At 58.0% G+C, this 56,533-nt stretch carries 57 protein-coding genes (1 of these 57 cut by a window edge); 28 read left to right on the forward strand and 29 right to left on the reverse strand.

The features are described 5' to 3' along the window. Positions 1-18: 18 nt before the first annotated feature. Positions 19-1,503, reverse strand: coding sequence for a sodium/proline symporter PutP (gene putP / locus BMZ32_RS18745; protein WP_090244908.1), 1,485 nt, complete (start codon positions 1,501-1,503; stop codon positions 19-21). A 426-nt stretch (positions 1,504-1,929) separates the two neighbouring features. Between putP and BMZ32_RS18750 the strand changes: the two genes are divergently transcribed. Further along, positions 1,930-2,787, forward strand: coding sequence for an HDOD domain-containing protein (locus tag BMZ32_RS18750; RefSeq protein ID WP_090244910.1), 858 nt, complete (start codon positions 1,930-1,932; stop codon positions 2,785-2,787). Positions 2,788-2,795: 8 nt separating this feature from the next. Here BMZ32_RS18750 and BMZ32_RS18755 read toward each other — a convergent pair whose 3' ends face one another. The 5 genes from BMZ32_RS18755 to BMZ32_RS18775 form a co-directional block, all read right to left on the reverse strand. Then, complete coding sequence (locus BMZ32_RS18755) at positions 2,796-3,215, reverse strand: group I truncated hemoglobin (RefSeq protein ID WP_090244913.1); 420 nt, start codon at positions 3,213-3,215, stop codon at positions 2,796-2,798. Positions 3,216-3,217: 2 nt separating this feature from the next. Further along, positions 3,218-4,075, reverse strand: coding sequence for a DUF3034 family protein (locus BMZ32_RS18760; RefSeq protein WP_090244915.1), 858 nt, complete (start codon positions 4,073-4,075; stop codon positions 3,218-3,220). Positions 4,076-4,077: 2 nt separating this feature from the next. Further along, positions 4,078-6,414 (reverse strand): putative bifunctional diguanylate cyclase/phosphodiesterase, encoded by a 2,337-nt coding sequence (locus tag BMZ32_RS18765; RefSeq protein ID WP_090244918.1) that lies wholly within the window; start codon positions 6,412-6,414, stop codon positions 4,078-4,080. Further along, positions 6,401-7,087, reverse strand: a complete 687-nt coding sequence (locus tag BMZ32_RS18770) for a methylamine utilization protein (RefSeq protein WP_167376782.1) — start codon at positions 7,085-7,087, stop codon at positions 6,401-6,403. The genes BMZ32_RS18765 and BMZ32_RS18770 overlap by 14 nt, the downstream gene beginning before the upstream one ends. 171 nt (positions 7,088-7,258) lie before the next feature. Further along, complete coding sequence (locus tag BMZ32_RS18775; protein ID WP_090244922.1) at positions 7,259-8,011, reverse strand: AraC family transcriptional regulator; 753 nt, start codon at positions 8,009-8,011, stop codon at positions 7,259-7,261. Between the two features lie 452 nt (positions 8,012-8,463). Between BMZ32_RS18775 and BMZ32_RS18780 the strand changes: the two genes are divergently transcribed. The 3 genes from BMZ32_RS18780 (at position 8,464) to cmoB (ending at position 10,706) form a co-directional block, all read left to right on the forward strand. Beyond that, complete coding sequence (locus BMZ32_RS18780; protein WP_090245068.1) at positions 8,464-8,859, forward strand: protease inhibitor I42 family protein; 396 nt, start codon at positions 8,464-8,466, stop codon at positions 8,857-8,859. 105 nt (positions 8,860-8,964) lie between these two features. Next, positions 8,965-9,741, forward strand: coding sequence for a carboxy-S-adenosyl-L-methionine synthase CmoA (gene cmoA / locus BMZ32_RS18785; RefSeq protein ID WP_090244925.1), 777 nt, complete (start codon positions 8,965-8,967; stop codon positions 9,739-9,741). Next, the gene (gene cmoB / locus BMZ32_RS18790; protein WP_090244928.1) at positions 9,738-10,706 is read left to right on the forward strand and encodes a tRNA 5-methoxyuridine(34)/uridine 5-oxyacetic acid(34) synthase CmoB; all 969 of its coding nucleotides are present in this window, start codon (positions 9,738-9,740) and stop codon (positions 10,704-10,706) included. The genes cmoA and cmoB overlap by 4 nt, the downstream gene beginning before the upstream one ends. 96 nt (positions 10,707-10,802) lie before the next feature. On the opposite strand, the gene pdxJ is transcribed toward cmoB, so the two are convergent. From pdxJ to rpoE, 12 genes are all read right to left on the reverse strand, one after another. Then, positions 10,803-11,549 carry a pyridoxine 5'-phosphate synthase gene (pdxJ, locus tag BMZ32_RS18795; protein ID WP_090244930.1) on the reverse strand — a complete coding sequence of 249 codons (747 nt, stop codon included), beginning with the start codon at positions 11,547-11,549 and terminating at the stop codon, positions 10,803-10,805. Next, positions 11,542-12,240: a DNA repair protein RecO gene (recO, locus tag BMZ32_RS18800; RefSeq protein WP_090244932.1), complete on the reverse strand. Its 699-nt coding sequence runs from the start codon at positions 12,238-12,240 to the stop codon at positions 11,542-11,544. The genes pdxJ and recO overlap by 8 nt, the downstream gene beginning before the upstream one ends. Positions 12,241-12,287: 47 nt before the next feature. Continuing rightward, the gene (gene era / locus BMZ32_RS18805; RefSeq protein ID WP_090244935.1) at positions 12,288-13,190 is read right to left on the reverse strand and encodes a GTPase Era; all 903 of its coding nucleotides are present in this window, start codon (positions 13,188-13,190) and stop codon (positions 12,288-12,290) included. After that, a complete protein-coding gene (gene rnc, locus BMZ32_RS18810; protein ID WP_090244938.1) occupies positions 13,183-13,872 on the reverse strand; it encodes a ribonuclease III in 690 nt (229 codons plus the stop codon). The genes era and rnc overlap by 8 nt, the downstream gene beginning before the upstream one ends. Next, positions 13,869-14,246 (reverse strand): DUF4845 domain-containing protein, encoded by a 378-nt coding sequence (locus BMZ32_RS18815; RefSeq protein ID WP_090244940.1) that lies wholly within the window; start codon positions 14,244-14,246, stop codon positions 13,869-13,871. The genes rnc and BMZ32_RS18815 overlap by 4 nt, the downstream gene beginning before the upstream one ends. Positions 14,247-14,350: 104 nt before the next feature. Beyond that, entirely contained in the window at positions 14,351-15,205 is an 855-nt protein-coding gene (gene lepB / locus BMZ32_RS18820; protein WP_090244943.1) for a signal peptidase I, read from the reverse strand. Positions 15,206-15,211: 6 nt separating this feature from the next. Continuing rightward, a complete protein-coding gene (lepA, locus tag BMZ32_RS18825) occupies positions 15,212-17,011 on the reverse strand; it encodes a translation elongation factor 4 (RefSeq protein WP_090244945.1) in 1,800 nt (599 codons plus the stop codon). A gap of 147 nt (positions 17,012-17,158) precedes the next feature. Further along, positions 17,159-18,550 (reverse strand): DegQ family serine endoprotease, encoded by a 1,392-nt coding sequence (locus BMZ32_RS18830; protein ID WP_425272889.1) that lies wholly within the window; start codon positions 18,548-18,550, stop codon positions 17,159-17,161. Positions 18,551-18,623: 73 nt separating this feature from the next. Further along, positions 18,624-19,079: a SoxR reducing system RseC family protein gene (locus tag BMZ32_RS18835; RefSeq protein WP_090244949.1), complete on the reverse strand. Its 456-nt coding sequence runs from the start codon at positions 19,077-19,079 to the stop codon at positions 18,624-18,626. Next, positions 19,076-20,023, reverse strand: coding sequence for a MucB/RseB C-terminal domain-containing protein (locus tag BMZ32_RS18840; RefSeq protein ID WP_090244952.1), 948 nt, complete (start codon positions 20,021-20,023; stop codon positions 19,076-19,078). Before BMZ32_RS18840 ends, BMZ32_RS18835 begins: the two co-directional genes overlap by 4 nt. 22 nt (positions 20,024-20,045) lie before the next feature. Next, entirely contained in the window at positions 20,046-20,639 is a 594-nt protein-coding gene (locus BMZ32_RS18845) for a sigma-E factor negative regulatory protein (RefSeq protein ID WP_090244954.1), read from the reverse strand. Between the two features lie 31 nt (positions 20,640-20,670). Then, the gene (rpoE, locus tag BMZ32_RS18850; protein ID WP_090244955.1) at positions 20,671-21,252 is read right to left on the reverse strand and encodes an RNA polymerase sigma factor RpoE/AlgU; all 582 of its coding nucleotides are present in this window, start codon (positions 21,250-21,252) and stop codon (positions 20,671-20,673) included. Between the two features lie 367 nt (positions 21,253-21,619). On the opposite strand from rpoE, the gene nadB reads away from it, so the two are divergent. Then, on the forward strand, positions 21,620-23,236 hold the full coding sequence (gene nadB / locus BMZ32_RS18855; protein ID WP_090244957.1) for an L-aspartate oxidase: 1,617 nt from the start codon (positions 21,620-21,622) through the stop codon (positions 23,234-23,236). On the opposite strand, the gene BMZ32_RS18860 is transcribed toward nadB, so the two are convergent. Next, complete coding sequence (locus tag BMZ32_RS18860; protein WP_090244958.1) at positions 23,205-23,657, reverse strand: protein YgfX; 453 nt, start codon at positions 23,655-23,657, stop codon at positions 23,205-23,207. The genes nadB and BMZ32_RS18860 overlap by 32 nt on opposite strands. Continuing rightward, entirely contained in the window at positions 23,641-23,895 is a 255-nt protein-coding gene (locus tag BMZ32_RS18865) for an FAD assembly factor SdhE (protein WP_090244961.1), read from the reverse strand. Before BMZ32_RS18865 ends, BMZ32_RS18860 begins: the two co-directional genes overlap by 17 nt. 163 nt (positions 23,896-24,058) lie before the next feature. On the opposite strand from BMZ32_RS18865, the gene ygfZ reads away from it, so the two are divergent. After that, entirely contained in the window at positions 24,059-25,000 is a 942-nt protein-coding gene (gene ygfZ / locus BMZ32_RS18870) for a CAF17-like 4Fe-4S cluster assembly/insertion protein YgfZ (RefSeq protein ID WP_090244964.1), read from the forward strand. 57 nt (positions 25,001-25,057) lie between these two features. Continuing rightward, entirely contained in the window at positions 25,058-25,894 is an 837-nt protein-coding gene (locus BMZ32_RS18875) for an HDOD domain-containing protein (protein ID WP_090244966.1), read from the forward strand. Positions 25,895-25,932: 38 nt separating this feature from the next. On the opposite strand, the gene BMZ32_RS18880 is transcribed toward BMZ32_RS18875, so the two are convergent. Both BMZ32_RS18880 and BMZ32_RS18885 read right to left on the reverse strand, forming a co-directional pair. Next, positions 25,933-27,324 carry a sensor histidine kinase gene (locus BMZ32_RS18880; protein ID WP_090245070.1) on the reverse strand — a complete coding sequence of 464 codons (1,392 nt, stop codon included), beginning with the start codon at positions 27,322-27,324 and terminating at the stop codon, positions 25,933-25,935. A gap of 7 nt (positions 27,325-27,331) precedes the next feature. Then, a complete protein-coding gene (locus tag BMZ32_RS18885; RefSeq protein ID WP_090244969.1) occupies positions 27,332-28,012 on the reverse strand; it encodes a response regulator in 681 nt (226 codons plus the stop codon). A gap of 206 nt (positions 28,013-28,218) precedes the next feature. On the opposite strand from BMZ32_RS18885, the gene BMZ32_RS18890 reads away from it, so the two are divergent. From BMZ32_RS18890 to BMZ32_RS18915, 6 genes are all read left to right on the forward strand, one after another. After that, a complete protein-coding gene (locus BMZ32_RS18890) occupies positions 28,219-29,490 on the forward strand; it encodes an OprD family porin (RefSeq protein WP_090244971.1) in 1,272 nt (423 codons plus the stop codon). Between the two features lie 29 nt (positions 29,491-29,519). Beyond that, positions 29,520-30,497, forward strand: a complete 978-nt coding sequence (locus tag BMZ32_RS18895; protein WP_090244974.1) for a Bug family tripartite tricarboxylate transporter substrate binding protein — start codon at positions 29,520-29,522, stop codon at positions 30,495-30,497. Positions 30,498-30,590: 93 nt separating this feature from the next. Then, entirely contained in the window at positions 30,591-31,034 is a 444-nt protein-coding gene (locus BMZ32_RS18900; protein WP_090244977.1) for a tripartite tricarboxylate transporter TctB family protein, read from the forward strand. Between the two features lie 2 nt (positions 31,035-31,036). Further along, complete coding sequence (locus BMZ32_RS18905) at positions 31,037-32,545, forward strand: tripartite tricarboxylate transporter permease (protein ID WP_090244979.1); 1,509 nt, start codon at positions 31,037-31,039, stop codon at positions 32,543-32,545. Between the two features lie 35 nt (positions 32,546-32,580). Further along, positions 32,581-33,621, forward strand: coding sequence for an AbrB family transcriptional regulator (locus BMZ32_RS18910; protein ID WP_090244982.1), 1,041 nt, complete (start codon positions 32,581-32,583; stop codon positions 33,619-33,621). Between the two features lie 146 nt (positions 33,622-33,767). Then, on the forward strand, positions 33,768-34,634 hold the full coding sequence (locus BMZ32_RS18915; protein WP_090244984.1) for a DUF6279 family lipoprotein: 867 nt from the start codon (positions 33,768-33,770) through the stop codon (positions 34,632-34,634). Here the strand turns inward: BMZ32_RS18915 and ung are convergent. From ung to BMZ32_RS18935, 4 genes are all read right to left on the reverse strand, one after another. Next, complete coding sequence (ung, locus tag BMZ32_RS18920) at positions 34,631-35,323, reverse strand: uracil-DNA glycosylase (RefSeq protein ID WP_090244987.1); 693 nt, start codon at positions 35,321-35,323, stop codon at positions 34,631-34,633. The genes BMZ32_RS18915 and ung overlap by 4 nt on opposite strands. Positions 35,324-35,547: 224 nt before the next feature. Beyond that, positions 35,548-36,759 carry an NADH:flavin oxidoreductase/NADH oxidase family protein gene (locus BMZ32_RS18925; protein ID WP_208598745.1) on the reverse strand — a complete coding sequence of 404 codons (1,212 nt, stop codon included), beginning with the start codon at positions 36,757-36,759 and terminating at the stop codon, positions 35,548-35,550. 90 nt (positions 36,760-36,849) lie between these two features. Beyond that, positions 36,850-37,158 carry an ArsR/SmtB family transcription factor gene (locus tag BMZ32_RS18930; protein ID WP_090244989.1) on the reverse strand — a complete coding sequence of 103 codons (309 nt, stop codon included), beginning with the start codon at positions 37,156-37,158 and terminating at the stop codon, positions 36,850-36,852. A 190-nt stretch (positions 37,159-37,348) separates the two neighbouring features. Further along, complete coding sequence (locus tag BMZ32_RS18935) at positions 37,349-38,323, reverse strand: LysR substrate-binding domain-containing protein (RefSeq protein ID WP_208598746.1); 975 nt, start codon at positions 38,321-38,323, stop codon at positions 37,349-37,351. Between the two features lie 93 nt (positions 38,324-38,416). On the opposite strand from BMZ32_RS18935, the gene BMZ32_RS18940 reads away from it, so the two are divergent. Further along, positions 38,417-39,334 (forward strand): DMT family transporter, encoded by a 918-nt coding sequence (locus tag BMZ32_RS18940; RefSeq protein WP_167376783.1) that lies wholly within the window; start codon positions 38,417-38,419, stop codon positions 39,332-39,334. A gap of 241 nt (positions 39,335-39,575) precedes the next feature. Here BMZ32_RS18940 and BMZ32_RS18945 read toward each other — a convergent pair whose 3' ends face one another. Beyond that, positions 39,576-40,457, reverse strand: a complete 882-nt coding sequence (locus BMZ32_RS18945; protein WP_090245078.1) for a helix-turn-helix transcriptional regulator — start codon at positions 40,455-40,457, stop codon at positions 39,576-39,578. 136 nt (positions 40,458-40,593) lie between these two features. Here BMZ32_RS18945 and BMZ32_RS18950 point away from each other — a divergent pair, with 136 nt between their 5' ends. The 6 genes from BMZ32_RS18950 (at position 40,594) to BMZ32_RS18975 (ending at position 46,962) form a co-directional block, all read left to right on the forward strand. Next, on the forward strand, positions 40,594-42,090 hold the full coding sequence (locus tag BMZ32_RS18950; protein WP_090244994.1) for a CoA-acylating methylmalonate-semialdehyde dehydrogenase: 1,497 nt from the start codon (positions 40,594-40,596) through the stop codon (positions 42,088-42,090). A 71-nt stretch (positions 42,091-42,161) separates the two neighbouring features. Further along, positions 42,162-43,328 carry an isobutyryl-CoA dehydrogenase gene (locus tag BMZ32_RS18955; protein ID WP_090244997.1) on the forward strand — a complete coding sequence of 389 codons (1,167 nt, stop codon included), beginning with the start codon at positions 42,162-42,164 and terminating at the stop codon, positions 43,326-43,328. A gap of 65 nt (positions 43,329-43,393) precedes the next feature. Next, positions 43,394-44,212 (forward strand): enoyl-CoA hydratase, encoded by an 819-nt coding sequence (locus BMZ32_RS18960; protein ID WP_090244999.1) that lies wholly within the window; start codon positions 43,394-43,396, stop codon positions 44,210-44,212. Positions 44,213-44,351: 139 nt separating this feature from the next. Beyond that, positions 44,352-45,455: an enoyl-CoA hydratase/isomerase family protein gene (locus BMZ32_RS18965; protein WP_090245002.1), complete on the forward strand. Its 1,104-nt coding sequence runs from the start codon at positions 44,352-44,354 to the stop codon at positions 45,453-45,455. 178 nt (positions 45,456-45,633) lie between these two features. Beyond that, positions 45,634-46,527: a 3-hydroxyisobutyrate dehydrogenase gene (mmsB, locus tag BMZ32_RS18970; RefSeq protein ID WP_090245004.1), complete on the forward strand. Its 894-nt coding sequence runs from the start codon at positions 45,634-45,636 to the stop codon at positions 46,525-46,527. Positions 46,528-46,623: 96 nt separating this feature from the next. Continuing rightward, positions 46,624-46,962 carry a tryptophan synthase subunit beta gene (locus BMZ32_RS18975; protein WP_090245007.1) on the forward strand — a complete coding sequence of 113 codons (339 nt, stop codon included), beginning with the start codon at positions 46,624-46,626 and terminating at the stop codon, positions 46,960-46,962. 185 nt (positions 46,963-47,147) lie between these two features. Here BMZ32_RS18975 and BMZ32_RS18980 read toward each other — a convergent pair whose 3' ends face one another. Next, on the reverse strand, positions 47,148-47,588 hold the full coding sequence (locus BMZ32_RS18980) for a hypothetical protein (RefSeq protein WP_090245010.1): 441 nt from the start codon (positions 47,586-47,588) through the stop codon (positions 47,148-47,150). Positions 47,589-48,295: 707 nt separating this feature from the next. Here BMZ32_RS18980 and BMZ32_RS18985 point away from each other — a divergent pair. The 6 genes from BMZ32_RS18985 (at position 48,296) to BMZ32_RS19010 (ending at position 53,336) form a co-directional block, all read left to right on the forward strand. Further along, complete coding sequence (locus tag BMZ32_RS18985; protein ID WP_139213975.1) at positions 48,296-48,754, forward strand: hypothetical protein; 459 nt, start codon at positions 48,296-48,298, stop codon at positions 48,752-48,754. A 1-nt stretch (position 48,755) separates the two neighbouring features. After that, the gene (locus tag BMZ32_RS18990) at positions 48,756-49,346 is read left to right on the forward strand and encodes a hypothetical protein (RefSeq protein WP_090245015.1); all 591 of its coding nucleotides are present in this window, start codon (positions 48,756-48,758) and stop codon (positions 49,344-49,346) included. Positions 49,347-49,388: 42 nt separating this feature from the next. Then, positions 49,389-50,387, forward strand: coding sequence for a hypothetical protein (locus tag BMZ32_RS18995; protein ID WP_090245017.1), 999 nt, complete (start codon positions 49,389-49,391; stop codon positions 50,385-50,387). 77 nt (positions 50,388-50,464) lie between these two features. Next, positions 50,465-51,166 carry a C39 family peptidase gene (locus BMZ32_RS19000; RefSeq protein ID WP_090245020.1) on the forward strand — a complete coding sequence of 234 codons (702 nt, stop codon included), beginning with the start codon at positions 50,465-50,467 and terminating at the stop codon, positions 51,164-51,166. 40 nt (positions 51,167-51,206) lie between these two features. Then, a complete protein-coding gene (locus BMZ32_RS19005; RefSeq protein ID WP_090245021.1) occupies positions 51,207-51,935 on the forward strand; it encodes a hypothetical protein in 729 nt (242 codons plus the stop codon). Positions 51,936-52,073: 138 nt separating this feature from the next. Then, positions 52,074-53,336, forward strand: coding sequence for a transporter family protein (locus BMZ32_RS19010; protein ID WP_425272888.1), 1,263 nt, complete (start codon positions 52,074-52,076; stop codon positions 53,334-53,336). A gap of 18 nt (positions 53,337-53,354) precedes the next feature. On the opposite strand, the gene BMZ32_RS19015 is transcribed toward BMZ32_RS19010, so the two are convergent. Further along, on the reverse strand, positions 53,355-54,692 hold the full coding sequence (locus tag BMZ32_RS19015) for a sigma-54 dependent transcriptional regulator (RefSeq protein ID WP_090245025.1): 1,338 nt from the start codon (positions 54,690-54,692) through the stop codon (positions 53,355-53,357). Positions 54,693-55,029: 337 nt separating this feature from the next. On the opposite strand from BMZ32_RS19015, the gene BMZ32_RS19020 reads away from it, so the two are divergent. Both BMZ32_RS19020 and BMZ32_RS19025 read left to right on the forward strand, forming a co-directional pair. Next, positions 55,030-56,505 carry a sensor domain-containing diguanylate cyclase gene (locus tag BMZ32_RS19020; RefSeq protein WP_090245028.1) on the forward strand — a complete coding sequence of 492 codons (1,476 nt, stop codon included), beginning with the start codon at positions 55,030-55,032 and terminating at the stop codon, positions 56,503-56,505. Beyond that, positions 56,498-56,533, forward strand: partial view of a cysteine-rich CWC family protein gene (locus tag BMZ32_RS19025; RefSeq protein WP_090245031.1) — the 5' portion only. It continues 180 nt past the right edge of the window; 36 of the gene's 216 nt are visible here — the first part of the coding sequence; the start codon lies at positions 56,498-56,500; its stop codon lies off the right edge, out of view. The genes BMZ32_RS19020 and BMZ32_RS19025 overlap by 8 nt, the downstream gene beginning before the upstream one ends.

Here is a 56,533-nt window from a genome sequence, read left to right on the forward strand (position 1 = left end):
CAGACGCAGGTCATTGCATCAGGCCAGCTTACGCTCGACTTCGTCGAACTGGGCTTGTATCTCTGCTTCAGGCTCGGCAGTCATCAGACTGACAACGATGATGGCAATGGTCGCCAGGATAAAGCCCGGGATAATCTCGTACAGATCGAAGACCCCGCCGGACAGTTGCTTCCAGACCACCACGGTGATGCCACCCAAGACGATACCTGCCAAAGCGCCATTGCGATTCATGCGTTTCCAGTAAAGCGACAGCAGGATGGCCGGACCGAATGCGGCACCGAAGCCAGCCCAGGCGTAAGAAACTAGACCCAGTACGGTATTTTCCGGGTTCATGGCCAGCACCAGAGCGATAAGCGCAATCAGAACCACCGCGCCGCGACCGATCCATACCAGCTCGGCATCACCGGCATCTTTCTTCAGGATGGCTTTGTAGAAGTCTTCCGCCAGCGCCGAAGAGCTAACCAACAATTGCGAGTCAGCGGTGGACATGATTGCCGCCAGCACGGCGGCCATCAGGATACCGGCCACTACAGGGTGGAACAGGCTGTTGACCAACACCATGAATACGGTCTCGGCATCCGCCAGATCAGTTTCCAAGTAACCCAAGGCTATCCAGCCGATGGACAGGGCAGCCACGAGGGTAAGAGCAGTCCAGCTGACGGCAATGCGACGGGCAGTCGGAATGTCTTTGTCGTCAGAAATCGCCTTGAAGCGAGCGAGGATGTGCGGCTGACCAAAGTAGCCAAGCCCCCAACCGAGCAACGAGAGAATCGCGATAATACCTAGCGGCTCGCCCTTGGCGTCGTTGAAGAAGGTCAGTAGCTCAGGGTTTTTCGTGGCGATGGCCAGGTGTGCAGCTTCGAAGCCCCCCACTGCATTGAGCGCGAACACCGGCACCAAAACCAATGCAGCGGCCATCAACAAGCCTTGCACCACGTCGGTCCAGGCTACCGCGAGGAAGCCACCGAACAAGGTGTAGGAGACTACGGCCAGGGTACCGACGACGACGGCGATCTTGTAGTCGAAGCCGAATACGGTTTCGAACAGCTTGCCGGATGCCACCAAGCCCGAGCTGGTGTAGAACAGGAAGAAGGTCAGAATGATCAACGCCGAGACCACGCGCAAGGCACGAGACTTGTCGTTGAAACGATGTTCGAAGTAGGACGGCATAGTCACCGAGTCATTGGCCGTGTGCGAGTAAACGCGCAGGCGCTGAGCGACGAACAGCCAGTTCAGCCAGGTACCGGCCAACAGCCCGACAGCGATCCAGGTGGCCTCGAAACCGGCCGCCAGAGCATAGCCCGGAAGACCGAGCAGCAACCAACCACTCATATCGGAAGCGCCAGCCGAAAGCGCTGCGGTAGTTGGGCCGATGGAACGACCGCCGAGGATGTAGTCGGACAAATTGCTGGTGCGCTTGTAAGCCACCAAACCTAACCACAACATCATTATCAGGTAGACCACGAAGGTCACCCCTACAACAAAAACGTTCTGCTCGTTCATCTTGTTGTTCTCGTGTTGGCGCGGCTCAGGCCGCGACTCTAATTTTAAGCGGCCGTTTTATGCGGCCACTGCCTTAAACCACTGACCAAGCCCAAGGGGCCAGCAGCAGCGAAACACGCAGCAACTCTTCAGTAACCACGCAAGAACACTTACTTATGCGGCAACTGTTTAGTATTAGTTCTAGCGCACATTCGCAGATAGAACCAAGGCAACCTGCGTACTACGCAAATAGGGAGCTGAATTTAGTGGCAGAGGCATAAGCGCTTCTTACAAAAAACTCTGGAGTTTTTGCAAAATCCTCCGGGCAGGGAACTTCCGGCAAACAGGCGTTTAAAGCGCTAACGCATCAAATACACGATAACCTGTAGCACTAGTATAGTCGTGCAGTGCCGATCTAGACTGCCTGCAACAGCATGGAGGTGTGCATTGCAGAGCGAAACATCCGACTACTCAATCTACCGGCGTTTAGTCTCGCAGCTGATGCGGGGTGAAGAACAATTGCCCAGCCTGCCGACCATCACCATGGATATCCGCCGCGCATTAGGTGATCCAAATATCTCCCTTAGTGCCCTTACGCGCTTAGTCAGTCGCGACCCGGCGCTCAGCGCTCTGCTTATGAAACATGCGTCAAGCGCGCTGTATCGCCAAACCGCGGCGCCGAAATCCCTGCTTGAAGTAATCAACCGCCTCGGTATGGCCGAAGTCGACCGGATTACCATGGCACACAGCATCAAAAGCCTGTTCACCTTGCACAGTCCCGGGCATAAACGGCTATTTGTCGAAGCTTGGGAGCGCCTAGTGATCAAGGCCAGCACCTGCGCCATGCTGGCGCGCCTGCTTGGCCGGGTGACAGCGGAGCACGCCCTACTGGCCAGCCTGCTCAGTGAAGTGGGCACCCTGGCTGTGCTCTCGGCATTTCGCAGCGAAAACGTCACACCCTCCACTGAGCTGTATGACAAGCTATGCAACGAGTACAGCAAGTCGCTCGGCATTATTGTGCTGAAGAAATGGTCGGTGGATAACGACTATATAGAGATCATTCGCAACACCGGCAATTGGCAATCAAGCCCGGGCGACACGCTGCAATTGCTGGATTTGGTCAACCTAGCGCGCTATCACACAATTAAGGCGCGCGAGCCAAATGCCGATTTACCGCCATTACAGGAACTGGCGGCATATCAGAAGCTGATGCCGCCGCAGGACTTTATCGACGAAAACGGTGAACTTAGCCTGCTGAGCAGCCATCGTACCGAGATCCTCGCAATCGCCCAAACCTTGCGCTGAGCCACGTTTTAACGGTCAATTACCTGCGCCCGCATCGGCGCAAGGCGTGCCAATAGGCGGTTCTGCGCGGGCATAGCGACGCCTTGGCGACTCATGGCCGCCTGCAAGTTCTCGACCAGGGCATTGAAGTCACTCGGTGTGAGGTTCTGGCCCTTATGGCTGTCTTCCATGCTGTCGCCGGTATAGATGCATGGACCGCCGGCTTCTACGCAAATCTGCTCCACCAGCTTGTCACGCAAACGCACAATGTCGATATTCTCGAAGTGCCGGACGATGCGTGTATCACCGGCGATATTCAGCAGCATGCCTTCGACGATACGGGTAATCCCGGCCTGCTCGCCTAGGTCACGGTAGAGGCTGTCGTCTTTAGCCGGCTGATGAGCACAGGCACTCAGGACCAGAACAATCAGAAACAGCAGGCTGCGCATGCTTAGAAACTCCCCTGCACAGACAGATAAACGCCATTCTGATTATCCAGCGTGGCGATTTCACCGAGGCGCGCATAGGCCAGCACCAGCGCTAAGTTCTTGTTGGGGAAGTAGCCGAGAAACAGATCGGCCCAGTCACTCTCCCCAGCAAAGCTGAGGTTGTCCGGTTTCTCTCGATACTCCAACCCCAGCGCCCAACGCGGATTGAACTGCACGGCAACGGAGCCTTCCTTAAGCACCGAGTGACGATCACGGCGATCACCGCCAAAACCCAGCAGGCCCAGCTCGTTAGCGCGACTGTAGCGAATACCGCCGTTGAGCAGCAGGTTGTAGCCAAAGGCACCACCAAGGATTAGCCGGCTAGCGGTTATATAGCCTTCGGTGTCCTCACTGCGCTGCGCGCCCACCAAGCTGGGGATCAGAAAATCCTTCTGCCGCTTATGCTGAAGTCCCACTGCCACCTGCGGCAACTGGTCGTAGATCAGGTCACCAAACAGACGCACCTTGATGCCAAATACATCCTGGCTCAGGCTATTTTCCGGCAGGCTCAGGTTGCGTGCCAAGTTGCCGAGCTCAAAACGCTGGCGAGCGTAAGACAGCTCAATACGGTTATCAAACGCAGCGCCAATACCCGCCACATCCAAACGGTAATCGCCGGTTTCCACTCGCGTGGCGAAAACATCCACGCCCCATTCGCCACGCTCGCCATAACCGGACAGCACCGCCCAAGGCGTGATACCGCCACCGGCCGCACCTTCAAGGCTGCTGGCACCACCGGTGGCCAGCAAACGCCCATCAGCCCAGGTCAGATTGGCCAGCAAGGCCAGTAGCAAAACAGCGCCGCGAAGCAGATTTACCATGGTCAATGCACCACGTTTGAGGCGTCACGCGCGTGCTGCGCCATCCAGGTTTCAAAAGCCTGAGCAGCTAACGGCCGGCTGATCAGGTAGCCCTGAGCGGTATCGCAGTTCCAGAGCGCCAACAGCTCTAGGCTGCGCTCAAACTCGACCCCTTCGGCCACCACTTTAAGTCCAAGACTGTGGCTCATCTCGATGGTTGAGCGCACGATCACCGAATCCTCACTGCCGTCGTCCAAGTCACGGATAAACGATTGGTCGATCTTCAGCTCTTGCACGGGCATGCGTTTGAGCTGAGCCAGGGACGAGTACCCCGTGCCGAAGTCGTCCACAGACAGGCTAATGCCGCACTCGCGCAAGCCATGCAGCACCTGCAAGGCGAGCTCCGGATTGAGCATCACTCCGCTTTCAGTAACTTCAAAAATCAGCTGCTCAGCCGGTACTTGATACTCGGCCAAGAGTGCACTGACCCGTGCAGGCAACTGCGGGTCGATCAGGTCTTCGGTGGAGATATTCAACGACACCTGCATGTGCAGGCCGCGCCCAGCCCATTCGCGCAGCTGACACATGACCGCCTCGATCACCCAGGCGGTTAACAGCTTAATGCTGCCCGTGCGCTCGGCCAGCGGAATAAACTCCCCAGGTGAAACCATACCCAACTCAGGATGCTGCCAACGCAGCAAGGCTTCAGCCTGGCGTACTTGGCCGGCGGCAATATCCAGTTTCGGTTGATAGTGCAATTGCAGTTCAGCTTTGCCCGGCGCATGACGTAGGTCGCGGATCAGGCGAATCTGCCGCTGCTGGGCATCATCGCGACCACGCTGGTAGACCTGCAAATGGCTGGCCATGCCTGCCGCATCCTGCATCGCGATGGTCGCGCGGCGCAGCAATTCTTCCGGGGCATTACCATCCACAGGGTAGCTGGCAATGCCGATGCGGCACTCCATGGCGAAATCATGGCTGCCGACGCGCAATGGCGTGAGCAGCAGTTGCTGCACCTTGTCGGCGATGCCCACGGCACTGTCGCAGTCGGTATTTTCCAGCAGCAAAAGGAACTCATCTCCGATGATCCGCGCGACGCTATCGCCGGGGCGCAGCGTCGCCTGCAGAAATCGACTCAGCTGCTGTAACGCCAAGTCGCCTCCTTCTGGCCCGAGACTTTCATTGACTGCGCGGAAATTCGCGACCCCGAGGTACAGCAATGCCGTAGGGCGCTGCGCCGTGATGGCGCTGCCCAAACGCTCCAGCGCCAGAGTGCGGTTGGGCAGCCCGGTGAGTGCATCGTGCAGAGCATTGTGCGCCAGCTGCCGTTCACGCTCGGCAAGCCCCTGCTGCATAGCCTTGAAGGCTATGGCCAAACGACCCAACTCATCACTGCGTTGCAAATCAAGGCTGGCTTCATAATCGCCCTGCCTTACCCGCTCGGCGACGGCTGCCAATTGCTGCACGGGTTGCGACACTGAACGCGCCAACAACAAGCCCCCCCCCAGGGAAGCCGCGAACGCCACCAGTGCGATTAGCAAAATATCCTGATCAAGCGGAGCAAACGCCTCCTGCGCCTGACTCAAGGACTTGTGCAGCAACGCACGCACCGCAAAGCCTTCGCCACTGGCCAGCACCAGCGTCTGATTAAGGTAATACTCCTCGCCGATAAGACTAATTGCATCATTCGCCAGCGCGGACACATCACCTTGCAGCTGCTCACGTTGCGCTGGTTGCAGGGTGCTGATCCAGATATCAGCCATACCGTCCTGGGTCGCTTGTAGGGTCAGGTCCAGGTGCGTCAGCTCGCGCAATTCGGCGGCGAAGGCATCATCCACCTGAAAACCCATCATCACCCGAGCAATAGGCAACGGCGCGCTCACAGTAGCCTGCACCAGTAGGTAGATTTTATCGGCAATTGGCATCAGAAAAATCTGCATACCCTCGCGCTGGCGCAACATCACCTGAGCACTTAGGCGCTGCGCTGTCGCACCGCTGATCTGTCGATCTGTACTGATTTCTAAGTTACCGCCAAGGCTCAGCATCATTACGGCACTGGCATTGATCCTCGCGCCGTGGTTGGCCAGCGCCGAACGAATGGTTTCGGTATCGCCACTGGCCACTGCATCCTTGAAGCCAAAGTCGGCGGCCAGCACCTGCACGGCATCGTGCAACTGTCGCCCCCGCACCTCGAGTAACTGCTGAAACACCAGGCTGCCCACATCCAGTTGCTCACGGGCCTGGCTGCGTACGGCCGCATTGGTCGCCGTTTGTACGGCGATATAAAGCGCACCCACCACGACCACTAACAGCAGTACCAGTACGCCGGCAATCCGTGCCTGAAAACTATTGCGCAGCATCGCGGGCCTTCTTAAATGCATCACCAAAGACGCTGACTGGTGCACTCGGCGCTACCTCAGCGGCGGGAGCCTGCATCGCCAGGGTAAAGCGCTTCTGGTTAGCGCCCTCAGTCAACAGCAATTCGCCCGCCGCCTGCGGCAACATGTCCGGCGCTTGTGGGTGCCAGAGGCTGACCGTATAGCGACCTGCCGGAAGCTGGTCGAGACTCAAACGCCCTTGTTCATCGCTGACGGCAAACCAGGGATCGTCGGTGACATAGACATAACCCAGCATCCAGTCATGGATATTGCAGCCCAGCACCACAACACCGGGCTTATCGAAAATCACCGGTTCACTGGGTGTGCCCTGATACAAACGCAGCTCAAAACGCTTGGCAAGAGAGAAGGAATAAACGTGGTGGCGGATGTTGTCGCTATTGGGAAACGCCACCGAGGTACCGCTGCGCACTGCCAGTACATTCGGCGCAAACTGCTGCGCGCGCTGATCCATGATGGCTTTAGCCGGCGCAGTTGCTGCGCCGGCGGAGTTACGCAAGCTGATCACGGCATTGCCTAGTGACTGGCCTTGGCTATCGATCACTTCGGCTTGCAGACTGGCGGCATGCAGCGGTGTGCTGAGCAACAACATGCCCAGCAGTGAAAGTGCGAACGAGAAATGCAGGTACTGGCTCATTTTAAGACGCGTCTCTAAGGCTCACTTTATTATGAACAGCATCCTTGCCTGGCACAGTGACTGCCTCTGTGAGCCACAGCTTAGCCGGCTGCGTGCGTAACTTCACGTTTTGTCGATGCCCATCAATCACTGGTGCAGCCTATAAGGCCGCTACGTAATAAACAGAGAGCACTACTCAGCGCTACGCAGCCGTTTGGGCGTCAAGCCAAGGTAACGGCGCATGGCTGTGGTCAGTGCGCTCTGACTGGAGAAGCCGCACTCTTCGGCGATGCGGATCAGCGGTAAACCGCTCTCACGCAACAGCCGCACAGCGCGGTCAAGGCGGGTTTTAAGCAAGTACTGGTGCGGCGTCAGGCCGACACAATCCTTGAACTGCGCATGGAAATGGCTAGGGCTCAGGCATGCTACCTGGGCCAGCTCGGCCACACTGATACGCCGCGCCAAGTGCTCGACGATATAACTGTCGAGTCGTTCCAAGTTTAGCGTACCCACCACCTGCGCATGGGGCTCGCCAAACAATCGCAGGTGTAAGGCACGCAGCAGAACACCGCCGAGGGCCCGGGTCAGCAGCGGGTCTGAACCGTAACGTTCAAGCTCGGCACCGGCGTAGCTCAACAGATTCTGAAAATCAGCATCCAATTGTGGGTAACGCGGCGTCTCGAACAGGCCGGTCAACAGTTGCAGATCTTCGTCCGAGGTGCCCTGCTCATCCAGGTCGATAATCAGCATGCGGTTATCGCCCATGCCGGCAAACTGGTGATCAGCATCGCCAGGCACTAGGCAAGCACGCATACGGCATACCTCGCCACCGCGGCCATTGACCTCAAACTCAGCACGCCCAGCCAACGAAAGCACCAGCTGGTGATGATCGTGAGTGTGTTCGTGGGCTTGGTCATCGAGACGCATCAAGCGCGCGTTGAGCATTAAAAGTGCAACCCTGAGTAATTGGAAGTGCAACCCAAACAGCGAAGGGGTGCAACTTTAACCTTTCGGCCCTTAAAACGGCATCCCGCACGACAAATGGGCAGCGTCCGTTTCAAAAATCGTCAGCCCAAATACAGGGCAAGCAATTGACCACCAAGGCATGAAAAGCGCTGAGTCAGTGTATTGAGCTGCCAGGCAAGAGATTTGCTAAATCCACCGCCTGCCTTGCACACCTTAAGGGCCGATGAGCTCCAGCGCCTAAGCATCACTTGTTTAATAACGGTGAAGTGCACCTAGCACCCCCTGAATACTTTGCCCTGCTCACACCCTTGATCGACAAATTCGCCCAACGCTTATGCCTGCCACTGGCGGCGCTCAAGCACTGGGGGCTGATTTGCGCAGGCAGCTGGAACGGCTATGCTGGCAGCCTCGACTTTCGCCAGGAGCTCACCATGCTTGTTCCCCGCCTGACAGCAGCGTTCAGCCTTGCCCTGCTTACCGCTTGCGCACAAACGCCCAGCAGCGTGACCCTTGAGCAGAAACAGCAGAACAAATGCCCGCTATCGCTGCAGGTAGGACAACAATTTATTCTGAGGTTACCGAGCAACCCCACCACTGGCTTTCGTTGGCTGTTACGCGATTCCGCCCCGCAGGTTCTGCAAAGTCTCGGCCCAGAGGTGTACAGCAACCCTGAAGACGCTGGTTTAGTGGGCAGCGCCGGAGTTTCTACCTGGCGTTTCCGGGTGGCCAAAGCAGGCGAAGGCCAACTGGCCTTGAGCTATGAACGTCCTTGGGAAGTGGGCGTGGTGCCCGCCCAGCGCTTTGAATGCACGATCAGCGCCGAATAGAACAGGCCTTGAGGCGCGAATGCACGGTGGCGCGAGCGGTGCATCGCGTTGATTTGCGACCAATAGCCACAATCAACGTTTAGCTATGCCCTGTACTTGGCTAAAATGTCCGGCTTTATCGACCAATGCGTAGCCAACGTGAGCAAACAGCCCGATCGCCTTTTCGCCCAACCCCTGGCCCAAGTGCCGGACTTCGTGTTCAACGAAGATGTGGTGAGGGTCTTCCCCGACATGATCAAACGCTCAGTGCCGGGTTACCCGACTATTGTCGAGAACATAGGCGTATTAGCCGGCCAGTTCGCCAAGCCACACAGCGTGCTGTATGACCTCGGCAGTTCTTTGGGGGCGGTGACCCAAGCGCTGCGCCGGCATGTGCAGATTGCAAATTGCAGGGTGATCGCCGTGGACAACTCCAGCGCCATGGTCGAGCGCTGCCGCGAATATCTGCATGCGCAGGACTCGATGTTCCAAGAGTTATTGCCGGTGGAGGTGATCGAAGCCGATATTCTCAGCCTCGACTTCCAGCCAACTTCGTTGGTGGCACTGAACTTCACTCTGCAATTTATTCAGCCAGAACAACGCCTCGAATTGCTCACACGTATTCGCCGAGCCCTGCTGCCTGGCGGGGCACTGATCCTCTCGGAAAAACTGCAATTCGAGGACGCCGAGCAACACGCCTTGCTCGCCGACCTGCACATCGCCTTCAAACGCGCCAACGGCTACAGCGAGCTGGAGATTGCGCAGAAGCGCAGCGCCATCGAGAAAGTCATGCTCCCCGACAGCCTGGAGCAACACCGCGAACGCCTTCTAGCCGCTGGTTTCAGCCAGGTGGTGCCGTGGTTCCAGTGCCTTAACTTCGCCTCTTTGATAGCCCTGCCATGATCAGCCGCCTCGACCTCGACGCCCTGCAAGCTGCACTTGCCGGCACTCCACTGCAGGACTGGTCCGCCGGCTTGCCTGGCCAGATCGATGCAAAACTGGCAATCGGTCACGGTGATCTCGCGCGCTGGTATGGCGCGGTGCAAGCGTTGCCTGAACTGAAGGTTGAACAACTGGAGTTGCTGCACAACTTCAGCTTCAACGGCCGCTACGATGAACCGATGCGCGCTACACTGAAAACTGCGTTGCAGGGCCTGATCCCCTGGCGCAAAGGACCATTTCATCTGTTTGACGTCCACGTCGACACCGAATGGCGCTCAGACTGGAAGTGGCAGCGGGTGGCCCCCTATCTGGATCTGAAGGGCAAACGCGTACTGGATGTCGGCTGCGGCAACGGCTATTACATGTGGCGCATGCTTGGGGCCGGCGCGGACAGCGTGGTGGGCATCGACCCTAACTGGCTATTCCTCTGCCAGTTCCTGGCGATGAAGAACTACCTGCCCGATCTGCCTGTTTGGCACCTGCCGCTGGCCTTTGAAGAGTTACCCCGCAAACTGCAAGGCTTCGACACGGTGTTTTCCATGGGCGTGCTCTATCACCGCCGCTCCCCCATCGATCATTTGATCGATCTCAAGGATTGTCTGGTCAAAGACGGTGAGTTGGTGCTGGAAACCTTGGTAGTGGAAGGCGATGCTCAGCAGGTACTGGTGCCCGAGGACCGCTACGCGCAGATGCGCAATGTCTGGTTCCTGCCCTCAGTGCCCGCGCTGGAACTGTGGCTGCGCCGCGCCGGCTTCGTGGATGTGCGCTGCGTGGATGTCAGCACCACCAGCGTGGAGGAGCAGCGTTCAACCGAGTGGATGCGTTTTCAGTCGTTGCCCGAGTTCCTCGACCCAGCCGACCACAGCCGTACCCTCGAAGGGTTGCCGGCGCCGAGCCGCGCGGTGCTGATCGCCCGCAAGCCCTGATGTAGGGTGGATGGCGCTCTACCCATCCACCGCTCTGGTGGATGAAAACAGCATCATCCACCCTACGGGCTCAACCCATCCTACAAATCCCCCCGACTAGCCGCGGTTAGCCGCTGAGGTGATCAGTTGTTTCATTTCCACCACCGCCTGCTTGAAGCCAACAAACAGCGCATGCGCCACCAGCGCGTGGCCGATATTCAGCTCGTTGATCCCGGCAATCGCCGCCACCGGTTCGACGTTGTGGTAATGCAGGCCGTGGCCGGCATTGACGATCAAGCCATGGGCCAAACCGCAGGCCACACCGTCACGAATCCGCGCCAGCTCGCGCGCCGCCTCTTGAGGCGTATGAGCATCGGCATAGCGACCAGTATGCAGCTCAATGGCAGGGGCGCCGACACGCTTGGAGGCTTCAATCTGCTGCGGCTCCGGGTCGATAAACAGTGACACTTCACAGCCAATCTTACTTAAGCGCTCAACAGCTGCACGAATCCTCGCTTCCTGGCCAGCGACGTCGAGGCCGCCTTCAGTGGTCAACTCCTGGCGAGTTTCCGGCACCAGGCAAACATGCTCGGGACGAATGCTTTCGGCAAATACGAGCATTTCCTCGGTGACGCCCATCTCGAAGTTCATGCGCGTCTGCATAACCTCCTTGAGCAGGCGCACATCACGTTCTTGGATGTGCCGACGGTCTTCGCGCAGGTGCACGGTAATACCATCAGCCCCAGCCTCTTCAGCGTCCAGCGCGGCCTTAACCGGGTCTGGGTAGCGGGTGCCACGGGCCTGGCGCAGGGTGGCCACATGATCAATGTTCACACCCAGCAGAATACGATTAGCATCAGTCACGGCTTGGCTCCTTGAGCGTCATAAAAAGTTCGCGGCTGACCAGCGGTCGTCCGCCTAAATGGGGGGCCAGGGCCTGACGCATCAGGCGCTTAGCCGCAGCCAGGGCACCTGGAATGGTCCAATCGGCCTCGGCCATGGCCAGCAACTCTACCCCATGAAAAACCCCAGGCTGCAAATGCCCAACGGGGACCAGCCCAGTTTCGGTCTGTAGCCGGTACAGGCCGGCTTGCGCGATGGGATGTCCTTCGCTGTCCAGATTAAGGGCAAAACCATAGCCCAGCTCATCCAGCAAACGCCACTCAAAAGAACGCAGCAACGGTTCCAAGGCACGGCCCTCGGCCAGGGCCAAGACTGTCATGGCGTAGTGTTCGAAGACTGCAGGGTGGGGGACTTCAGCGGGGAGTAAGCGGATCAGCAGCTCATTGAGGTAGATGCCACTGAACAGTGCCTCACCAACCAGCAGATTGGGGATACCTGCAGGATCAAGACGGCCAACGTTTTTCAGCTCGCCGCGCCCACGAAACTCGGCCTCAAGCGGGATAAACGGCCGAGCCAGGCTGCCCGCCTTACCCCGCGCCCCCCGCAATACCGCACGCAGCCGACCTTGCGGGGTAAGAAAATCCACTAGCGCACTGCTTTCGCGGTAAGCACGGCTGTGCAGCACATAAGCGGGCTGGCTAGAGGCAAGCATCAGGGCTTACTCAAAATAGCGGGCGCGAGAGTGCCCCCGCAGACGCATCAAATATTATCGTAGCCCAGCGAACGCATGGCACGCTCATCGTCTGACCAGCCACTTTTGACCTTGACCCACAGGTTCAGCATGACCTTGGAATCGAACATCACTTCCATGTCTTTACGGGCTTCTTGACCGATGCGTTTGATACGATCGCCTTTGTCGCCAATGATGATCTTCTTCTGTCCGTCACGCTCGACCAGAATCAACGCATGGATATGCAGAATGCGCCCGTCACGCTTGAATTCCTCGATTTCTACAGTGATCTGGTACGGCAGTTCGGCACCCAGCTGACGCATGACTTTCTCACGCACCAGTTCGGCAGCGAAGAAGCGGCTGGAGCGATCGGTCACCTGGTCTTCCGGGAAGAAGTGCACGCCTTCGGGCAAACGCTCGCCCACCAGTTTTTCCAGGGTCTCAAGGTTATGCCCGTGCTGGGCGGATACCGGCACGATCTCGGCATTCGGCAACTGGGTGGCAAGCCACTCCACATGCGGCATCAGGTCTGCCTTATCCTCGAGGCGGTCGGTCTTATTGATCGCCAAAATCACCGGGCCCTCGACGTATTGAATACGCTCTAGGACCATCTGATCCTCGTCGGTCCAGCGGGTGCGATCAACCACGAAGATCACCACATCGACATCTTTCAGTGCCGATGACGCATTCCTATTCATATAGCGATTGAGCGCTTTCTCGTTATTTTTGTGCAGACCAGGTGTATCGACATAGATGGCCTGCACCTCACCTTCGGTCTTAATACCGAGCATGTTGTGCCGCGTGGTCTGTGGCTTTCGCGAAGTGATCGCGAGCTTCTGCCCGAGAATATGGTTAAGCAACGTCGACTTACCCACGTTGGGCCGGCCGACGATGGCGACATAGCCACAGCGTGTAACAGGTAAATCAGTCATTGCCATTCTCCACACCCAGGGCGATCAGCGCAGCAGCGGCTGCCACCTGTTCGGCAATACGCCGGCTAGCACCCTGCCCCAGGGTTTTATCATTCAGTAAGGTAATCTGACATTCGACCACGAACGACCGACAGTGTGGCTCGCCTTGGATATCTGCCACCTCGTAGCGTGGCAGCTCACAACCGCGCGATTGCAAAAATTCCTGCAGGCGGGTTTTCGGGTCTTTATTGGTGTCGACTAGGGTTAGGCTGTCAAATTCGCTGGTCAGCCAGGCCAACACTCGCTCACGGGCAGCGTCCATTCCGGCGTCCAGGTAGATAGCGCCGATAAGCGCTTCCAGGGCATCAGCCAGAATCGACTCACGGCGAAAGCCACCGCTTTTCAATTCGCCCGACCCCAAGCGCAAGTACTCACCCAGGTCAAAACCGCGCGCCATTATTGCCAGCGTTTCACCCTTAACCAAGCGCGCACGCAGGCGTGACAATTGCCCTTCACGGGCCAATGGAAAGCGCTGAAATAACGCTTCGCCGGCAACAAAATTGAGGATTGCATCCCCGAGAAACTCCAGACGCTCGTTATTGCGTCCAGCGAAGCTGCGGTGGGTCAACGCCAGGATCATCAACTCCTGGTCCTTGAAGGTATATCCGAGCTGCCGCTCGAGGCGAGCTAACGACGCGCTCACGGCATACGCACGCGGAATTCTTTATCGAAACGCACTACCAGATCGATATTCTCGATCAACGGCTCACGCTTCTCGTATTTCAGGTGTACCCGAAACTCGTTGTTTTCCACTTTAATTTTCAATGCGTCCTGCATATCCAAATCGCGGATGCTGTTGACCTGCATACCTTTGCTGATATGGCTGTAGAAATCGCTAACGCTACGCACATCGACGGCTTTATCGGTTTCGACCGAGGTAATCATTTTTTCCAGTGCCATGTTGTCGAAGTAATGTGGCAATACCTTGAACGTCGCACTGGCCAAAAAGGCGACAACCGCAAGCACCATCAGCCAACTGAGAATCGACATTCCTTTTTGCGAATGCGCAGATTTCATATTTGTCCCCAAAATCGAGTGTTGTAAAAGCCGTTACCGCTGGAGGCAAGACTATATATAGCCTGCGACGCTGCGTTTAACAGCGTCGCAAATTCGTCAGCAGGTCAGTGGATCAGACCTACGCGAGAAAAATTTGGCAAGTTGCGCGACTTCGGGTCCGGCCAGCTCATCCAGATCGCGAAGGCTTTGCCGACGATATTTTGGTCCGGAACCATGCCCAACAGTGGCTTGGGGATGGCCGGATCATTCCAGTAACGACTGTCATTGGAGTTGTCGCGGTTGTCACCCATCATGAAGTAATGCCCTTGCGGCACCACCCACTCGCGACCAGGCTCAATACGATAGCGGCGCATTTCCTTACGGATCTGATGCTCTGCTTCGCCGAGCTTCTCGTTATACAGTGTCGCGCTGCCCAGGCTGCCGGGCTCATCGCCAATCAACTGCTGAGCCACAGACTCGCCATTAATGGTCAGACGCTTGTCACTGCTGTAGGCAATACGATCGCCGGCCAGGCCCACTACGCGCTTGATGTAGTTGATGTTCGGATCGCTGGGGTAGCGAAACACCATCACATCCCCACGCTGCGGATCACCCACCTCAATCACCTTAGTGTCGAGCACAGGCAAGCGAATGCCGTAGGCGAATTTGTTGACCAAGATAAAATCGCCCACTTCCAGCGTCGGCTTCATCGAGCCGGATGGAATCTGGAAGGGCTCGACCAGAAACGAACGCAACACCAGCACGATCGCCAGTACCGGGAAGAACGATTTACCGTACTCCATTAGCAGCGGCTCTTTATTCAAGCGTGCCACCACTAACTCATCAGGTTCACTGACCTGACCTTGGTAGGTGGCAATGGCTGCTCGCCGGCGCGGGGCCAGAAAGATCAGGTCGAACAACGCCAACACGCCACAGACGGCGACAGCGATAACCAGCAGTAACGGGAAATTGATCGACATAGGACCTTAACTATCCAACCTGAGCACAGCGAGGAAGGCTTCCTGTGGAATTTCCACATTACCGACCTGCTTCATGCGTTTCTTACCGGCCTTCTGCTTTTCTAGCAGTTTGCGTTTACGGCTAACGTCACCGCCGTAGCATTTGGCCAATACGTTCTTGCGCAGCGCCTTGACGGTAGTGCGCGCCACAATCTGCCCGCCAATGGCCGCCTGAATGGCGACATCGAACATCTGCCGAGGAATCAGTTCTTTCATCTTCTCGGTCAGCGCCCGGCCTTTGTAGTGAGCGTTGTCACGGTGCACGATCAACGCCAGGGCATCGACCTTCTCAGCATTGATCAGCACATCCAGCTTGACCAGGTTGGCCGACTGGTAACGGTCGAAGTGATAATCCAGCGAGGCATAACCGCGGCTGGTTGACTTCAGGCGGTCGAAGAAGTCCAACACCACTTCGTTCATCGGCAGGTCGTAAGTGACCTGCACCTGGGAGCCGAGGAACAGCATGTCATGCTGCACGCCACGCTTTTCGATGCATAGGGTAATGACGTTACCCAGATGCTCCTGCGGCACGAGAATATTGGCGCGCACAATCGGCTCGCGCATGTCTTCGATGGCCGACAGATCCGGCAGTTTTGACGGGTTATCGACGTAGATCGTCTCGCCGGTCTTGAGCAGCAGTTCGAAAATCACCGTTGGCGCGGTGGTGATCAGGTCCAGGTCGTACTCGCGCTCCAGGCGCTCCTGAATGATCTCCATGTGCAGCATGCCGAGGAAGCCACAACGAAAGCCAAAGCCTAGGGCATCCGAGCTCTCCGGGGTGTACTGCAAGGATGAGTCGTTCAGCGTGAGCTTTTGCAGGGCTTCGCGGAAGTCTTCGAAGTCATCTGAGCTAACCGGGAACAGGCCGGCGTAAACCTGCGGCTGGATGCGTTTGAAGCCCGGCAGCACATCAACATCCGGCGTCGAACTCAAGGTCAGGGTGTCGCCCACGGGCGCGCCATGAATATCCTTGATGCCGGCGATGATAAAGCCCACTTCGCCCGCTTTTAGATCAACGGTGGCGGTATGCTTTGGGTTAAACACACCAACGCTGTCGACCAAGTGAATCTTACCGGTGGATTTCACCAGCACCTTGTCACCTTTCTTAATCCGACCATGGCGTACACGTACCAGGGACACGACGCCCAGATAGTTGTCGAACCAGGAGTCGATGATCAGCGCTTGCAGCGGGTCTTCAATATTGCCGGTCGGCGCAGGAATGGTCTGCACCAGGCGCTCAAGCACCTCATCGACACCCAAACCGGTCTTGGCGCTGCAGGCCACTGCATCGGTGGCATCAATACCGATGATCTTCTCGATTTCGTCCTTAACCCGGTCTGGGTCGGCCTGAGGTAAGTCGATCTTATTCAGCACTGGCATGACCTCAAGGCCCTGCTCAATGGCGGTGTAGCAATTGGCAACCGACTGCGCTTCTACGCCCTGCCCGGCATCCACCACCAGCAGCGCGCCTTCACAGGCCGCCAAGGAACGGCTGACCTCGTAGGTGAAGTCGACGTGACCTGGCGTATCAATAAAATTCAGCTGATAGGTAATGCCGTCACGCGCCTTGTAATACAAGGTGACGCTGTGCGCTTTGATGGTGATCCCGCGCTCGCGCTCAAGATCCATGGAATCCAGTACTTGGGCTTCCATTTCACGGTCAGCCAGGCCGCCACACATCTGGATAAAACGGTCAGCCAGGGTCGACTTGCCGTGGTCAATGTGGGCGATGATGGAGAAATTGCGGATATGACTCAAATCACTCACGGATCAACACTCGAAAAGGTCGCAGGCGACTGCCCGCCGAAAATAGCCGCGAAGTGTACCCGAAAGCCACCTTGCACGTCACCACGGCCGCAAAGCGGCTGTATGTAAAAGGGCGACCGAAGTCGCCCTTTTACTCTGTCGTTACCGTTAGTCGGCTAGCTTAAAGGTGATAAAGCTAGCGCGCCCCTGGCGCAGCACCCGCATCGATACCGAACGATTCTTCGGCAGCGCCTGCGCCACCTCGGTAAAGGTCTTGGCCGAGTTGATCGACTCATTGTTCAAATGAGTGATCACATCGCCCGGGCGCAAGCCAATCAGCGCCGCGGGCCCTTCCTGCACTTCGGAAATCACCACACCCCCTTTGAGGTCGAGGCTCTTCTTCTGCTCAGCGCTCAACTCAACCACCTTGACCCCAAGACGGTTGCTGCTGCGCTCGACACCTGGGGCCGCGTTACCCGCCAAGGTTTCGCCATCTTCCGGTAGCGCACCGATGGTCAACTTTAATTTCTTACGTGCGCCATCGCGCACCACGTCCAGCTCGGCGCGAGCGCCCGGCTTGAGAGCTCCGACCAGATGCGGCAGATCAGCCGACATAATGATCGGCTTACCATCCAGACTGAGAATTACATCACCCACCTGCAAACCGCCTTTAGCAGCCGGCCCGTCCTCTAGAACCTGAGCGACCAGCGCACCGGCCGGCTTATCCAGGCCAAACGACTCGGCCAGGTCCTTATTCACCTCCTGAATCACCACACCCAGCCAACCTCGACTGACCTTACCCTCCGCCTTGAGCTGATCCGCCACGTCCATGGCCACACTCATTGGGATGGCAAACGACAAACCCATAAAACCGCCGGAACGGGTGAAAATCTGAGAGTTGATACCGACCACTTCGCCGGCCAGGTTGAACAGCGGGCCACCCGAGTTACCTGGGTTGATCGCCACGTCAGTCTGAATGAACGGCACATAGCTCTCATTCGGCAGGCTACGGCCTTTGGCGCTGACAATACCGGCGGTGACCGAGTGATCGAAGCCGAATGGTGAACCAATTGCCAAGACCCACTCGCCGACTTTCAACTCTTCCGACTTGCCCAACTTGACGATTGGTAGGCCAGTGGCCTCAATCTTAAGTAACGCCACGTCGCTGCGCGGATCAGTACCAATCAGCTTGGCTTCTAATTCACTGCGATCCGCCAGACGCACAATTATTTCATCGGCATCGGCAATCACGTGGTTGTTGGTCAGTACATAGCCATCGGCGGAAATGATAAAGCCCGAACCCAGCGACTGCGCCTCACGCTGACGACCACCACCGGGCGTACGCGGCATTTGCGGAATATTACGCTCGAAAAACTCGCGAAACATCGGCGGCAGGCCTTCCAAGTCAGGCACGTTAAGCTGACCCGCGCCGGCCGCTGCGCGATCCGGCAACTTCTGCCGGGTACTGATATTAACCACCGCCGGCGACGCTTGCTCAACCAGCTCGGTGAAATCCGGCAGACTTGCCTGAGCAAGCAACGCTTGCCCCATCAGCAACATGGCACACAACGTAGTAAAGGTAGATCTCAGACCAAGCTTAGACATACAACTCCCCATCAGGTCAGCAAAAGTCTTAAAACGCTGTCGCGGTGCCCGCAAGCAATGCACGCAACACCACGGGTTGTAGCGCCGGGTCACCGGCCGTAAAACGGCTGCGCCAGCGCACGGCGCAGCAGGCAAACAGAAAACCAAATAACGCGCTGAGTATCACCCAGGGCTCACTCAACCCCAGTTGCTCAGCCAAAATGGCGACTGAAAAGAGCCCGAGCAACGGCAGCAAATAAACCAACAGCGAGCCACGTACCAGTAAATCCTCGCGCACACCGATGATGACCCCATCACCAACAGCCAGCTGCAGACTCGACAGCGCTCGCACATAACCACGGCGTCCGCTTGCCCCAAGCTGGTCAAGTAAGCCTTGGCCGCAACCGGCTTTGACCGAACAGCTGGAGCAGGTGCTTTTACGCAGGGTTTCGACCCACACAGCACCTGGCTCGACAGCCACCACTCGGCCCTGTTCCTCAATCACTGGGCGACCTCAGCGACCGCGCGCATCGATAAGGCTACACGCTCAGCGGTACCCAAAGGTATCTCGCCCACCACAGTGACCATAACGTCACCATCGCCAGTCTTTAGCCTGCGTGAAACGACCACAGTAGGCCCTAATTGAGTGCGCAGGTCTTCCGCTGCCAGGCCTCGCAGCGGCTCCATAAAGACAGAGAAGCGCGCCAAGCCATCGTCATACACTTGACAGGCGACCGGCTCATCCGATGCGGGGCTGCGACGCTGAGTCACCGAGCTCAAACTAAAACCTGGTGGCAACCAATCTGAATGCCATGCCTCGGCAGTCTCAGCCCGCTCAGGTGACAGGCGCACCGGCCGGCAGCCGACTCCCGGCTCTAGATTGACGACTGCGGGCGCCTCGGTTTGCAATTGGGTGAACTGAAAACGCTCGAGTAACTGGCCTTTGTCATTAATCAACAAGGATTTCAACGGCAAGCCGGTTTGTTGGTCGAGGTGCAGCTCAATGGCATAACGATGCTGATCCCGCGGCACCAGTGCCAATACACGGGTAGCACGCCCCGCCACCCGAGATTTACCAAGCACGCGTAACTCATACCACTCGCTCAATTGCTCGGCATTTAGCTCCCTGGCCGGCCACAGCTGGCTGTCAATCAACTGATCAGCTAATGCGCCGCTGGCGCATTGCACCTTACCGTCGAGACGCACGACTTCTTGGGCAGAACCATCGAGCTGTAGCAGGCGCTCACGCAGCGCTCCGTCCTCTTCAACTAGGTGCCAGATGCTGTGCGTCGAAAAACTGCCATTGCGCTCGTAGACAAAGGTGCCCTGAAAGCTCTGCGTGCGCTCGGCATTTGCCAAACGCTGTAGCAAAGCCTGCCCCTCATCAGCCACTGCAGGCAGTGCCAAGCAACTACCCAATAATAGGGCGCTAAAAGGAATAAAGCGCATGCGACTCCTTAACGATGACCCCTTAACGGGTTTCCAGACTGGCTGCGCGAGCATAAGGCAGCGCACCTTCACTGGTGCTCATGGCCGCTTGCTGCGCATGCTGGCGCAAATAAGCCGGTAGGCGCTGCTCATGCCAGCCAGGCTGACCCTGACCTACGGCGCTAACCGCTGGGCCAACGGCTTCTTCGCTGCTATTGAAGCCTGCCAACATGGCCTGACCACTGGCCTGAGGCGTGCTCAGCATCGGCTGAATGGCCTGCTGTGCCAACTGGGTACCGGTGATGTCGTCTTGGTTGTAAAGACGCACGCCGGCCAGCACGGCCACGGTAACCGAAGCAGCAACCGCCAAACGGCCTATTGTGCGCCAAGGACCACGCTGCGCTTGCTGCACAGCGGGAGCCGCATCATCAGCCAACGCTGCAGATACGGCGGCAGCAATGTCCAAGCGCGGCACAAGCAATTCTTTGTGCATGACTGCACGCGCAATCTGGTAACGCGACCAGGTGGCGCGCATTTCAGGGTCGTCACTGGCCGCCAGCACTCGCCTTAATTCAAGTTCATCCGCTTGGTTATCCATCACCGCGGACAGCGATTCCTGTAGGGTTTCACGACTCATGGCGGTTCCTCTCGTGGCTGACGCCGCTGCCTTAGGTTTCCTGCAACAAAGGCTGCAGGGATCGATCAATGGCCTCACGCGCTCGGAAAATTCGCGAACGCACGGTACCGACTGGACACTGCATGACGCTGGCAATGTCTTCGTAACTCAGACCATCAAATTCACGCAAGGTTAGTGCTGTGCGTAAATCTTCTGGCAATTGCTCAATACTGCGATGCACCGTGGCCTCAATTTCGTCACGCAACAAAACGCGCTCAGGCGACTCGATGTTCTTGAGGGCGTGATCTCCATCGTAGAACTCAGCATCTTCAGCACTCACGTCACTGTCTGGCGGCCGTCTGCCACGCGAAACCAAATGGTTCTTCGCTGTGTTGATGGCAATGCGGTACAGCCAGGTATAAAACGCACTGTCACCGCGAAAATTACCCAACGCCCGGTACGCCTTGATGAAGGCTTCCTGCGCCACATCCTGCGCCTCATGGGTGTCATGCACGAACCGCACGATCAACCCGAGAATCTTGTGCTGGTACTTTAGTACCAATAGATCAAATGCACGCTTGTCGCCGCGCTGTACGCGCTCGACCAGCTGCTGATCATCTTCCTGGGTTAGCATGAAAACTCCTCATTAGGTTTGAAGGAGCGCAAGCCAACCTGTTAACCGGTCTGCCAAAGTAGACTTGGGTATTGCGCAAAAGTTCTCTCCTTCAAACAAGCTTCCTGCAGTTCACTTAAAAGCCCTGCACGGAATAGCGCAGCAAAGGGACTCCGAGGCTGCACTTTTAGTCTGGATCACCCGCAGGCCATGCAAAACTGCAAGCCCACTGTAAAACTGCCTGACACAGGCGAATTACTACACAAATAACCGGCTATGGAACCCGAAGCACTTAAAAAGTTCCCGAGTAACGCAGTAGGTCATAAGCCGGCTATTGTGCAGCCCACCCCCTCTATATACTAGGGGCCGCTTTTCGCGGAATTCGAACATGAGCCAACATTACCAACATGACGTTCTAGTTATCGGTAGCGGCGCAGCCGGCCTGACTCTGGCCCTGACGCTGCCCGCGCACCTGCGCGTTGCCGTGCTAAGCAAGGGCAACCTGTCCAATGGTTCCACTTACTGGGCACAAGGCGGCGTGGCAGCGGTGTTGGACGACACTGACACAATCGAGTCGCATGTCGAGGACACTCTCAACGCCGGCGGCGGCCTGTGCCGCGAAGATGCTGTGCGCTTTACCGTCGAGCACAGCCGAGAAGCCATCCAGTGGCTGATTGATCAGGGTGTTCCCTTCACCCGTGACGACCAGACGGCTCGCGAAGATGGCGGTTTCGAATTCCACTTAACGCGCGAAGGCGGCCACAGCCATAGACGCATCATTCACGCCGCCGATGCTACCGGCGCAGCCATTTTCAACACCTTGCTCGAACAAACCAGACAGCGCAGCAATGTTGAACTGCTGGAGCAGCGCGTCGCCGTCGACCTGATCACCGAACGCAAACTTGGCCTGGATGGACAGCGCTGCCTGGGCGCTTACGTGCTCAACCGCGCCAGCGGTGAGGTGGACACCTTTAGTGCGCGCTTTGTGATTCTCGCCACCGGCGGTGCGGCCAAGGTTTACCTTTACACCAGCAACCCGGATGGTGCCTGCGGTGACGGCATTGCCATGGCCTGGCGCGCCGGTTGCCGGGTCGGCAATCTGGAATTTAACCAATTCCACCCGACCTGCCTCTATCACCCCAAAGCCAAAAGCTTTCTGGTCACCGAGGCGTTGCGCGGTGAAGGTGCATTACTCAAACTGCCCAACGGCGAGCGCTTTATGCCGCGCTTCGATGACCGCGCCGAGTTGGCTCCGCGGGATATAGTCGCCCGCGCCATCGACCACGAGATGAAACGCCTGGGTATTGACTGCGTATTCCTCGACATCAGCCATAAACCGGCTGACTTTGTGAAATCGCACTTCCCAACTGTGTATGAGCGCTGCCTGGATTTCGGCATCGACATCACTAAAGAGCCTATTCCGGTGGTGCCGGCTGCGCATTACACCTGCGGCGGTGTAGTGGTCGATCAAGACGGTCATACCGACGTACCAGGCCTATACGCTATTGGCGAAACCAGTTTTACTGGCCTGCACGGGGCCAACCGCATGGCCAGCAACTCACTGCTGGAATGCTTCGTCTACGCGCGCTCGGCGGCGGCCGATATCGTCCGCAAGCTGGATCAGGTGCAACTTTCCACAGCGCTGCCCAGCTGGGATGCCAGCCAGGTCACTGACTCGGACGAAGACGTGATCATTGCGCACAACTGGGACGAACTACGGCGTTTTATGTGGGACTACGTCGGCATCGTACGCACCAACAAGCGCCTGCAGCGCGCCGAACACCGGGTGCGCCTGCTGCTGGATGAGATTGACGAGTTCTACAGCAACTACAAGGTCAGTCGCGACCTGATCGAGCTGCGCAACCTGGCGCAGGTTGCCGAGCTGATGATCCGTTCCGCTATGCTGCGCCACGAAAGCCGCGGCCTGCACTACACCTTGGACTACCCGCAGCAGTTGGCCGAAGCCAAGGACACTATTTTGCTGCCACCCACCTATGGCGACTGAATTTTAGACGCACGCGTAAGCGCCGGTGCTGGTCGCGGGGCAAGCTGTCGCGGGCAACACACAATGAATGCACGCGCCGCTGCCCGGCCAGGCGAAAGCGCAACAGCACAACCCACGGCAGCGCCAGGCTATCGGGGTGCAACTCGATGGACTGCCAGCCCTGCGCATCGCAGTACACCAGCCAGCCATCAGCCGCACAACGCAACGCCCGATAAGCAGATGGCTGCGTCAGCAACAGGTGGCGCGGCACCACCCAGGCGGCATGCACCAGACAGAACAGCACACCCAGCGCACGCGCCCATAAGGGAATGTCGACAAACACCACGCTGAGTAGCGCCAGCCCTTGGATCAGCGCATAGCCCACCAGCAGCAAACGCGAAGGCTGCCACTGACACGCGAACACATCACTTCGGCTGGACACGGTCCAGAATCATCCGAACCATGCGCTTGAGATCGGCATCATCCGGCTCAGCGCGCTGCATAAACCAGCCGAACATGTCCTGATCTTCACATTCGAGCAGCTTGCGATAACGCTCACGGTCGTCAGCATCGAGGTGCGGGTATACCTCCCTGACGAACGGCACCAACAGCACATCCAACTCCAGCATGCCGCGACGGCTGTGCCAAAAAAGACGATTGAGTTCAACCGAGTCAACCATGGGTCTGCTCCTTGGATAAGGCGCGCAGTATACCGATGAAAAGCGCCCCTGTTGAACATGCGCAAGCAATGCGCTGCGCCGAAGCGGCGGCAAGCGCTGACAAGGGGCGAGGCGCGCTCTATGATGAGCACCCTAATTTTTATCCAGTGATACCTAATCCACCATGGCCGATACCGCGTTCTATTGCACCCTCAGCCACGAAGGCATCCTCGCCGTACGCGGCCCAGACGCTAATAAGTTCCTCCAGGGCCAAGTCACCTGCAACCTCAACTACCTGAGCGATAGCCACACCAGCCTCGGTGCGCGCTGCACACCCAAAGGCCGTATGCAGTCGAGCTTTCGCATCGTGATGGTCAGTGACGGCTATTTATTGGCAATGGCCAGCGAGCTGCTTGAAGCGCAGCTGACCGACTTGAAAAAATACGCTGCATTCAGCAAATCCAAACTTGCCGACGAAAGCAGCGACTGGCTGCGTATTGGCTTAAGCGGTGGCGATAACGTCCTACGCAGCCTCGGCCTGGAGCTATCAGCGACAGTCGACAGCGTGACCCATGGCAATGAATTGCTGGCCCTGCGCCTGAGTGATGGCCGCGTCGAGCTGTGGATACCCGCCGCCCAGGCCGCAGCCGTGCAGGCCCAACTGGCCAGCCAGCTGCCAGAGGCGCCGCTCAACGACTGGCTATTAGCACAGGTGCGCGCCGGGATTGGCCAAGTCACGGGTAACACTCGCGAGCTGTTTATCCCGCAGATGATCAACTTGCAGGCCGTGGGCGGCGTGAGCTTTAAAAAAGGCTGCTACACCGGTCAGGAAATCGTTGCGCGCATGCAATACCTGGGCAAACTCAAACGCCACCTGTATCGCCTCGAACTGCAGGGCGATCAAGTGCCAGAAGCAGCCACTGGATTGTTTTCGCCCTCACACACCTCCAGTGTCGGCGAGGTTGTGTTGGCAGCCCGCAGCGAAACGGGCGTCGAGCTGCTCGCCGTGCTGCAAAGCGATGCCGTGCTGAATGGCAACATTCACCTGGGCTCTGCCGAGGGTAGCCCGCTGAGCGTGCTTGATTTGCCCTATACACTGGATTCAGACCGCGAAATACAGCGCTAATAGTCGCGCACCTTTTAATTACACTTATTTTGCCTCACCGCCTAAAGAGAATTGCCCATGAGTAAGCTTGCCGAAAAAGTCCAAGAAGAACTGCTCCTGGCTATCGACAGGGATGAACTGGTGCTGCCGACACTGCCCGAAGTCGCCCTGCGGGTGCGCGAAGCGGCGGAAGACCCGAACGTCGGAATTGCGGATCTGAGCAAGGTCATCGGTAACGACGCGGCGCTGACCGCGCGCATCATTAAGGTAGTTAACAGCCCACTGCTGCGCACCAGCAAGGAAATCACCGACCTGCAGATGGCAGTCGGCCGCTTGGGTATCAATTACACCAGCAACCTGGCCACCGGCCTGGCGATGGAGCAGATGTTCCAGGCCACCAGTGACGTAGTGGATCGCAAGATGCGCGAAGTGTGGAACAAAAGCACCGAAATCGCAGGTATTTGCCACGTCCTCTGCAAGCACTACACCCGCCTGATGCCGGACCAGGCCACTCTCGCAGGCCTAGTGCATCAGATCGGCATACTGCCAATCCTCACCTACGCCGAAGATCACAGCGAACTCCTGGCTGACTCCATTAGCCTCAACCACGTGATCGAGCAGATTCACCCGATCATTGGTGACAAAATCCTGCGCACCTGGGAGTTCCCCGAACAGATCGCCATGGTCCCCAGCCAGCACCTCGACTTCACCCGCGACAGCGCCAAAGTCGATTATGTCGATATCGTTCAAGTCGCCACCCTGCAGAGCTATCTGGGCAGCGAGCACCCTTACACCCAGCTGGACTGGAGCCAGATCCCGGCATTCCGCAAACTCGGCCTAGACCCGAGCCAGAACCTCAATGACGACGAAGACCTATCGGCTGCCATGGAAGCGGCCATGAGCATGCTGCAGTAACGCCGGACAACCTCCCGCAACATTGTTGCAGCGCCCACTCACTCGGGCGCTGCAACAAACTCAACGCGCACCCGCAACCCCTGCGGCTGCGCCTGATGCAGGCTGATCTGCGCCTGATGGGCGCGACAGATCTCACCGACAATCGCCAGCCCCAAGCCCGCTCCCGCCCCCTTACTGCTGTGCTGATAAAACCGAGCAAACACCGGCTCATGCGCCTCCGCTGGAATACCCGGACCATCATCCTCGACCTCCAGCACAATACTCGGTAGCACCCGCAAAATCACATTGCCGCCAACCGGCGTATGCGCCAGAGCGTTATCCAACAAATTGCACAGCAGCTCGTTGAGCAAGGTCGGCTCGCCGCTGACCCACACCGGTTGCTCAGCTTCCAATGCCAGAGCAATACCTCGCGCATGGGCCAAGGGCGCCAATGCCATCCCCAGCTCGCGGGCCAGCTGGCTTAAATCCAGACGCTGCGCACCTCCCTCGGCAATCGCCCGTGCGCCGCTTTCGATGCGCGCCAGAGAAAGTAATTGATTGGCCAGATGGGTCAGTTTGTCGGTGTTCTGCGCAACTTCTTCCAGGGTGCTACGCCAGACTTTTGATTCCTGCGCGCGCAGGCCAAGCTCGACCCGCGCTTTAAGGGCCGCCAACGGCGTACGTAACTCATGGGAGGCATTGGCAATAAACTGTGACTGACGCTCGAACAAATTACGCAGACGCTCATTGAACTGGTTGAGCGCATTAATCAGAGGGCGCAGCTCACGCGGCATACCGACCTCCGACAACGGCTGTAAATCCTCGCTGGTACGTGCCGCCACGCTAAGACGCAATGCATCCAACGGACGCAGCGCGGCACTCACCGCTAACCACACCAGCAGTAAGGCACTCAACGACAGCAACCCCATGCGCAATAAGGTGCCGAGCAGCAGCTCGCGGGCCATGCGCTCACGCGCGCCCTGAGTTTCCGCCACGCGAATTTCCGCGATGCCATTGAGCCCAGGCTCGCTGACCGGTTGCAGCAGACTGACCACCCGCACGCCCTGATTGCGATACTCAGCGTCATAGAAATGCGCCAACGCCGGATAGTCTTCGGTACGTTTGGTCCCTGGCGGGGCCGCAGGCAGATCTTCATAACCGGACACCAGAGCGCCCTGCATATCCAACACTTGGTAGTAGATGCGTCCGGCGCTGTCATAGGCAAAGGTATCCAGCGCCACATAGGGCACATTGGCATTCAAGCGCCCCGCCGTGGTGTACAGGCCGTCGGCAATCGCCCGCGCCGATGCCAGCAAGGTGCGGTCATAGGCGGTATCAGCGGCATGCCGCGCACTCCAGTAAGCGCTCAAGCTGCTGACCAATAAAATCAGCGTCAACAGCAGCGCCAAGCGGCGGATCAAGCGCCCGCGTAAGCTCCCGGGCGCAGCCACTGCGAGCTTACTGCGCGGCGTCACCCAGCGCCTCCAGCAAATAACCAAGGCCCCGAAAGGTGACAATTTTCACCCCGCCGCCTTCAAGCTTTTTACGCAGGCGATGCACATAGATTTCAATGGCGTCGCTGCTGGCCTCCTCGTCCAGGCCAAACACCTGAGCGGCTAACTGCTCCTTACTCATCACCCGGCCCGGCCTGGCAATCATCGCCTCCAGCACAGCTTGTTCACGGGAGGTCAGGGTGAGTAACGCATCGGCCAGGGTAAAGCGCCGGGTATCGAGGTCATACTGCAGGTTGCCGCAACGCTGCTGACGCTCACCACCGAGCACGCTGCGGCGCAGCAGCGCCTTAACCCGCGCTTCCAGCTCACTCAGCTCGAAGGGTTTCGCCAGGTAATCATCCGCCCCCAAATTGAGACCGTGCACACGGTCTTTAACCTCGCCACGCGCTGTCAGCATCAATACCGGCAGGTTCTTGCCGCGTTCACGCAGCCTGGTCAGCACCTGAAAACCGTCGAGGCGCGGCAGGCCTATATCGAGAATCGCCAAGGCGTAGTTCTCGCTACTCAGGGCCAGATCAGCGGCTACACCATCGTGCAGCATATCCACGCTAAGCCCGATGCCACGCAGGGCCTGGGCCACGCTTGCAGCCAGGGGCAGATGGTCCTCGACCAGTAGGACTCGCACGGCAGTAGTACTCCACGAACTTGTTGTTATGCGCCCAGTGTAACGGGGCAAAGGCTGCTGCGAACGTCCTAGGCACTTTCTTTCAAGCTGAAAGCCTGGTGAAAGCTTGCCCCTCTAACATCGGTCTCAGGTGGCTCGACCCACCTACCTAAACGACCTGCGCAGTGGCGCGCAGCCGTGACAAAAACAACAATGGAGACCACAGGATGCCGACTGCATCATATCGGGCACTTTCGCCTGTTCATCTGCTTAGCCTAGCCATCAGCACAGCCCTGCTTGCCCCCGCGGCCCACGCCGATTTCGTTGCCGACAGCAAAGCCAGCCTGACCACAACTAACATTTACCTCAACCGCGACTTCCGTGAAGGCACCAGCAGCCAGCAGAACAAGCGTGACGAATGGGGTCAGGGCTTCCTCCTCGACATCCAGTCCGGCTACACCGAAGGTACTGTCGGTTTCGGTGTGGACGCCCTGGGTATGCTCGGCGTCAAGCTCAACTCGGGCGGCGGCAGCACGGGCACCGACCTGCTCCCAGTGCAGGACGATGGCGGCACCCCAGATCAATTCGGCCGTGTGGGCCTAACCGGTAAAATCAAGGTCTCCAAGACCGAGCTGCGCTATGGCTCGCACATCCCTGAGCTACCCGTAGTCAAAGCCAGTGACAGTCGTTTGCTGCCGCAAGTGTTCGAAGGCGGCCTGCTGACTTCTTCCGAGCTAGAAGGCCTGACCTTTACTGGCGGACGTCTGGACAAGGTGATCGACCGCGCCTCGACCAACTCCGAAGAGCTAATCCTCAACAGTAAAAATAAGCGCTTCGCCGGCGGCGTTACCGCTGACCACCTGGACCTGATGGGCCTCGACTACAGTTTCAACAAACAACTCAAAGGTCGTTACTACTTCGCCGACCTCGATGACATCTACCGCCAGCACTTCTTCGGCCTGCTCGCCAGCCAGCCCTTGGGCAATGGCAACCTGAGTGCCGATGTGCGGATGATGTTGAGCAAGGACAGTGGCGCCGCCAATGCCGGCAAGGTCGACAACCGCGCCTTCAACGCCATGTTCACCTACGCCATTGCCGGCCACAAACTGGGGCTCGGCTTTCAGGACATGAGCGGCGACACGGGATACGCCTATATCGATGGCAGCGATCCGTTTCTGGTCAACTTCGTGCAGATCAACGACTTCGCCAACGCCGACGAGCGCTCCTGGCAGGCGCGTTACGACTATGACTTCGGCAAGCTCGGCGTACCTGGCCTGAGCTTTATGACCCGCTATATCAAAGGCAGCGATGCGCAGATTGCCGGCAGCAACGACACCGGTGGCGAGTGGGAACGCGACATCGAAGTGAAATACGTGGTGCAGAGCGGTCCGCTGAAAGATGTTTACGTACGTTTGCGCAACGCCAGCTTCAAGTCTGACTTCGCTCGCGACGCGGACGAAAACCGCGTCATCGTCGGCTACACGCTGCCGATCTGGTAATCCAAAATAAGAATTCAGAGGAACACACCATGAAAACTGCCTTTACCCGCATCGCCCTCGCTACCGCCTGTATGGCCTTTGCCGGCCAGCTGCTGGCGGCTGAACCCAAACGCCCGGAATGCATCGCCCCGGCCAAGCCCGGTGGCGGCTTCGACCTGACCTGCAAACTGGCGCAAAGCGGACTGAAAGACAGCGGCCTGCTGAAAGCACCGATGCGCGTGACCTACATGCCCGGCGGCGTTGGCGCGGTGGCCTATAACGCAGTAATTGCCCAGCGCGCCGATGACGCAGGCACCATCACGGCCTTCTCCAGCGGCTCGCTGCTCAACCTGGCGCAAGGCAAGTTCGGCCGGTACGACGAAACAGGTGTGCGCTGGCTGGCCGCCGTGGGCACTGACTATGGCGCGATCACCGTGCGCGCCGATTCGCCTTATCAGAACCTGGATGATCTGGTGCAGGCCTTGAAAAAAGAACCTGGCAGTATCGTCTTCGGTGCGGGCGCCACCATCGGTGGTCAGGATTGGATGCAGACGGCACTGATCGCTCGCCTAGCCGGCATCGACCCAAAAAACCTGCGTTATGTAGCTTTTGAAGGCGGCGGCGAAACCCTCACCGCCATGCTCGGCGGTCACGTGCAGGTCACCTCAAGCGGCTTGGGTGAAGTCACCCCGCAGCTGGCAGCGAAGAAGGTACGCATCCTCGCCGTACTCGCTGATGAGCGTCTGCCGGGTAAGCTGGCCGATATCCCAACCGCCAAGGAACAGGGCTACGACATCAGCTGGCCGGTGATCCGCGGTTTCTACATGGGCCCAGAGGTAACTGACGAGCAATACAACTGGTGGAAGCAGCAGTTCGACAGCCTGCTGGCCCGCGAAGACTTCGCCACCCTGCGCGAACAGCGTGACCTACTGCCCCTGGCAGTCACCGGTGATGAGCTGAAAGCCCTGGTCTTCAAGCAAGTTGAAGAATACAAGGCATTGGCAGGCGAGTTCGGCCTGGTCCAGTAACCACGCCAGTGAGACTCCGTAGGATGGGTTAGCCGCGGCCCGATCCATCCTACGTTTCAAGTTCTACCCCGACTCCCGACTAGGTAATTGATCATGTACGTTCGCCTGTTCGCCGCGAGCTGGCTGCTGTTTTGCGCCGTTCTCGCCGTTATTGCCTGGGGCTTCCAGGCACCCTTCGCCTACGACCCTGTGGGTCCGCGCGCTTATCCCTTGTTGCTGCTGGCGCTGATGGCTGCCGGTAGTTTGTGGCTGCTGCTCAAGCCCGGCCTGCTTGAGCAACGGTTCAACCGCCGCGCCGCGCTACGCGCCACGTTGTGCGTACTGACGCTGCTGGCTTATGCCTTGCTGTTTGAAACCCTTGGCTTTGTGATCAGCACCGCCTTGGCTGCCTTTGCCCTTGGCCTGCTGTTTACCGGCCGCCCGATTCCTTGCGCCATCACCGCTGTGCTGATGGGTGTGCTGCTGTATGTCCTGTTTGATTACCTGCTGGATGTGCCGCTACCCCTCGGCCTGTTCGAAGCCTTTGTGGAGAGCTGAAAATGGAAACCCTGAATTTCTTGATGCAAGGTTTTGAGGTCGCCATGCGCCCGGAAAACCTGTTGATGGCGCTGTTCGGTGCCTTTGTCGGCACCATCGTCGGTATGCTCCCCGGCCTGGGTCCGATCAACGGCGTAGCGCTGTTGCTGCCACTGGCTTTCGCCCTCGGCCTACCACCGGAAACCGCATTGATCCTGCTGGCTGCCGTGTACCTGGGCTGTGAATACGGCGGACGCATTTCCGCTATTTTGCTCAACGTACCGGGTGATGCCGCGGCTGTGATGACCACCCTTGATGGTTATCCGCTGGCCCGCCAGGGCAAGGCCGGCATCGCCCTGTCGCTGTCTGCCGTCAGCTCGTTTATCGGCAGCATCATCGCCACCTGCGGTGTAGTTCTATTTGCGCCACTGCTGGCGAAATGGGCGGTGGCCTTCGGCCCGGCCGAGTACTTCGTGCTGATGATTTTTGCTATCGCCTGCCTCGGCGGCATGGTTGGCGACAAACCGATGAAAACCCTGATGGCCGCGTTGATCGGCCTGGCACTGGCCACCGTCGGTGTGGACTCAACCACCGGCGTATACCGCTTCACCTTCGGCAGCGTCAGCCTCTCCGACGGCATCCAATTCGTCATCGTGGTGATCGGCTTCTTCAGCGTCAGTGAAGTGCTGTTGATGCTGGAAAAAACCCACAACGGCCAGAAAGCCGTAAAGGCCAGCGGTCGCCTGCTGTTCAACTTCAAAGAGTTCACCTTCACCTTCTGGACTATGGTGCGCAGCGCCGTCGCCGGTTTCGTTATCGGCACGTTGCCAGGCGCCGGCGCCACCATCGCCAGCGCCATGACCTATATGACTGAAAAGCGCATGGCCGGTAGTACAGGCAAGTTTGGTGAAGGCGACCTGCGCGGCCTGGCAGCGCCAGAAGCGGCTAACAACGCTTCGGCCTGCGGCTCGCTGATCCCCATGCTGACCCTTGGCGTACCCGGTTCCGGCACCACAGCAGTAATGATCGGCGCGCTGACGCTGTACAACATCACCCCTGGCCCACTGTTGTTTGAACAACAGCCCGATGTGGTCTGGGGCCTGATTGCCTCGCTGTTTATCGGCAACGTGATTTTGCTGGTGATGAACATCCCGCTGGTCGGCCTATTCTCGCGCATGCTCAGCGTACCCAACTGGGTGCTGGTGCCAGCGATCACCGTGATCAGCATGGTCGGCGTCTACGCGGTGCACAGCACTACCTTCGACTTGGTGCTGATGGTCGGCCTCGGCGTATTCGGCTATATCTTGCGCAAGCTGGATTTCCCGCTCTCGGCCTTAATCCTCGGCTTCGTCCTCGGAGAACTGATGGAAGACAACCTGCGCCGCGCCCTGTCGATCTCAGCAGGCGACCTGAACATCCTCTGGCACAGCCCGATCAGCCTGGGTTTGTGGGCACTCACTGCCGTGATGCTAGGCATGCCGGGGCTGCGCTGGTGGCGGGCACGTCGTGCGGCGCAACTGGCCAATGTGTAAGGTCTATTGCCGTTTCATCGCGAGCTCCAAATGAAATGACAACAGCCCCTAAACTGCCTGCACTCACGGGCTGGCAAGGCTGGTGGGCCACCCCACTGGTGGGTCTTGCCGGCGGCGCCTTGGCCAGTCTGATCGGCTGGCCTTTGCCGTGGATCATCGGCCCGCTGTTGGCCGTTATTGTCGCGCGCTGCAGCGGCTGGCTGATCAGCGAGGTGCCCGGCGGGCGCAAGACCGGCCAATGGCTGGTCGCCAGCGCCATTGGCTTGCACTTCACCCAAGCGGTATTCACTGAGTTGCTCAGCCACTTTGCGATCATTCTGTTTGGCGCGCTGATTACCCTGCTGCTCAGCCTAATTGGCATCACCTTGCTGCGTCGCGCTGGCCTGGATCGCGCCACTGCATTCTTTGCCAGCATGCCCGGCGGTGCCAGCGAGATGGTCAATCTGGCGCAACGGCACAACGCCGAAACCGCTAAGGTCGCGGCCGCCCACAGCCTAAGGTTGCTGCTCGTCGTGCTGCTGATCCCAGCGATCTTCACTTGGAGCCTGCCCCCCATCGCGCCTCCAGCGCCCGCACCGGTGAGCTGGCCATGGCTGGCGATACTGTTACCAGGGGGTGCGTTGTTGGCGTGGCTGTGGGGCAAGCTGAAACAACCCAACCCGTGGATGCTCGGCCCGCTAACTGTGTGTGCATTGGCCAGCGTGAGTTTCGACCTGCATTTGGGGTTGCCTGATGGCTTGGGCCAAATCGGCCAGTGGCTGATCGGCTGCGCTCTGGGCTGTCACTTCGACCGCACGTTCTTTCGCAGCGCGCCGGGCTTTCTCGCGCGCATTCTGCTGTTCAGCCTACTCGCCATGCTCGCCGCCGCGGGCTTGGGTCAAAGCCTCGGCTGGCTGGCCGGGGCCAACCAAAGCTCGCTGATGCTCGGCATGATGCCTGGCGGCATCACTGAACTGTGCCTGACGGCTGAAGCCCTGCAACTCTCGGTGGCCTTAGTCACTGCTTTACAGGTGCTGCGGCTGTTTTTGGTGATGTTCCTCGCCGAACCCTTATTCAGGCTCTGGCAGCGCAGCTGAAACCCCTCATCGACCACGTTTAGCCCGCCTTGCGCGGGCTCTTTTTTGCCTGTGGCGCGGGCAGTTTTTGTTTAGCAGATATGTCCACTACCACGCAGGCATGTGCGTCTGGCGTAATCTCAGGCTTAACCTTCGAGGCAACCTGGATGAATGTGCTGCGCTGGCCTGCCGTGAAAACGCTGCTGCTATTGCTCTGCCTGAGCCTGCTGATTACAGCCTGTAGCCGTTTAGGATTGGCCTATCGCAACCTGGACTGGCTGGTGCCTTGGCGACTGAACGACTACTTGAACCTCAATGCTCAACAACAGGCCTGGCTCAAACCGCGCCTACAGAAACACCTGCAATGGCACTGCAGCAGCGAGCTGCCACGCTATATCGACTGGCTGCACAGCACCGAAAGCATCCTCGCTCAGCCGCAACCGGATAGCGTCCGGTTGCTTGAACAATTCGGCCAGTTCGATGCCGCGCTCAAACGCATCAGCGTCGAGATCACCCCTACCGTAATTGTGCTACTGCAGGGGCTGAGTGAGCAGCAGGTCAGCGAGCTATTCGCTGCGCTCGAAGAGGACAACGTAGAGGACCGTCAGGACTTCCTCGACCCACCGTTGAACACCCAGATCAGCGAACGCCGTGAGCGCATGCAGGAGCGCCTGAGACCCTGGCTGGGCCGCCTTAACAGCGCACAAAATGAACACCTTGCGGACTGGGCTAATAGCCTCAGTGAGCAAACCCGCCTGTGGTTGGAGAATCGCCAGCGATGGCAGGAGCAATTGCGAAGCGTGCTCGCCGAACCTGACAGTGCTGATTTCGCACCGCAGCTGACCCGCCTGTTACAGCAACGCGAAGCGTTCTACAGCGACGCGTACCGCGCCAGTTATGACCGTTCGCGTCAAGCATTCGCCACCCTGTTCAGCCAGCTGTTGAGCAGTGCCGATGCAGCACAGCGCGAGCGCTTGGCCCATCGCCTGCGCGACCTGCGCCGTGACCTTGTCGAGCAGCAGTGCCAGGCTTAAACCTCAGACAGCCGCCAGTCGATCGGACTCAGCGCATGCTGCTGGAGGAACTTATTGCAGCGACTGAAATGGCCGTTGCCGATAAAGCCGCGATGCGCCGATAGCGGTGACGGGTGTACCGACTTCAGCACTAGGTGCTTGCTGCTATCGATGAGTTTTTCTTTGCTTTGCGCATGCGCGCCCCAGAGCAGGAACACCAGGCTAGGTTGCTGCTGGCTGACCACTTCGATGACCTTGTCGGTAAAGGCCTGCCAACCGATCTTGGCGTGGGAGCCGGCGATGCCATGCTCGACTGTAAGCGAGGTGTTGAGCAGCAGCACGCCCTGCTCCGCCCAACGCTGCAGGTTGCCGTGGCTGGCGATATCGATATTCAAGTCGCGCTTAAGCTCTTTATAGATGTTGACCAATGACGGCGGGGTTTTCACGCCCGGCTGCACCGAGAAACACAGGCCATGGGCCTGGCCCGCACCGTGGTAAGGGTCCTGACCAATCACCACCACCTTGACCTGCGCCAACGGCGTGGAATTCAAGGCATTGAAAATCAGCGCACCCGGTGGATAAATCTCTTTTCCCGCGGCCTTCTCTGCGCGTAGAAAGTCGCCCAGTTCGCGCATGTAGGGCTTCTCGAACTCATCCTGCAGCGCCGCTTTCCAGCCCGCTTCGAGTTTGACGTTTTCTGCAGCGCTCATGCCTATTTCCTGCCTGTAACAACGGAGACGGCACGCTAAGGAAGGAGTCCATGCAAGTCAAGGCGAGTGCTTGGTACCGCGCCGAAACAAGCCGCTTTCGCTCAGTTGCTGAAGGCCGAGTTGCTCGATTTAGAGACTGGCAATGGTTGTGACTGCCGGCTGTCGACCCAAGTAACCGTTAAGAGGCAGACCAACGCCGACTTGAATGATCTAAGCGCCGCTTGTCAGACCCGGAAAGCAAGTTTCCAGTCTTTGCAACGGCCTGCATCGCGCAAGTCATAGAGGCTAATGGCGGTCTCTAAATCCAAACTGAAGTCATCCTCACGGTCTTCTGCGAGCGCCGTTAATCGCATCGAGTACCAAGCGGTTACTCCACCGGGAGGCGATGTAACGAACGTTGGAAACTTAGGGTCGCCGCTACTGCCGCTCAACCAATCGCGCGCAAGATTCGGATTAAGCGCCATGGCACGACCGATGCCGACCATATCGACAGCGCCGCTGTCTAGAGCATCAACTGCTTGTTGTCGCGTTTTAAAGCCACCGGTTGCCATGACAGAAATGACGGTCGATTTTTTCGCTCGACGGGCAAAATCAAGGAAATACGGCCCGCGTGCAGAGGGGCTATCTGAACTTGAAGCAGCGCCCGGAAAATAGGTCCCGCCGCTGATATCGATCAGATCAATCGATGTTTGATCGAGCATGCGAACTACTTCTAGAGCCTCGTCTTCCGTCAATCCACCTTGCAGTTTATCGGTCGAATTGATCTTGATAGCTATCGCAAACGAAGCGCCAACAGCCTGCCGAACTGCTCCTATCACCTCGCGAACGAGGCGGAATCTCGCCTCTATTGAGCCGCCATATCCGTCTGTCCGGTGATTGAATAATGGCGATAAAAATTGGCTCAACAGAAATCCGTGTCCGGCATGAATTTGCACACCGCCAAATCCTGCTTCTTTGGCAATGAACGCAGCCCTGGCGTAGATACCCGTCAACTCTCCAATGTCAGTGCTGGTCATGCCCACACATTGCAGCCCTTCTATATCCAGCGGGGATGGGCCCTTGGGGCGGCTGATAGGCAAATGGGAAAGCGCCCCGGCGTGTCCGAGTTGCGGCCAAAGATGCGCACCCTCAGCTGAACCTCTACGAGCCAAAGATCGCAACGCCCCTAAATCGGCATCAGCTCCCAGCACTAAATTTCCGGGCTTTTCGGGATAACGCGGATCTCCTTGCACCTCGCCAATTAGCGATAACGCCACGCCACCTTCCGCCCAGCGTTCATAGAGCCGCGCCTGTGCGTCAGTAGCATTACCTTTCCCATCACCAAGCGAATCCGACATCGCTGACTTTGTCAGTCGATTTTTCAGAATCACTCCACAAGGAAGCTCAAGCGGGCGGCTCAGTACATTTCCCGTGGCTGAGTATTCATGCGTGATCATTGGCTGCGTCATCTTGAACCCCATCGTAATATCTCGATATTTCGTTTTAAATGCGCAGAAAAGGCTGCGTGCGCAGTTCTCATCTAACCCCTAGGGCTTCAATAACTCCTTAGCAACCTCGTCGAGAAACACCTGAATGTTTCCCTCATTGCGCCGGTAAAACGTCCACTGCCCATGACGCTCAGCAAGCACCAACCCAGCCTGCTTTAGCACACCCATGTAGTTTGAGATTGTTGATTGCGAAAGCCCGGCCTTCTCTTGAATGTAGGCAACACATACACCATCCAAATCCGCATGTTCAGGCAGAGAGGGGGGAAAGTTTGACCGGTCTTTCAACCATTCAAGAATTCTGCGCCGTGCAGGGTTGTTTAGAGCGGCAATAACGTTTTCTATATCCATAAAATACGATATATCGATAAATCGACATTGGTCAAGCAGAGCATTGACCTCAGGGAAGCAATGCGTGTTAGTTCCCGCCCTTGAATGGCTACTACTTGCCGACTCCCGCCGGTGGTGACCAACACACCCGGCCAATAGCGACAGTCTGACGCCCTAACCCTGACCGAGCGCTGAGTTTGCGCTTCACGGGTTAAACCTGTGAATGTGGTGGCGGGCCGACGCGCGTTGCAGCGCCCTCTATCAGCCAATCCCTGAATAGCGTTGTGGCTACCGACATTGGCCGGGCGCGGTCATGCACGACGAACTCGGCCAGCCCCGTTTCAACACAAAAATCAGTCACCCGTACCAGCTCACCTTTGCTTATCGCCTCTTGCGCCATAAACGCCCAGGCGAGACCAACTCCTCTGCCTTCTTGAATCGCAGCGTACGTCAGGGTGAGCTGGTTGAACGTGGGGTCTGACTTAGGCGATTGGTAGGCAATATCGAAGTGAGCAAACCAGTCACGCCACTCGATACAGTCCCATGACGAAGCCAGCTGAATCAGTGGCAGACCGGCCAGCTCCTCGAGCGTTTGCACCTCGCTACCTAAAACCCCAGCGCAAGCCACCGGATAGATGACCTCGGGGATAAGCGCGGTCGCCTCCAAACTTGGCCAATCGCCTGCGCCATAAAGAATCGCCAGATCATGGTCGGGCACCATAAAAGGCATGATCTCGTTACTGGCATGGATGTGAATGGTGATTTCCGGGTGCAGGGCATTGAAACTGAGCAAGCGTGGAAATAACCAAAACTGAGAGACGGCATGGGTCGCCAGCACGCTGACGGTATTGGGGTTGTGTGTTGAGCTAATCCGCTGCCCCGACACCTGTATGCGTTGCAGTGCTGGCACGACATCCTGATGGTAGAGCCCGCCCGCGGTTGAAAGCTCGACGCCCCGCGCGCCCCTAATGAACAGTGCAACGCCGAGTGCCTGCTCGAGTGTGCGCACTTGTTTGCTGACCGCGCTTTGGGTCACGCACAGCTCATCGGCGGCGCGGGTGAAACTCCCCAAGCGGGCAACGGACTCGAAGGCAATTAACGTATCGAGCGGAGGAAGTTGGCGAAAGCGTCCGGACACTAAGTTTACTCGACTGAATGTATGCCAAAACGGAATAGCAATATGCATCAATGTCGCTGCTAGGCTCCAGAATCATACCGTAATCTCTGCGCCTAACTGAGGGGGCAGAACGATATGAGAACAGCAATAGTCCAAGGAGGCATGGCAGGCGCCCTGTGGGGAGCCGTGATTGTCGCGCCCTCGCTGATTCCGGACGTTCATCCGGTGGTGATCAGCTGCGTACGGTTTTTGCTCTACGGGCTGTTTGCGACCCTTGTTGCAATGCCCATCGCGCGCTCACTGATTAGCCGCCTGACTCGCCAGGATCAGCTCCTACTGCTTGAGTTGGCACTGACTGGCAACCTGGTTTACTTCATATTGTTGAGTGCAGCCGTGCAGTATGCCGGCATCGCCACAGCCTCCCTTATCAATGGACTCATACCCGTAGCAGTGATGCTCATGGGCCGCCGCTTCAGTCAGGCCAGCTTGCGCTCAATGCTGACCTCGCTCGCCCTGATCATCACCGGCATCATCTGGATCAATCTTCCAGCCGTCATGCAAGCCATTCGCGGTGAAGGCAGCATGCGCCAAGTTCTGGGCGCCGCTTACGCAGGACTCGGTGTGCTGTCATGGTCATGGTTTGCATTACGCAATGCCCATCAACTGAAAACAGGCCGCTTCAGCCCAAGGGAATGGTCAACGCTGCTGGGCATAACAACCGGTTTCGTGGCCCTGCTGCTGACCGTCATGGTGGTCCTGACTCAGCCTCAGCTATTACCCACCAACCTAGCCCCCGGACGACTCTCCACGTTTATGATGACAGCACTCTTCATGGCCATTGGTGGCTCCTGGGTCGCCAACGCGCTGTGGAACGCATCAGCCCAGCGCTTGCCGGTATCCATTGGCGGTCAAATGATCGTCTTCGAAACCCTTTGCGCCCTGCTTTACAGCTACTTGCTGGCCCGGGCGCTGCCTGGCTCTATGGAGGTGTTAGGTGTGTTGCTGGTCTTGGGCGGCGTTTTCTGGGCGATCTACTCCGAAGCCCGCAGCGCAATACCCAGACGACTACAAGTGAGCTAAAGAAGGAGATCAACTTCACGCAGGAGGATCACAAATCCGGCCTTGCAGGCGCGTCGAGACTGCTTCGCCGAGCACACATCGGGAGCAAGCGGGGGCGACCTGCTAAATTCATACGAACAACCCGCTACGCCCCTCGGGTCCTAACAACGGAAACCTTAGCGCTCGCCAAGCAAGCCCTTCAGTCAGTCACAACCAACAGCTATTGGCCGAAACCTGCCGCCTGCCCCAGATACATTTCAACTCAGCCCTGATGCAGCGCCCGGTAATGACTGGGCGCCATGCCCACCACTTTGCGAAACAGCCGCGAGAAGTAATACACATCGTCATAACCCAACTGCTCGGCCACCTGACGAATGCCCTGCTCGCCTTCATCGAGCAGGCGGCAGGCGTGAGCCATTTTTAGCTGGATAAACTCCTGAATCGGCGCATGCCCGGTCAGCGCACGGTAGGTTTTGGCGAAGTGAAAGCGCGACAGCTTGAACTGCGCGGCCAGTTCATCGAGGTTAAGCGAGCCATGCAAATGCGCGCGCATGACCGCCTGTACGGCGTCCACATCCAGCACCCGTCCGGATTTCAAGGTGGTGCGTGCCGGCAGCACTGCCAATGAGGTCAGCAGCACCTGCAACTGGTGCGCCGCATGGATGAAATGCGCCAGATTCAAGCCTTGCTTACGCAAATTCAGCAGCGCGTCGAACTCCGCCAGCAACCGTGGCTGCACGCCAATGCGCCATAGCGGCCCACTGCCTAGCGGTTTGAGAAAGTCCGCCACCAGCTCACCGTCAAAATGCACCCAGTACAGGGTCCAGGGCTTTTGTGCGTCTGCGCCATAGGTGTGGGCAACACCTTTTGGCAGCACTAACAAGTCGCCGCCACTGACAGCTAATCGTCCATCAGGCGTATCCAGCCAGCCCTGCCCCGCGCGGCAATAGATCAACAGATGGTCGTCCGGCAGTGGGCGGTGCATACGGTGCCCCTGCGCCTGCGGATAAAACCCCAGCGCCAACGGATAGCAGCCTTGCGCCAGTGGGCTGCGGGCCAGCAAGCGACGCAGCCGGGGTGGCGTGATAAAGCGCACACCATTGGCTGGCAGTGGCCAGTTGGAGGTATCGACATAGGCTGGCATTCGGCTATCCGCGCACACTTCAATCGCAAGATAGTCCATCTAGCAGCCAAGATCGTCAATCCACAAAGCGGCTCATGGCGGCTATAACAGGGATAAAACAACAATCGAGTCCAACAGAGACTCATCCGGAGGAGCGATGGCCAAGGCAATCCCACAGTTGATAGACGGTGAATGGCGCGAAAGTCGCGCCCGCGAATTTATCGAAGTCACCGACCCGGCGACGCAGGACGTTCTGGCGCTGGTGCCCAAGGCCACGGCCGAAGAAATCGAAGCGGCGATTGCCAGTGCCAAGGCCGCCTTCCTCACCTGGCGTGAAGTGCCCGTCTCGGATCGCGCACGGGTGATGCTGCGCTACCAGCACCTGCTTAAAGAACATCACGACGAGCTGGCGGAAATTCTCGCCGGCGAAACCGGCAAAACCCTGGCCGACGCCAAGGGCGATGTCTGGCGCGGCATCGAGGTGGTCGAGCAGGCCTGCAACATCGCCAGCCTGATGATGGGCGAAACCATGGAAAACGTGGCGCGCGACATCGACACCTCAAGCTGGATTCAGCCGCTGGGCGTGTGCGTGGGCGTTACCCCGTTCAACTTCCCGGCGATGATTCCGCTGTGGATGTTCCCGCTGGCTATTGCCGCCGGTAATGCCTTTATTCTCAAGCCATCCGAACAGGACCCGCTGACGCCTAATCGTCTGGCCGAGCTGTTTATCGAAGCCGGCGCGCCCAAAGGCGTGTTGCAGGTGCTGCACGGCGCGCGCGAGGTGGTCGACAGCCTGCTGACTCACCCGGATATCCGCGCTATTTCTTTCGTCGGCTCGGTGCCGGTCGGCCAACACATCTACCGCACCGGCACCGCGCACTTGAAGCGCGTACAGGCGTTTGCCGGGGCGAAGAACCACATGGTGATCATGCCCGACGCCAATAAGCAGCAGGTACTGAGCAACCTGGTCGGCGCCAGCTGCGGTGCAGCCGGGCAACGCTGCATGGCGATCAGCGTGGCGGTGTTTGTTGGCGAGTCGAAGCAATGGATCGACGAGTTGCAAGCACAAATGGCCGATCTGCAACCCGGCTACTGGACCGATGGCCACGCGGCGTTCGGCCCGTTGATCAGCCAGCAAGCCAAACAACGGGTGATTCGCCTGATTGCCGAGGGCAAAGCCGAGGGCGCCGAATGCCTGCTCGATGGCTCGCATTGCGCGGTTGAGGGTTACCCCAACGGCAACTGGGTCGGCCCTACCCTGTTTCGCGGCGTGACTACAAAGATGAGCTTGTACCGCGAAGAAATCTTCGGCCCGGTGCTGGTGTGCATGGAGGTCGACAGCCTGGAACAGGCCATTGAACTAGTCAACGCCAGCCCTTATGGCAACGGCACCTCGATCTTTACCCGCTCCGGCGGCGCTGCGCGGCATTATCAGCATGCGGTTGAGGTCGGCCAGGTCGGCATCAATGTGCCAGTGCCGGTACCCCTGCCGTTCTTCTCCTTTACCGGCTGGAAGGGTTCGTTTTACGGTGACCTGCATGCCTATGGTAAACAGGGCGTGCGCTTTTTTACCGAAACCAAGACGGTCACCAGCCGCTGGTTTGATGAAGATGCCTTGGTCAGCAGCGCCAACATGACCATTCAACTTAAATAAGATCACCCCCGAGCAGGTCACGAGCCGGCCCGGCTAGTTATTCGGGATGACCATTCCCGTAAGGATCAGTAATGGATTTTGAACTAAGCGAAGAGCAACGCCTGTTGGTTGATAGCGCGCGCCAATTTGCCAGCCGTGAGCTAGCACCGCATGCCGCCGACTGGGACCGCGACCACCACTTCCCGGTTGATGTGATCAAGCAGGCCGCCGAGCAAGGCTACCTGGCGTTGTATATCAACGAAGACGACGGCGGCCTCGGTCTGTCACGGCTATCGGCCTCGTTGATTTTCGAGCAACTGTCGGCCGGCTGCATCGCCACCACGGCGTTTCTGACCATCCACAACATGGCCGCGTGGATGCTCGCCTCCTTCGCCGATCAGGCGCTGAAAGACGCCTGGCTACCAAGACTGGTCAGCGGTGAACTGCTCGCTTCCTACTGCCTCACCGAACCAGACGCCGGCTCCGACGCCGCGCACCTGCGCACCCGCGCCCGACGCGATGGCGACGATTATGTAATCGACGGCAGCAAATGCTTTATCTCCGGCGCAGGCTCAACCGATGTGTTGATCGTGATGGCGCGGACCGGCGAAGACAGCGGCGCCAAGGGCGTTTCCTGCTTCCTGGTGCCAGCCGACGCCGAGGGCGTGAAGTACGGCCGTAACGAACTGAAGATGGGCTGGCGCGCGCAACCCACCCGCACCATCACCTTTGAAGGGGTGCGTATTCCAGCAGGCAATCGCATCGGCCCGGAAGGCCAGGGTTTCGTCTATGCGATGAAGGGCCTGGATGGCGGCCGCATCAATATCGCCAGCTGCTCGCTGGGCGCGGCGCAAGCGGCGCTTGAGCAATCACTGCGCTATGTCGAGGAGCGCAAACAGTTCGGCAAGCCGCTCAGCGACTTCCAATCCCTGCAATTCAAGCTGGCCGACATGCTCACTGACCTGACCGCCAGCAGGCAGATGGTGCGCCTGGCCGCGCATAAACTCGACCACGGCCACAGCGAAGCCAGCCTGTATTGCGCCATGGCCAAGCGCTTTGCCACCGACCACTGTTTCACCCTGTGCAACGAGGCGCTGCAACTGCATGGCGGCTACGGTTATCTAAACGACTACCCGTTGGAGCGCTGGGTGCGCGACAGCCGCGTACACCAGATTCTCGAAGGCACCAACGAAATCATGCGGGTGATCATCGCCCGCCGTCTGCTTGACCAAGGCGGCATGCTTGATCGCCTTTTATAGAGCCTGAATCCTTTACCCGCAGGTGGCAGTAATCCGCGCCTGCATCAGCCTACATGAGGACACCCATGAGCCACGCCATCGAACCCTATAACCCTGGTGTATTCGACCTGACTCACAAGATCACCGTGGAAAAACACGGCCACACGGCACTGATCACCCTCAACAACCCGCCCGCCAACACCTGGGACCGCGATTCGCTGATTGGTCTCAAGCAGCTGATTGAGCATCTCAACCGCGACGATGATATTTATGCGCTGGTGATTACCGGCCAAGGCGGCAAGTTCTTCAGCGCCGGCGCCGACCTCAAATTATTTGCCGATGGCGACAAGGCCCGCGCGCGCGAAATGGCCCGGCGCTTCGGTGAGGCCTTCGAAGCGCTGCGCGATTTTCGCGGGGTGTCGATTGCCGCACTGAACGGCTATGCCATGGGCGGTGGCCTAGAGTGCGCCCTGGCCTGCGACATCCGTATCGCCGAACGTCAGGCACAAATGGCCCTGCCGGAAGCCTCGGTAGGCCTGCTGCCCTGCGCAGGCGGTACGCAAAACCTGGCCTGGCTGATCGGTGAAGGCTGGGCTAAGCGGATGATTCTCTGCGGCGAGCGCCTCGACGCGGAAACTGCCCTGCGCATTGGTTTGGTTGAGCAAGTGGTCGACAGCGGTGAAGCCCGCGGCCATGCCCTGCTGCTGGCCGCCAAGGTCGCGCGGCAAAGCCCGGTGGCCGTGCGCACCATCAAGCCACTGATCCAGGGCGCACGCGAGCGCAGCCCGAACACCTGGCTGAGTGAGGAGCGGGAGCGCTTTGTCGACCTGTTCGACGCCGATGACACCCGTGAAGGGGTCAACGCCTTTCTGGAAAAACGCGACCCGCAGTGGCGCAATAAATGATCCGCCGACTGATGGAAAACCCTGCGCGGTTTTCCACGCAGGCAACGCAAATCCGTAGGGTGGATGTCGTTTTTAACATCCACCATGGCCTCACTCGGTGGATGGATAAAACGTCATCCACCCTACGCTGGAAACACAGATGAACGTGCAATTCGAAGAGCGCCCGGCCCAACACGGCATGCGCATTGGCATCGCCAGCCTGGATGCCGAAAAGAGCCTAAATGCCCTGTCGCTGCCGATGATCGAAGCGCTGGATGCCAAGCTCAAAACCTGGGCCGAAGACCCGAGCATTGCCTGTGTACTGTTGCGAGGCAATGGTCCCAAGGCCTTCTGCGCCGGCGGCGACGTGGTGCAGTTGGCGCAACAATGCCGCGAGCATCCCGGTGAAATACCACCCTTGGCGCGGCGCTTTTTTGCCGACGAATACCGCCTCGACCACCGCATCCACACCTACCCAAAACCGTTTATCTGCTGGGCTCACGGCCATGTGCTGGGTGGGGGCATGGGCCTGATGCAAGGTGCCGGCATTCGCATCGTCACTCCAGGCAGCCGTTTGGGCATGCCTGAAGTGAACATCGGCCTGTACCCGGATGTAGGCGGTAGCTGGTTCCTCGCGCGCCTGCCCGGCAAGCTCGGCCTGTTCCTCGGCCTGACCGCCAGTAGCATCAACGCCACGGACGCACTGCAGCTGGACCTGGCCGACCGCGTGCTGCTCGACAACCAACAGGCCGACCTGCTCGATGGCCTGGCACAACTCAACTGGCAGGAGCAGAGCGAACAACAATTGCATAGCCTACTCAAGGCACTGGAAAACCAGGCCCTGCCTGAGTTACCCGAAGCCCAATGGCTGCCCCGCAGGGCACGCATCGATGCACTGCTCGATACGGCAGATCTGCCCCACACCTGGCACGCTATCAGTGCCCTGCAAGACGATAGCGACGCGCTGCTGGCCCGCGCCGGCAAAACCCTGGCCGGCGGCTGCCCGCTGACCGGGCATCTAGTGTGGGAACAGATCAAGCGCGCCAAACAACTGTCTCTGGCCGAAGTATTCCGCATGGAATACGCCATAAGTCTGAACTGCTGCCGTCACCCGGAATTCCCCGAAGGCGTGCGCGCGCGCCTGATCGACAAGGACCACGCGCCACAGTGGCACTGGCCGGATGTGGCAAACATCCCCGACGCAGTGATCGACGCGCACTTCACGCCGGCCTGGGAAGGCGAACACCCATTGGCGAATCTGTAGGGTGGATGGCGCTTTTTTCATCCACCGATAAGACCGCAGCTGGTGGATGGGTGAAGCGTCATCCACCCTACACGGCTGTAAGCCACCTCCGGGAAGGAGCTGACCATGACCGCGATACCCTTTCGCAAGCATGGCCAGCTTCTAAAAAAGAAATATTTAGCGCGACAGGAGCTTAACAATGACCCAGATCGCATTTATCGGCCTCGGCCATATGGGCCTGCCCATGGCGCGTAACCTGCTCAAGGCCGGCTTCAACCTCAGCGTCTTCGACCTGGTGCAGGCAGCTATGGACGAACTAGCCAAGGATGGCGCCCAGGTCGCCAGCAGCGCACTGGATGCCGTGCAAGGTGCCAGTGTGGTGGTCAGCATGCTGCCCGCCAGTCGTCATGTCGAAGGCCTGTACCTGGGTGATAACGGCCTACTGGCCATGCTCAAGCCTGGGTGTCTCGTGCTGGAGTGCTCGACCATCGCTCCCGAGGTCGCACGCAAGGTGCACAAGGCAGCGCACGAACATGGTATCGAACTGCTCGATGCACCGGTCTCCGGCGGCACCGCCGGTGCAGCAGCCGGCACCCTGACCTTTATGATTGGCGGCGCGGCAGCAACCCTAGAAAAAGCCCGTTCGCTGTTCGAGGTCATGGGCAAGAACATCTTCCACGCCGGCCCCGATGGAGCCGGGCAAGTGGCCAAGGTGTGCAACAACCAGGTATTGGCCGTACAGATGATCGCCACCGCCGAAGCCATGGCAATGGGCGTGGCCAACGGCCTGGAGCCGGCGGTGCTGGCCGAGATCATGCGCCAGAGTTCAGGCGGTAACTGGACCTTGGAGAAGTACAACCCTTGGCCCGGGGTCATGGAAAACGCCCCGGCATCCAAAGGCTACAGCGGCGGCTTTATGGCCGAACTGATGACTAAAGACCTCGGTCTTGCGCAAGAAGCCGCCCAAGCCAGCGGCAGCAGCACGCCGATGGGAGCACTGGCGTTACAGCTGTATCGCCTACTGCTCAAGCAAGGCAAGGGCAAGCAGGACTTCTCGGTGGTGCAGCAACTGTTTATCGAAGATATTGCGTAATAACTGCGCGGCTCGCCAACAGCGGCTTGCAATAACCCCGCTACCATTACTTAGCGGGGGTATTGACTGAGTACACCCCAACACGAGGAGTCAACAATGCTTTACGTGAAGCGGGATACCTGGGGCAATCTGCAACAAGTTGAAGCAGCGCCTTTCGAAGGTATGGATGGCGAATTACAGGCTGACAGCCATGAGGCTCAAGCTTGGTATGCCAATCAGATAGCCGAAAGCAGCCTGCTTAAACTGGAACAGAGCGACCTGGACATGATCCGGGTGCTGGAAGATTTGATCACCGTGCTAATCCGCAAGGGTGTGGTGCGCATTACCGATCTGCCGGAAGCGGCGCAGAGCAAGTTGGTCGGCCGGAGCAAGGCGCGGGATGCACTAGGCGGCTTGCATCGGTTGATTAATGACGATGAGTCAGAACTGATCTGACTCGGGCCAACAGCACAAGACCTTTACTGTTTCAACGCAACAAAAGCGCGCAGCAAAGCCCGCATTTATAGAGATAGTGGCTGCTAGCGCTAAGGTCTTAGCTCAGCAAATAGTGGCCCCACGCGCCGTTATTGCTCTTAGCGCGCAGTGCCTGAAACGCCCTTTCCTCTCCAGCCGTTCGACGATCAGCGCTGCTGATCCCAGCCACGCCGCTCATCCCGGCGATGGTCTTCATCACGCTGCGCATCGTAACGCTGTTGGCGTGACTGTTGATGGCCGCGCGAATAGTCGTGATCACGATTGCCATCCCAGCCAGCACGCGGTTGTGTTACGCGGTAATCATGGCGTTTCTGATACCTACGCGCCTGGTAATCGCGTGGCTGCGGGGCCGGTGCGTAATAACGCGGCGGTTGACGATGATCATCATAGCGGCGTCCGTCATGGCGGTGGGTCTGGTAGCGCCGCGGCTGCGGAACCACATACACCGGATAGCGCTGCACTTGGTAATAGGTGTTCGAATGCCCTCGATCATAACGGTGATTACCATAACCACTGCCGCCACCGTAGACCGCACAACTGCTTAGAGACATAAGCAACAACGCCAAGAGCATAGTTTTATAGGGCATGGCGGCCTCCCTCGACCGCAGGTACAGCAACGACCGTTGTCGCCACCAAGGATTACTCCCGAAAGATCTGACAGCGACACAGGCGCTTTAGTGCGCTGACGGACAGCAAGTATCCGACCGATTGCTCGCTACTGATTGATCGAGTTGATGACCCAAGCAAGCCTCAGCTCAGTCGGCACATGTTGATTTGCGCTCCGCATGACATGAGCGGCTCAAACCCAGCGTCTCAATGACCGCTTTAGTCCCGCCTCATGCCCATAAGTACCTCTACACAGAGAGTGGGCATGCACTGGCTCAGACTCAGCGGCCATCCCCTGAAAACCCATCCAGCGTTACAGAGTAATCATCAGCACGTTCAAATTATTTGAGCACACCAGAAACCTCGCAAAGTCAGGCATACCCGATGCTCAGGACATTACAGCGACTGCACGTTACCCGGCAGCCCAGCTGACACTTCAGCCTGCACCTGTTTCAGCACTGTTACACATTGCGACGCCCGCCAAGCAGGCTGCACCCGCGCAGTCATACAACTCTATGTTTTAAAGGCGTTTTTACTTGAAGCCCAAATCTCACGCGCTTTACACATGCGCGATAAAGCAGGTCTGGATAGTTACTATCTAATTGATATTAAAAGAAATTAATTTAGTGGCATGTTCTCTGCGTTGTCTATCGCCATGGATACAGCGCTTCACAGAGGGAACATAACCATGAACAAGCAGTTCAGCAGCATCACATCCACAGGGTTGCTGGGCACCACACTGATGGTGGTGTTACTGAACAATCCGGTGTACGCAGATAACGGCTTAATAATCCTCACTCGTGAGGTTCAACCACGAGCCGCCACCCGAACAGAACTAGTACCCGATCCCAATCCGCTAACTGTCCAGGCCAGCGGGCCACGCAATGCTGGCACCGAGCTTAGTGACAACGACTTTGCCCATATCAACACCGGCCTGTCGGTATCCAACAGCGCACTGACAAGACAAACCAATAGCCTTTCATCGTCAAACAGCATGACGCAGTCAGGCGGTAATGGTGTGCCTGGGCTTGGTACCGCCATCGGAGGCAACGCCACCGGGAGCACAGCAGGTGGTCTCAGCGGGCGGGTCAACGGCGCCATACAAACGGGTTTGCGCCCCCTGCAAAAAATGAGCTTAGGACAATGACATGCGCCAGCTAACGCTCTTTCTCGCAAGCGCCCTGTGCAGCCAATTATTGCTGGCCGAGCCGGCCATGCACGCCACTGCCAGCCTCGATCAAAGCGGCCAAAACCATCAGGGCGTACTGATGATTAATCAGGCTGCCGGCGATGACCAGCAGCAGGCCAACGCCCGCGCCCTAGCCATTGGCAGCGGTGCTAATGCGCAAGCCACAGCAGCAATCAACGTGCGACAGAGCACTGACAACTTAGCGACCAACCCAGCTGGGATCATTGCCAGCGCCAGCATCGGCGGCAACTCATTTGCCAACAGCCGCGGTGTTGTAGGTATCAATCAGGGCGCCGGTAGCAGCAACCAACAGATCAATGCCATGCGGATCGCCAGTGGTCTTCCGCAGGGGTTGGATGACAGTGCTCTGGCGCAACAAAGCGTCAGACCGTCAAGTATCTCAGGTGCAACAGAGCCGCTAAGCGGAGAGCGCATTGTCTCGATAGACGACAGCGCTTTTAGCAACAGCCGTGGCGTGGTCCAGTTGAACCAGAGCGCCGGAGTAGGCAATCGCAGCATCAATAGCCTCGGCATACGGATCACGGAATGACTCCGCGTATCCGCCAACACAACCGCGAATGGAGAAACAAAAATGAAAGCTCAATTCATGCTCAAGCCACTGGCATTTGCATTGGCTGCCGTTCTGTCCGCAGGCGTCTATGCCGACCAGAGTGGTGATCGCAACAGAGGCCCTCAAAATGGCGGCAACGCCAGCATTGTTGATAGCCAGAACAACCATAACAACCTGGTGCGTAATGAAGGCACCGTGAACGACGCAAGTGTTGACGGCTCACTCGGCAACGCTTCAGGTAATGTCGGCGTCAACGTGGCAGCCGGCGACAACAACCAGCAAGCTAACGCTGGGGCCATTGCCGTGGCAGATGCGTACATGGTCTTCGGTGCAGCCGCCAGCGCCAATATCGATGTGGATCAAACCGCGCGTAACAATACGCTGCGCAATTTCAGCGTGCCTAATACCGCGTCGCTGAGCAATTCGGCTAACGGGGCCAGCGGTAACGTAGGCATCAACATCGCCGCCGGCAACTATAACCAGCAGAAAAATGACATGGCCATTGGCGTATCAGAAACCGCTTATGCAGCGAATGCCGGCGTGAATGTGAGCCAGGTGTCCAATGGTAACGTCACCAATAACAATGCCACCTTGGACTACGGCTCAGTGGCTGTGAGCCTCAGCATGAATAATGTTGGCGGCTCCTATAGCGGGCAGTCTGACCAAATTGGCAACGTCTATCCGGATATCTGGACTGGCGACGCTCACCCGGCTGGCAGTCCAGACGGCCACTTTGACTTGGATACCGCCACTCAGGGTGGTTCTGACTTAAATGATGATGGCGGCGCCCTGGCCTTTAACGAGGCAGGCACACTCAGCCTGGAGGGCTCGGCCAGCGGATTTATTCCGGTTGTTGCCGGCTTCAATACCGCCGTGGTTAACACCGCCAGCCTGACTAACTCGTTGAACGGTGCCAGCGGCAACGTTGGCGTCAACGTTGCCGCCGGTGGCGGCAACCAGCAGAGCAACTCGCTGGCTGTGGCAGTCGGTTGTACTGCTTGCGCGTCTAGCGGCGAATAAGTAACGGGTAGCGCGGGGTGCCAGCAAGGGCCCTGCGCTTTTTGGCAGGCGTTTCAATAACCGGAGTGTTGCAACCCATGTTCCGTTTTGCACCCGCCCTTATGCTCTGCTCTGCCCTCTGCAGTTTTTACCTGCAGCCGGCTACAGCCGCCCAGAATATGCCGCTCGCGGTATTACCAGGCGGTGGCATGGTGTTCAAACCGGTGCAAAGCATACGTGAGCGACGCTTCAGTGATTTAGTGGAACAAAAAACCGATTTCAGCTGCGGAGCAGCCTCCGTAGCGACCATTCTCAACCAGGCCTATGGCTGGGATTTGAGTGAAGAACAGGTCATCCACGGCATGCTCGCAGTGGCCGACGAAGAGCAAGTGCGCAGCAAGGGCTTCTCCATGCTGGACATGAAGAACTACGCCACCAGTTTGGGCATGCGTGCCCGCGGCTACCGCATCGACAGTAGCCAACTCAACAGTGTCAGCATCCCGGTGATCGTGCTGATTGAGGTTCGCGGCTACAAACATTTCGTGGTGATGCAGCGCACAGCCGATGATTCGGTGTACGTCGGTGACCCGGTGCTCGGCCACAAGAAAATGACCATGGCCGAGTTCACCAAGGGCTGGAACGGCATTGTCTTTGCGCTGATTGGCCCCGGCTATGACCGCAACAATCCATTGCTTGACCCACCTGAGCCATTGACCGCCAGGAACCGTTTACCCGGCTACAAACTGGTCAACGATGCCGAACTCATGGAGTTCGGATTCATTCAGAGTGATTTTTTCTAGCACACAGTGCACGCGGGCAAGAAGCCCTCGGGAGCCTGCAATGAAACTCAAAATATGGATGCTTACCAGCCTGCTGTTACCGGCAATACCGGTTAGCGCATCGAATCTGTTTCAACCTATCGAAATCAGTGATGCCGAGATGGCCACTCTGCGCGGCCGCTACATTCTGCCCGAAGGCATCGTCAACTTTGGCGTAACCATGTCGACCTCATGGCGCAACAGCAGCGGCGCCACCATTGGTGCCCAGGTCAACCTGACGGTCAATAACCTGTCGGCCAATCTGAACGTCACCCCACTGTATGCAACAGGCACTGGCAACCTGCCCGGCCAAGGTCTGGGCCAAGTCATTGGCGGACAGGGGCTTAACAACGTTCAGGGTATAGCCCAGAGCGTGCGTACGGCAGGCGATTACAACAATGGCGAGAACTACGTTGACGTCAACATCACTCGCAGCTCAGGGCAGCCCATCGCGACGACGGGACAAAGCTGGGGCGGCAACCAGCAGTTCAGTAACGACGCCGGGGCCGTGCAGGTATCTACAGCCAATGGCGGCCTGCAGATGCAGTTGCAAGCCAATCAGGGCCAGGGGGGCGCCAGCCAGTCAATCGGACGTGGTGGTATCAATCAGCAGGCCAATATCGGCGGCACCTTGAACCAGGTGCGCAACCTCACCTCACTGACCGTAGCCATGCAAGAAAATCCGGCGGCGCAGCAGCGCGCCTACTGCAACTTGAGCCAGTTAGGCGTCATGCCGCGCGTAGGTTATTAAGGGTCTGACCTAGGCGGGATTTCAAACGCAGTACTTTTTTGCAGAAGCGGCATGCCCGCGCCTGCAAGGCCCTCTCTCAAGACAATGTTTAGGCGCAGCCTAGGAAGTGCGTCTAGGCTGGTCAAATAACAATCAAAAATGATAGGGAGTTACTCTATGCGCTTACCCGCTTACCTGTTGATATTGCCCATAGTTACTGCAATCAACATAGCCAATGCTGCCGAGGACAGCAGCGAAATAAGAGCCCTACGCTTAGAGATTGAAACCCTGCAGAAACGTTATGAGGCGCAGCAAAACGCACTGATGGTCCTTGAGCAACGTTTCCGCGCCGTCGAGGCGCGCGATCGGCAGCAAGCAGCCGCGCCGCAACGTAGCCTTGTCCAGTCTGGCCGCACCGTAGGCGGATCACCCTCGTCTTATGGCGCCTCGCTCAAGGATGATTCCAAGCCAGCAGAAAGCGTTGAAGACGTTTACCAGCAAGCCAGTGGCTTCTACGGTACTGGTGCGTTCAGCTTGGAAACCGGCCTCACCTACACCCACTACAACTCCAACCAACTGGCCCTTAACGGCTTTCTAGCGCTGGATGCGATCTTCCTCGGCAATATCAATATCGACGAAATCAACTCTGACAGTTACACCATGGATGTGACCGGACGCTACAACCGGGGGCGCTGGCAGTACAGCATGAGTGTGCCGGTCAACTACCGCGAGTCGACCTACTCCTCAGCGGGTGCTGGCGGCTCAACCGCCACCTTTAGCGAGCAGACCGTTACCGGCGACCCACGAATTGGTGACCTCACCTTTGGCGTGGCTTACAAATTCCTCGACGAGGCTGATGGCTTACCCGACGGCGTGCTCAGTGTTGACGTGCGCGCCCCCACCGGCAAAGACCCCTATGGCATCAAACTGGTAGAGACTTCAGGCAACGACAACCTGTTCGTACCCGAAGACCTGCCGACCGGCAATGGGGTGTGGGGCGTGACCACTGGCCTCTCGCTGGTCAAGACCTACGACCCGGCCATAGTCTTCGGCAATATCGGCTACACCTACAACCTTGAAGACAGCTTCGACGACATCAGCGCCCAACAGGGTGTGAAAGTGCCGGGCAAGGTGAAGTTGGGCAACACCATCAATTTCGGCTTAGGCGTGGCCTTCGCACTGAACGAGAAGATGAGCTTGGCCCTGTCTTTTTCTGAGCTGATCTCGCAGAAGAGCAAAATCAAACCTGACGGCGGTGATTGGCAATCGGTGGATAACAGCAATTACAACGCCGCCTACTTCAACGTCGGTATGACCTTCGCACCGACAGCCAATATGAGCATCGTGCCAAACCTGTCGATTGGCCTGACCCCCGATGCCCCAGACTTCAGCTTTAGTATCAAATTCCCCTACTACTTCTAGGTCCCTTACTCCCTAGGCTTACCCTGCCCCGCTTAACTGGTGCTTGTGCAACAGGCGGTACAGGGTAGGCCTGGAGATACCCAAGGCACGTGCCGCCTGGCTGAGGTTCTGTGAATGCTGCATGAGCGCATCACCAACGGCCTGGCGTTCGGCCCGCAGCTTGTAGTCTTCAAGGGTGCCCAGTAACGGTGGCCGCTTGATGACCCGCTCCAGGCCAATATCTTCGGCTTCGATCTGCTTGCCCTCCGCGATGACCAGCCCACGTCTGACCCTGTTAGCCAACTCACGCACATTACCGGGCCAATGGTGCGAGGCCATCGCCAGTAATGCCGCCTGACTGAAGCGCCGCGGGCGGCGACCCGCCTCCACACTGAACAGGCTGGCAAAGTGACTGGCCAGTTGCGGCACATCTTGTATGCGCTCGCGCAAAGGCGGTACATGCACCTGCAACACGTTCAGGCGGTAGTAGAGGTCTTCACGAAACGTACCTTTTGCAACAGCCTCTTCCAGGTTGATGTGGGTCGCAGCAATCACCCGCACATTGACCGAAATCGATTTAGATCCGCCCACCCGCTCAATGGTCATTTCCTGCAGAAAGCGCAGCAGGTTGGCTTGCATCTCCATTGGCAGGTCGCCGATCTCATCCAGAAATAGCGTGCCACCATCGGCGGACTCGATGCGTCCGATCTTGCGCTGGTGAGCGCCGGTAAAAGCGCCCTTCTCATGACCGAAGAGCTCCGACTGAATTAGGTTTTCAGGGATTGCACCGCAGTTAATTGCCACCGAAGGCCTTTCGACGCGCGCCGAGGTTCGGTGCAGGCTGCGGGCGACCAGTTCCTTGCCTGTACCACTTTCACCGCGGATCAGCACTGGCGAATCGGTCGACCCGAGTTTTTCCATAAGCTTGCGCAAACTACGAATCGACGCGCTTTCGCCCAGTAGCTCATGGCTCTCGTCAGCCAGGCATTTATCATTCTGCTCGCGCAAGTGCGCCATACCACAGGCCCGCCCCAAGGTGACGAGCAGCCGCTCCAGATCAACCGGCATCGTATGAAAATCAAAAAACCATTCACTGATGAAGTCGCACAACTTGGCCTTGGACATATCTTTGGCACTGACCAATGCCACCCATTCGGCAACATTACTGGCGATCACCGCCTTGATTTCGTCCAGACGAGGCAACAATCCAGAGTGAAAACAGAGCATGCCAACCTGACAAGGATGCAAACCTGCATCAACCAATGACCGCGACTCAACCAGCCAACCGGCTGCGCGCAAACGTGGAAATAGGCCTCGACACTCCTCGCACGGCTCGATAACCAGCAGCCGACGAGGTTCAATTTCAACTGGGTGCATGAGAGCCTCACTTAATAGTCAAAAAACCAGCCAGCACCTAGGCCGATACATTAAAAGTAGCAATAAATTGACACCCATGAAGAAACGATTGGTATTAAATACTCAGACGGCTATTGCCTTTACCTCCCTGCAGAGGCGAAAACTCACCTTCGCGGGCTATAAGCGGGCTGCCAGCACCGAGTTAACCTAGGAAGCGCTTTGTTCGTCAGCACTGGGAATATGATCAAGCGCAGCAAGCACCCTACCCGCGCCTAAATCAGCCAAAAGCGATGTTGTGGCAACAATGGCCGAGGCCGGGCGCTACAATGCGGTGAGTATTTAACCAGCAGAGCCTTACATGTCCGATTCATCTCCGCTGACCCGCCAATGGTCGTTGATTGTGCTGCTGCTGGCTCTGCTCGGCTGTGGCTTCCTCGCCACCTCATTGGCCAGCTATTACGCCGCCCTCGACTCGATTCGTGCAGGGATCATCAACACCGAGCTGCCGCTGACTTCGGATAACGTCTATTCGGAAATCCAGAAGGACCTGGTCAGGCCCATCCTGATTTCTTCGATGATGTCCCGCGATACCTTTATGCGCGATTGGGCACTCGACGGCGAGCAGGATGCCGAGCAGGTGGTCCGTTACCTGCGCGAAGTGCAAGAGCATTACGCCACGGTCACCAGCTTCTTCGTCTCCGCGAAAACCCACACCTACTACCAGGCCAAGGGCGTGCTCAAGCAGGTTAATGAAGCCGAGCCGCGTGATGACTGGTATTTCCGCGTACGCGATATGCAGACGCCTTACGAGATTAATGTGGACGTCGACTTGGCTAACGACGACCGCATGACCGTGTTTATCAACTACAAGGTGTTCGACTACGAGCAGCGATTTATCGGCGCAACCGGTGTTGGCCTGACCGTGGATGCCGTGGTCAAGCTGATCGACACCTACCAGCAGCGCTATAACCGCAGCGTGTACTTTGTCGACACCGAGGGCCTTCTGGTACTCACCGGCAACAGCGGTGGGCCAATGGGTGCGCGCGTCGGCCAATCGCTCAACGAAATTGCCGGCCTGGAGGAGCTGATGGTCAAGCTGCCCCAGCCGCAAAGCGGAGATTTCGAATACCAGGAACAGGGGCGCGGCCACTTCCTCAACGTGCGTTTTATCCCCGAGTTGAACTGGTACCTGTTCGTCGATACATATGAAAACGGCGCATTGGCCGGTATCCGCAAATCGCTGTACATAAACCTACTGATTTGCCTAGTGATCAGCGCCCTTATCATTACCCTGGTCAGCCTCGCGCTGCGTCGTTATCAGCGCCGTATCAGCGCCCTGGCCACCACCGACTTGCTCACCGAACTGCCTAACCGCCGAGGCTTTGACCTGCTCGCCAATCAAGCAGTGCAGGAAGCCCGACGTGCGCCCAGCCCCCTGTGTGCGCTAATGCTCGACCTGGACAACTTCAAACAACTCAACGACAGCCAGGGCCATATGGCCGGTGATGAAATGCTGCGCGGCTTTGCCAGCGACCTGCGCAATACCGTGCGCCAATCCGACATCATCTGCCGCTGGGGGGGTGAGGAATTCATCCTCCTGCTCAAAGACACTTCGCCTGAGCAAGCACGCGAACTGGGCGAGAAAATCCGCCAGCAAACCGAGCAAAACAGCATCCACTTCAACGGCGTGCAACTGCAGATCACCACCAGTATTGGCCTGGCGCAACTGCAGGCTGATGAATCGCTGGAGCAACTGATCGCCCGCGCCGACCGCGCGTTGTACCGAGCCAAGCAGAGCGGGCGCAACCGCCTGTGTGAAGAACCGCATGAGTGACGCACCGAGCCACTGCCCCTGCTGTGGC

It is taken from the genome of Pseudomonas guineae, assembly GCF_900113745.1.
GTDB classification, from domain to species: domain Bacteria; phylum Pseudomonadota; class Gammaproteobacteria; order Pseudomonadales; family Pseudomonadaceae; genus Aquipseudomonas; species Aquipseudomonas guineae.

Coding starts and splice junctions, on each gene's coding strand:
- BMZ32_RS18945 (WP_090245078.1), bottom strand. CDS start 40,457: ATGCCAGCCTATGTCGATACCTCCAACTGGCCACTGCCAGCCAATGGT.
- BMZ32_RS18925 (WP_208598745.1), bottom strand. CDS start 36,759: ATGATCACGCATGAATACTCAGCCACGGGAAATGTACTGAGCCGCCCG.
- BMZ32_RS18910 (WP_090244982.1), top strand. CDS start 32,581: ATGACAACAGCCCCTAAACTGCCTGCACTCACGGGCTGGCAAGGCTGG.
- BMZ32_RS18995 (WP_090245017.1), top strand. CDS start 49,389: ATGAAAGCTCAATTCATGCTCAAGCCACTGGCATTTGCATTGGCTGCC.
- ygfZ (WP_090244964.1), top strand. CDS start 24,059: ATGGCCGATACCGCGTTCTATTGCACCCTCAGCCACGAAGGCATCCTC.
- BMZ32_RS18975 (WP_090245007.1), top strand. CDS start 46,624: ATGCTTTACGTGAAGCGGGATACCTGGGGCAATCTGCAACAAGTTGAA.
- BMZ32_RS18940 (WP_167376783.1), top strand. CDS start 38,417: ATGGCAGGCGCCCTGTGGGGAGCCGTGATTGTCGCGCCCTCGCTGATT.
- BMZ32_RS19010 (WP_425272888.1), top strand. CDS start 52,074: ATGATAGGGAGTTACTCTATGCGCTTACCCGCTTACCTGTTGATATTG.
- putP (WP_090244908.1), bottom strand. CDS start 1,503: ATGAACGAGCAGAACGTTTTTGTTGTAGGGGTGACCTTCGTGGTCTAC.
- BMZ32_RS18935 (WP_208598746.1), bottom strand. CDS start 38,323: ATGCATATTGCTATTCCGTTTTGGCATACATTCAGTCGAGTAAACTTA.
- ung (WP_090244987.1), bottom strand. CDS start 35,323: ATGAGCGCTGCAGAAAACGTCAAACTCGAAGCGGGCTGGAAAGCGGCG.
- BMZ32_RS18930 (WP_090244989.1), bottom strand. CDS start 37,158: ATGGATATAGAAAACGTTATTGCCGCTCTAAACAACCCTGCACGGCGC.
- BMZ32_RS18965 (WP_090245002.1), top strand. CDS start 44,352: ATGAACGTGCAATTCGAAGAGCGCCCGGCCCAACACGGCATGCGCATT.
- BMZ32_RS18755 (WP_090244913.1), bottom strand. CDS start 3,215: ATGCGCAGCCTGCTGTTTCTGATTGTTCTGGTCCTGAGTGCCTGTGCT.
- BMZ32_RS18915 (WP_090244984.1), top strand. CDS start 33,768: ATGAATGTGCTGCGCTGGCCTGCCGTGAAAACGCTGCTGCTATTGCTC.
- BMZ32_RS18830 (WP_425272889.1), bottom strand. CDS start 18,550: ATGTTGCTGATGGGGCAAGCGTTGCTTGCTCAGGCAAGTCTGCCGGAT.
- BMZ32_RS18840 (WP_090244952.1), bottom strand. CDS start 20,023: ATGCGCTTTATTCCTTTTAGCGCCCTATTATTGGGTAGTTGCTTGGCA.
- era (WP_090244935.1), bottom strand. CDS start 13,190: ATGACTGATTTACCTGTTACACGCTGTGGCTATGTCGCCATCGTCGGC.
- BMZ32_RS18875 (WP_090244966.1), top strand. CDS start 25,058: ATGAGTAAGCTTGCCGAAAAAGTCCAAGAAGAACTGCTCCTGGCTATC.
- BMZ32_RS18765 (WP_090244918.1), bottom strand. CDS start 6,414: ATGCTGCGCAATAGTTTTCAGGCACGGATTGCCGGCGTACTGGTACTG.
- cmoA (WP_090244925.1), top strand. CDS start 8,965: ATGTCCGGCTTTATCGACCAATGCGTAGCCAACGTGAGCAAACAGCCC.
- cmoB (WP_090244928.1), top strand. CDS start 9,738: ATGATCAGCCGCCTCGACCTCGACGCCCTGCAAGCTGCACTTGCCGGC.
- BMZ32_RS18780 (WP_090245068.1), top strand. CDS start 8,464: ATGCTTGTTCCCCGCCTGACAGCAGCGTTCAGCCTTGCCCTGCTTACC.
- BMZ32_RS18895 (WP_090244974.1), top strand. CDS start 29,520: ATGAAAACTGCCTTTACCCGCATCGCCCTCGCTACCGCCTGTATGGCC.
- BMZ32_RS19005 (WP_090245021.1), top strand. CDS start 51,207: ATGAAACTCAAAATATGGATGCTTACCAGCCTGCTGTTACCGGCAATA.
- BMZ32_RS18955 (WP_090244997.1), top strand. CDS start 42,162: ATGGATTTTGAACTAAGCGAAGAGCAACGCCTGTTGGTTGATAGCGCG.
- BMZ32_RS19020 (WP_090245028.1), top strand. CDS start 55,030: ATGTCCGATTCATCTCCGCTGACCCGCCAATGGTCGTTGATTGTGCTG.
- BMZ32_RS18985 (WP_139213975.1), top strand. CDS start 48,296: ATGAACAAGCAGTTCAGCAGCATCACATCCACAGGGTTGCTGGGCACC.
- BMZ32_RS18770 (WP_167376782.1), bottom strand. CDS start 7,087: ATGAGCCAGTACCTGCATTTCTCGTTCGCACTTTCACTGCTGGGCATG.
- BMZ32_RS18760 (WP_090244915.1), bottom strand. CDS start 4,075: ATGGTAAATCTGCTTCGCGGCGCTGTTTTGCTACTGGCCTTGCTGGCC.
- BMZ32_RS18815 (WP_090244940.1), bottom strand. CDS start 14,246: ATGAAATCTGCGCATTCGCAAAAAGGAATGTCGATTCTCAGTTGGCTG.
- nadB (WP_090244957.1), top strand. CDS start 21,620: ATGAGCCAACATTACCAACATGACGTTCTAGTTATCGGTAGCGGCGCA.
- BMZ32_RS18905 (WP_090244979.1), top strand. CDS start 31,037: ATGGAAACCCTGAATTTCTTGATGCAAGGTTTTGAGGTCGCCATGCGC.
- BMZ32_RS18865 (WP_090244961.1), bottom strand. CDS start 23,895: ATGGTTGACTCGGTTGAACTCAATCGTCTTTTTTGGCACAGCCGTCGC.
- BMZ32_RS18890 (WP_090244971.1), top strand. CDS start 28,219: ATGCCGACTGCATCATATCGGGCACTTTCGCCTGTTCATCTGCTTAGC.
- rpoE (WP_090244955.1), bottom strand. CDS start 21,252: ATGCTAACCCAGGAAGATGATCAGCAGCTGGTCGAGCGCGTACAGCGC.
- BMZ32_RS19015 (WP_090245025.1), bottom strand. CDS start 54,692: ATGCACCCAGTTGAAATTGAACCTCGTCGGCTGCTGGTTATCGAGCCG.
- BMZ32_RS18950 (WP_090244994.1), top strand. CDS start 40,594: ATGGCCAAGGCAATCCCACAGTTGATAGACGGTGAATGGCGCGAAAGT.
- BMZ32_RS18990 (WP_090245015.1), top strand. CDS start 48,756: ATGCGCCAGCTAACGCTCTTTCTCGCAAGCGCCCTGTGCAGCCAATTA.
- BMZ32_RS18845 (WP_090244954.1), bottom strand. CDS start 20,639: ATGAGTCGTGAAACCCTACAGGAATCGCTGTCCGCGGTGATGGATAAC.
- BMZ32_RS18960 (WP_090244999.1), top strand. CDS start 43,394: ATGAGCCACGCCATCGAACCCTATAACCCTGGTGTATTCGACCTGACT.
- recO (WP_090244932.1), bottom strand. CDS start 12,240: ATGCTTGCCTCTAGCCAGCCCGCTTATGTGCTGCACAGCCGTGCTTAC.
- lepB (WP_090244943.1), bottom strand. CDS start 15,205: ATGTCGATCAATTTCCCGTTACTGCTGGTTATCGCTGTCGCCGTCTGT.
- mmsB (WP_090245004.1), top strand. CDS start 45,634: ATGACCCAGATCGCATTTATCGGCCTCGGCCATATGGGCCTGCCCATG.
- BMZ32_RS18775 (WP_090244922.1), bottom strand. CDS start 8,011: ATGCTCAACGCGCGCTTGATGCGTCTCGATGACCAAGCCCACGAACAC.
- BMZ32_RS18900 (WP_090244977.1), top strand. CDS start 30,591: ATGTACGTTCGCCTGTTCGCCGCGAGCTGGCTGCTGTTTTGCGCCGTT.
- BMZ32_RS18980 (WP_090245010.1), bottom strand. CDS start 47,588: ATGCCCTATAAAACTATGCTCTTGGCGTTGTTGCTTATGTCTCTAAGC.
- BMZ32_RS19000 (WP_090245020.1), top strand. CDS start 50,465: ATGTTCCGTTTTGCACCCGCCCTTATGCTCTGCTCTGCCCTCTGCAGT.